This window comes from Nocardia carnea (assembly GCF_029868855.1).
GTDB classification, from domain to species: Bacteria; Actinomycetota; Actinomycetes; order Mycobacteriales; family Mycobacteriaceae; genus Nocardia; species Nocardia carnea_A.
On record NZ_JARWOV010000128.1, the window covers coordinates 1 to 47,606 of the forward strand.

At 65.1% G+C, this 47,606-nt stretch carries 41 protein-coding genes and 3 pseudogenes; 18 read left to right on the plus strand and 26 right to left on the minus strand.

What is annotated here, in order from left to right:
- Both QH195_RS12385 and QH195_RS12390 read right to left on the minus strand, forming a co-directional pair.
- Positions 1-622 (minus strand): annotated as a pseudogene (locus QH195_RS12385) (metallophosphoesterase); the annotation flags it as partial.
- Positions 623-663: 41 nt separating this feature from the next.
- On the minus strand, positions 664-1,131 hold the full coding sequence (locus QH195_RS12390) for an NUDIX domain-containing protein (RefSeq protein ID WP_280435464.1): 468 nt from the start codon (positions 1,129-1,131) through the stop codon (positions 664-666).
- Between the two features lie 305 nt (positions 1,132-1,436).
- Here QH195_RS12390 and QH195_RS12395 point away from each other — a divergent pair, with 305 nt between their 5' ends.
- Positions 1,437-1,610 (plus strand): hypothetical protein, encoded by a 174-nt coding sequence (locus tag QH195_RS12395; RefSeq protein WP_280425252.1) that lies wholly within the window; start codon positions 1,437-1,439, stop codon positions 1,608-1,610.
- A gap of 175 nt (positions 1,611-1,785) precedes the next feature.
- Here the strand turns inward: QH195_RS12395 and QH195_RS12400 are convergent, their stop codons facing one another.
- Entirely contained in the window at positions 1,786-2,199 is a 414-nt protein-coding gene (locus QH195_RS12400) for a hypothetical protein (RefSeq protein WP_280435465.1), read from the minus strand.
- A 399-nt stretch (positions 2,200-2,598) separates the two neighbouring features.
- Between QH195_RS12400 and QH195_RS12405 the strand changes: the two genes are divergently transcribed.
- The 5 genes and pseudogenes from QH195_RS12405 to QH195_RS12420 all read left to right on the plus strand — a co-directional run bounded on the left by QH195_RS12405 (position 2,599) and on the right by QH195_RS12420 (position 7,789).
- On the plus strand, positions 2,599-3,936 hold the full coding sequence (locus QH195_RS12405; RefSeq protein ID WP_280435466.1) for a hypothetical protein: 1,338 nt from the start codon (positions 2,599-2,601) through the stop codon (positions 3,934-3,936).
- 16 nt (positions 3,937-3,952) lie between these two features.
- Positions 3,953-4,558, plus strand: a complete 606-nt coding sequence (locus QH195_RS12410; protein WP_280435467.1) for a hypothetical protein — start codon at positions 3,953-3,955, stop codon at positions 4,556-4,558.
- 469 nt (positions 4,559-5,027) lie between these two features.
- Positions 5,028-5,573: pseudogene (locus QH195_RS12415) on the plus strand (SAM-dependent methyltransferase); the annotation flags it as partial.
- A 344-nt stretch (positions 5,574-5,917) separates the two neighbouring features.
- Positions 5,918-6,289 carry a Zn-ribbon domain-containing OB-fold protein gene (locus tag QH195_RS35245; RefSeq protein WP_432278491.1) on the plus strand — a complete coding sequence of 124 codons (372 nt, stop codon included), beginning with the start codon at positions 5,918-5,920 and terminating at the stop codon, positions 6,287-6,289.
- A gap of 873 nt (positions 6,290-7,162) precedes the next feature.
- A complete protein-coding gene (locus tag QH195_RS12420; RefSeq protein ID WP_280435469.1) occupies positions 7,163-7,789 on the plus strand; it encodes an antibiotic biosynthesis monooxygenase family protein in 627 nt (208 codons plus the stop codon).
- Between the two features lie 217 nt (positions 7,790-8,006).
- On the opposite strand, the gene QH195_RS12425 is transcribed toward QH195_RS12420, so the two are convergent.
- Complete coding sequence (locus tag QH195_RS12425) at positions 8,007-10,067, minus strand: NACHT domain-containing protein (protein WP_280435470.1); 2,061 nt, start codon at positions 10,065-10,067, stop codon at positions 8,007-8,009.
- Positions 10,068-10,551: 484 nt separating this feature from the next.
- Between QH195_RS12425 and QH195_RS12430 the strand changes: the two genes are divergently transcribed.
- Complete coding sequence (locus QH195_RS12430; protein ID WP_280435471.1) at positions 10,552-10,797, plus strand: SDR family oxidoreductase; 246 nt, start codon at positions 10,552-10,554, stop codon at positions 10,795-10,797.
- Between the two features lie 409 nt (positions 10,798-11,206).
- Positions 11,207-12,220 (plus strand): LLM class flavin-dependent oxidoreductase, encoded by a 1,014-nt coding sequence (locus QH195_RS12435; protein ID WP_280435472.1) that lies wholly within the window; start codon positions 11,207-11,209, stop codon positions 12,218-12,220.
- 382 nt (positions 12,221-12,602) lie between these two features.
- On the opposite strand, the gene QH195_RS12440 is transcribed toward QH195_RS12435, so the two are convergent.
- The 11 genes from QH195_RS12440 to QH195_RS12490 all read right to left on the minus strand — a co-directional run bounded on the left by QH195_RS12440 (position 12,603) and on the right by QH195_RS12490 (position 23,476).
- Positions 12,603-13,250 carry a TetR/AcrR family transcriptional regulator gene (locus QH195_RS12440; RefSeq protein WP_280425262.1) on the minus strand — a complete coding sequence of 216 codons (648 nt, stop codon included), beginning with the start codon at positions 13,248-13,250 and terminating at the stop codon, positions 12,603-12,605.
- 181 nt (positions 13,251-13,431) lie between these two features.
- Entirely contained in the window at positions 13,432-14,418 is a 987-nt protein-coding gene (locus QH195_RS12445) for an ABC transporter substrate-binding protein (RefSeq protein ID WP_280435473.1), read from the minus strand.
- A 22-nt stretch (positions 14,419-14,440) separates the two neighbouring features.
- Positions 14,441-15,229 (minus strand): ABC transporter ATP-binding protein, encoded by a 789-nt coding sequence (locus tag QH195_RS12450; RefSeq protein WP_280435474.1) that lies wholly within the window; start codon positions 15,227-15,229, stop codon positions 14,441-14,443.
- A 52-nt stretch (positions 15,230-15,281) separates the two neighbouring features.
- On the minus strand, positions 15,282-16,073 hold the full coding sequence (locus tag QH195_RS12455) for an ABC transporter permease (RefSeq protein ID WP_280435475.1): 792 nt from the start codon (positions 16,071-16,073) through the stop codon (positions 15,282-15,284).
- Positions 16,070-16,885 carry an ABC transporter permease gene (locus QH195_RS12460; protein ID WP_280435476.1) on the minus strand — a complete coding sequence of 272 codons (816 nt, stop codon included), beginning with the start codon at positions 16,883-16,885 and terminating at the stop codon, positions 16,070-16,072. The genes QH195_RS12455 and QH195_RS12460 overlap by 4 nt, the downstream gene beginning before the upstream one ends.
- A complete protein-coding gene (locus tag QH195_RS12465; RefSeq protein ID WP_280435477.1) occupies positions 16,882-17,976 on the minus strand; it encodes an FAD-dependent oxidoreductase in 1,095 nt (364 codons plus the stop codon). Before QH195_RS12465 ends, QH195_RS12460 begins: the two co-directional genes overlap by 4 nt.
- 46 nt (positions 17,977-18,022) lie before the next feature.
- Complete coding sequence (locus QH195_RS12470) at positions 18,023-18,910, minus strand: NAD(P)-dependent oxidoreductase (protein WP_280435478.1); 888 nt, start codon at positions 18,908-18,910, stop codon at positions 18,023-18,025.
- A gap of 10 nt (positions 18,911-18,920) precedes the next feature.
- On the minus strand, positions 18,921-19,955 hold the full coding sequence (locus QH195_RS12475; protein WP_280425269.1) for a D-2-hydroxyacid dehydrogenase: 1,035 nt from the start codon (positions 19,953-19,955) through the stop codon (positions 18,921-18,923).
- 55 nt (positions 19,956-20,010) lie between these two features.
- A complete protein-coding gene (locus QH195_RS12480; RefSeq protein ID WP_280425270.1) occupies positions 20,011-21,006 on the minus strand; it encodes an alpha/beta fold hydrolase in 996 nt (331 codons plus the stop codon).
- A 36-nt stretch (positions 21,007-21,042) separates the two neighbouring features.
- The gene (glnT, locus tag QH195_RS12485) at positions 21,043-22,398 is read right to left on the minus strand and encodes a type III glutamate--ammonia ligase (protein ID WP_280435479.1); all 1,356 of its coding nucleotides are present in this window, start codon (positions 22,396-22,398) and stop codon (positions 21,043-21,045) included.
- 238 nt (positions 22,399-22,636) lie between these two features.
- Positions 22,637-23,476 carry a siderophore-interacting protein gene (locus tag QH195_RS12490; RefSeq protein WP_280435480.1) on the minus strand — a complete coding sequence of 280 codons (840 nt, stop codon included), beginning with the start codon at positions 23,474-23,476 and terminating at the stop codon, positions 22,637-22,639.
- Between the two features lie 120 nt (positions 23,477-23,596).
- Here QH195_RS12490 and QH195_RS12495 point away from each other — a divergent pair, with 120 nt between their 5' ends.
- Positions 23,597-24,256 carry a TetR/AcrR family transcriptional regulator gene (locus QH195_RS12495; RefSeq protein ID WP_280435481.1) on the plus strand — a complete coding sequence of 220 codons (660 nt, stop codon included), beginning with the start codon at positions 23,597-23,599 and terminating at the stop codon, positions 24,254-24,256.
- Between the two features lie 70 nt (positions 24,257-24,326).
- Here QH195_RS12495 and QH195_RS12500 read toward each other — a convergent pair whose 3' ends face one another.
- On the minus strand, positions 24,327-25,469 hold the full coding sequence (locus QH195_RS12500) for a dihydrolipoamide acetyltransferase family protein (protein WP_280435482.1): 1,143 nt from the start codon (positions 25,467-25,469) through the stop codon (positions 24,327-24,329).
- 4 nt (positions 25,470-25,473) lie between these two features.
- Complete coding sequence (locus QH195_RS12505) at positions 25,474-27,861, minus strand: transketolase-like TK C-terminal-containing protein (protein WP_432278493.1); 2,388 nt, start codon at positions 27,859-27,861, stop codon at positions 25,474-25,476.
- Positions 27,862-28,064: 203 nt separating this feature from the next.
- Here QH195_RS12505 and QH195_RS12510 point away from each other — a divergent pair, with 203 nt between their 5' ends.
- Entirely contained in the window at positions 28,065-28,586 is a 522-nt protein-coding gene (locus tag QH195_RS12510) for an Lrp/AsnC family transcriptional regulator (RefSeq protein WP_280435484.1), read from the plus strand.
- A gap of 59 nt (positions 28,587-28,645) precedes the next feature.
- On the opposite strand, the gene QH195_RS12515 is transcribed toward QH195_RS12510, so the two are convergent.
- From QH195_RS12515 to QH195_RS12550, 8 genes are all read right to left on the minus strand, one after another.
- The gene (locus tag QH195_RS12515) at positions 28,646-30,268 is read right to left on the minus strand and encodes an AMP-binding protein (protein ID WP_280435485.1); all 1,623 of its coding nucleotides are present in this window, start codon (positions 30,266-30,268) and stop codon (positions 28,646-28,648) included.
- A gap of 89 nt (positions 30,269-30,357) precedes the next feature.
- Positions 30,358-31,464, minus strand: coding sequence for a 3,4-dihydroxy-2-butanone-4-phosphate synthase (locus tag QH195_RS12520; RefSeq protein WP_280435486.1), 1,107 nt, complete (start codon positions 31,462-31,464; stop codon positions 30,358-30,360).
- A complete protein-coding gene (locus QH195_RS12525) occupies positions 31,461-31,982 on the minus strand; it encodes a flavin reductase family protein (protein ID WP_280435487.1) in 522 nt (173 codons plus the stop codon). The genes QH195_RS12520 and QH195_RS12525 overlap by 4 nt, the downstream gene beginning before the upstream one ends.
- A gap of 78 nt (positions 31,983-32,060) precedes the next feature.
- A complete protein-coding gene (locus tag QH195_RS12530) occupies positions 32,061-32,852 on the minus strand; it encodes a creatininase family protein (protein ID WP_280435488.1) in 792 nt (263 codons plus the stop codon).
- A complete protein-coding gene (locus QH195_RS12535) occupies positions 32,845-34,755 on the minus strand; it encodes an AMP-dependent synthetase/ligase (RefSeq protein WP_280435489.1) in 1,911 nt (636 codons plus the stop codon). Before QH195_RS12535 ends, QH195_RS12530 begins: the two co-directional genes overlap by 8 nt.
- Positions 34,755-35,603, minus strand: a complete 849-nt coding sequence (locus QH195_RS12540) for an enoyl-CoA hydratase/isomerase family protein (protein WP_280435490.1) — start codon at positions 35,601-35,603, stop codon at positions 34,755-34,757. Before QH195_RS12540 ends, QH195_RS12535 begins: the two co-directional genes overlap by 1 nt.
- A gap of 6 nt (positions 35,604-35,609) precedes the next feature.
- On the minus strand, positions 35,610-36,473 hold the full coding sequence (locus QH195_RS12545) for an enoyl-CoA hydratase/isomerase family protein (RefSeq protein WP_280435491.1): 864 nt from the start codon (positions 36,471-36,473) through the stop codon (positions 35,610-35,612).
- Positions 36,470-37,660: an LLM class flavin-dependent oxidoreductase gene (locus QH195_RS12550; protein WP_280435492.1), complete on the minus strand. Its 1,191-nt coding sequence runs from the start codon at positions 37,658-37,660 to the stop codon at positions 36,470-36,472. Before QH195_RS12550 ends, QH195_RS12545 begins: the two co-directional genes overlap by 4 nt.
- 330 nt (positions 37,661-37,990) lie before the next feature.
- Here QH195_RS12550 and QH195_RS12555 point away from each other — a divergent pair, with 330 nt between their 5' ends.
- The 5 genes from QH195_RS12555 (at position 37,991) to QH195_RS12575 (ending at position 44,277) form a co-directional block, all read left to right on the plus strand.
- Positions 37,991-38,608, plus strand: a complete 618-nt coding sequence (locus tag QH195_RS12555) for a TetR/AcrR family transcriptional regulator (protein ID WP_280435493.1) — start codon at positions 37,991-37,993, stop codon at positions 38,606-38,608.
- 636 nt (positions 38,609-39,244) lie between these two features.
- Positions 39,245-40,651, plus strand: coding sequence for an MFS transporter (locus QH195_RS12560; protein ID WP_280435494.1), 1,407 nt, complete (start codon positions 39,245-39,247; stop codon positions 40,649-40,651).
- Positions 40,652-41,033: 382 nt separating this feature from the next.
- Positions 41,034-41,654, plus strand: coding sequence for a TetR/AcrR family transcriptional regulator (locus tag QH195_RS12565; protein ID WP_280435495.1), 621 nt, complete (start codon positions 41,034-41,036; stop codon positions 41,652-41,654).
- A gap of 56 nt (positions 41,655-41,710) precedes the next feature.
- Complete coding sequence (locus QH195_RS12570; protein ID WP_280435496.1) at positions 41,711-42,418, plus strand: NADPH-dependent F420 reductase; 708 nt, start codon at positions 41,711-41,713, stop codon at positions 42,416-42,418.
- 332 nt (positions 42,419-42,750) lie between these two features.
- Positions 42,751-44,277, plus strand: a complete 1,527-nt coding sequence (locus QH195_RS12575; RefSeq protein ID WP_280435497.1) for a UDP-N-acetylmuramoyl-L-alanyl-D-glutamate--2,6-diaminopimelate ligase — start codon at positions 42,751-42,753, stop codon at positions 44,275-44,277.
- 457 nt (positions 44,278-44,734) lie between these two features.
- Here QH195_RS12575 and QH195_RS12580 read toward each other — a convergent pair.
- A pseudogene (locus QH195_RS12580) lies at positions 44,735-44,905 on the minus strand (helix-turn-helix domain-containing protein); the annotation flags it as partial.
- Positions 44,906-45,420: 515 nt separating this feature from the next.
- On the opposite strand from QH195_RS12580, the gene QH195_RS12585 reads away from it, so the two are divergent.
- From QH195_RS12585 to QH195_RS12595, 3 genes are all read left to right on the plus strand, one after another.
- Positions 45,421-46,191: an SDR family NAD(P)-dependent oxidoreductase gene (locus tag QH195_RS12585; RefSeq protein WP_280435498.1), complete on the plus strand. Its 771-nt coding sequence runs from the start codon at positions 45,421-45,423 to the stop codon at positions 46,189-46,191.
- Between the two features lie 62 nt (positions 46,192-46,253).
- On the plus strand, positions 46,254-46,442 hold the full coding sequence (locus QH195_RS12590) for a hypothetical protein (protein ID WP_280435499.1): 189 nt from the start codon (positions 46,254-46,256) through the stop codon (positions 46,440-46,442).
- A gap of 312 nt (positions 46,443-46,754) precedes the next feature.
- Positions 46,755-47,606 (plus strand): LLM class F420-dependent oxidoreductase (locus QH195_RS12595; RefSeq protein WP_432278494.1); only part of this gene is annotated, 852 nt, incomplete at its 3' end.

The following is a 47,606-nucleotide window of genomic DNA, read 5'->3' on the forward strand; positions in this document are numbered from 1 at the left end:
CATGGGCCACGATATCGGGACGTAGTTCGTTCACGGCCGCAGCAACACCGAGCGACCACTTCGTCCGGTCGATCGGACCGAAATGGGTATCGGTGACGACGACGACTCGGGTGCCGTCCAGCCCCGGGCCGAGTCGCGGCAGGATGACGTCCACATGCTTTATCCGAGGAACTCGCATCGCCTCCCGATTACCCCAGACCAGGAGAGCTGCGGTGACGAAAACGACCGCTGCGGCCACCGACCGTGAGCGAACCGGGTCTTCTACGCCCACGAAGGCAAGTGCGAACCGCGCGATGGTGCCGATCACCGACCACGCGAAGAGCACCCACACGATTCCCAGGATGGAGTCGCCGATCGTACCTGCCCAGTCGAGATGGCGGCGGCCGTGGCTCAATACCAGCGTCACGGGTAGAACTACGAGAGTTGTTGCGAAGGCCGCTGTTCCCAGTACGACCACGGGTGCCGGCCACTGAGTCCCGGACATCACCAGCGTCCACCATGGGACAGCGAAGAGGACCAGCAGCACGGCGACGATCGTCGTGGTGACCGCAAGTGCCCGAAGGGGCCCTGATGAGGTACGCGAATCCGATCGGATCGCCGTATCCGGCGACGGAGTGCTCACCACCTCGATACTAATTCAGTTCTCGAGGGGCTCCGCCGAAGTCAGCGAAGTCGCTCGGCAAGCCGGGCCAGCAATGGCCGCTGGCCGGTGGTCAGCTTGTCGTGCGCGGTTGTCAGATCGAACCATTCGACCCGATCGACCTCGGGGAAAGCGCGGTACTCGCCCGACCGCGGCGGCCATTCCATCTCGAATACCCCCGGCACCACCCGTGCCGGATCGAGCTCGCCCTCGACCGCCCACACCGTGACCTGCTTCTTGCTCCGTCCGCTGCCGTACCGCACTTCACCCAACGCAATCCACTCCCCGTCGGGCACCGGCATACCCAACTCCTCGTCGAATTCGCGGGCCGCGGCGGCGCGGTCCTCTTCGGTCGCCGGCTCGTACTCACCCTTGGGGATCGACCACGCCCCCGAATCCTTACGCGCCCACAGCGGCCCGCCCATATGCCCCAGCAGCACTTGCACCTCCGGATCACGACGAAACAGCAGAACTCCAGCGCTGTACTTCATGGCGTGCAGTCTGCCCGAATGCCTCTCAGCAACCTGAACCGCCGAGAACGAGCCGAGTACGTGACACCCGGGGTGAACCGTCACGGCTACGGGACCGGCTTCGGTTTCAGACCAGCGCCGGTCCGAGTGGCGGAGTTCGAGCGTAGTACGCAGCTTCGTACTCGGACGGGCTCAGATATTCCAGCCGGAAGGCAGGCGAACCGCCGGCGCAGGTTGGCATGCAACGGCGCATCCGTCACGCCGCACGCGCAGGTAAGCGAGGGACCCTCTCGCTCACGGATGGTGCGACTGGGACAACAACGCAGATGACGGAGCAGGAAGTGGTCCCCGATGACGGGGCCTGGCAGCGCATAGCCGACAGGCTGGACGAGATCAGTGCAATCGCCGTCAGCGCGCTGGAGATCGGGAAGCCGTACAAGGACAGCTGCCCGGCGCGTCAGGACGACCGAAGGCCGCGGCGGGTGTGGCGCGATATGTGATGGCTGTCGAGGTCAGATCCCATTCGGGCGGGCCGATGGAAGTTCGCTCCAGTTCGAGGAACGCTGTCGTGCCGTCGTCGGTGGTGGCGACGTTGCCTGTGACTGATCACCGTATCCGTCAGGTGACCACGGCAGCTATGACCGAGAACGCACGTATGCGTGCGTGTGCGGAAGTTCAGGCGACGCTTTCACGTTTAGCAAGGAATTGGTCGAGCAGGTCGAACAGCACTTCGAGGATGCGGATTTCCTCTTCGGGGGTGACGTCTGTGTCAGCGTCGCACTCGGGCAGCGCGATCTGTGTGATCAAGGCCGACCACGCGAGACTGCTCCTGCGATGAAAGTGGTGGGTGAGCAGCCACTCGCGAAAGCCGTCCAGCCCTCGACCTCCAGACCGGCGGGCGGCGTAGTCGTAACCGGCCAGGAAACACGTCGCACCACGAACGGTAGTGAAACCGATGAACATGCCTGGGCGCGTCGCAAACTGCCGTAGGTACTCACGTTCGGTCGGATTGTCCGGGTACGACGGCATCCACCCCTTGCTGCGCCCCCACTCGGCAAAGTGCGCATCGAGGCCTGCTGATCTTTCCACCTCGCTACTTCACCATTTCCGCGGTGATCGTGCATAGACGCCTGAGGCAATGAACGATGAAATATCCCGGATCACCCCCGACGCGGCGATACTTGCGCCGGGCCGGGGCTTTCGGGGACCGATTCATGGCGCTGCCCCTGCTGATACCCCCCTCGACGCCTGATTCCGACGTCCAGCATCTAGAACCGGCCACCTCTTCGTTTCCGTCGCCGACCCCACGACCGCTGGCTGAACACAGGATTTCGCCGACCTTCAGGGCTCAGTCCAGGGCTATCGGGTTCCGGAATTGGCAACCGTCCCAGCCGATCTGAGCGCGGTTGTTCCAGGATTGGGTATTGACCGGCAATGTCCGGCTCTGTTTGTCTGTTTCCGGTTCGTCTCAGGGTAGGCGGGCAGGGCATGGGGGTCGAAATGTTCCTTCCGGTACTACGTTTCACGCGCGTCATGGTCGCTGTTGTGGTGATGCTGGCCGGTATTGCTGCGGTGCTGGTAGTTCCGGCGCCGTTGGCGATGTCGCAGCCTCCGCCTCCACCGCCGGCGGTGGATTGCCGGGCGTTGAGTGGGCAGATCCAGGCGCACACGAACACGATCGCCACGCACAACGCGAGTCCGCCGAACCCGCGCAATGTGCCTGCGGTGCAGGCCTACAACACCCGAGCTCAGCAGCTCAACGCCGAAAAAGACCGGTTGAACGGGCTGGCGCAGCAGTGCCGGGACCAGGGCTTCGACGTCCCGGATGTCGGTGAACAGCCCGCCCCGCGGCCGCAGAATCCCGCGCCCGCGCCACCGGCGCCCGCACCCGCGCCGCCGCCGGCCCCCGCTCCAGCTCCGTCACCGGCGCCACCGGTAGCCGCAGTCCCCGCGCCGCCGACTCCCGCGCCCGGCGGGGGCGCGCCGGGTTTGAGGGCTTCCCCGGCGGCGCCGGCCGCACCGGTGGTCGGTCAGCCGTTGCCTCTTCCGGTCCGGCCCAGCACCGTGGTGTCGAATCCGCGTATCACCCCGGGTAGTGCCTACAGTCCAGCCCCCGCGGGCTTGGGCGCTCCGGCACCGTTGCCGGGCAGTGTGGCCACCAACCCGCGATTCACTCCGGCTCCTGCGCAGCCGTTGCAGGCGCCAGGGTTGAATACCCCGGCGGGGCAGCCCGGGATGACACCGACCCAGCAGGAGTTCTACGCCACCGCCTCACCGTTGCTGGACGCGCTGAAAGCTGTCCCGTTGCCGTCGAACGCCGGTGGTGGGCAGGTGTATCGGCTGCCCGACCTCGACGGCAGCGGCCGATACAGCAACAGCGGACCGGCGCTGTATGTCGGCACGGGTAGCACCCGCGCTTTGGCCGGGCCACTGGACCCGCTCGGTCGGCCCACCGGCTCGTTCGGCTATCTCGATGCGGCCGGCGCCGCGAGCCCCAACACAGGGATCCCGACCATCAATGTCCCCGGCGCCGCCGGCGCTTACCAGCGTGGGCACCTGTGGCCCAACCGATACGGCGGGCCGGGCAACGTTTTACAGTTCCTTGCCCCGGAACTCGGTGCGACCAATGTCGGTGCGATGCGTGTCTATGAGAACCACCTGGGCCGCATAGCCACCGGTGCGGTGCCCGGGATTCCCGCCCAGAACATCTCCTACCTCAAGCTGCCGATCTACATCGACGACAAAGTAGTGCCCGACTATTACCTGCTGATCGCCTGGGGCGATGCAGGATGGAACCTGCCACCGACCTACGTGCAGAACTTTTAGACCGGGAAGGGCACCGATGACCGCGCTCGACGACCTGAGGACCCTGCTACCCCCGCCACCGGGCTACGGCCGCGACTTCGACTGGACCGGGGTCGAAGCCCGGCTCGGCGTCTCCGCACTACCGAACGACTTCAAACAACTGTTCGCCACCTACGGCGACGTGCGGTTCTGCAACGCGCTGCGGCTGTTCCGACCCAGCCGGGAAGCCTACCTCGACCTGGCCGAGGTCACCCTCGCCGCCCGTGAACCCCTGGCCAGCGACGAGTTCGGAGACTTGCCCACCACGGTCCCCGATGGGGTATCGGTCGATCCCGCCACCCTTATCCAATGGGGCGGATCATTCGGCGGCGACTACTGCCTCTGGGATGCCCACGATCCCGACCCTCAACGGTGGAGCCTGGTCTTCACCGACATCGACAAAATCACCTGGGGCTTTCACCCCGGCCCGGTCACCGGCTACCTCCTCGACTGGCTCCACGGCCGAAGCGCACCCATACCGCTGTGGCACCTCGACAACATCCTGTCCCCAGGCACAGCACCATTCTGCGAATTCAACGACCCCGACGACCCTTCCGGCGCCACCATCGCCGAACGCGTCGACGCCACGCAACAGACCTTATGACTGTCCCATCAACAGTTCGACTTGGTTGTAGTCGACGCCGATACCGAGACCGAGGGTGAGTTCGGCGTGACCAGGTCCAGGGCCTTACGGCGAAACTCTTCGGGATAACGCCTTGGCACGAACAAGTCTCCTTCGATGACTTCGTGACAAGGGTCAAGCAAACCAACTCCGGAAAACCGGGGGAACATCGAGCCCGCCGAGGAAGCGGGGATCCTCGATTCCCACACGGGTGTGTCCGGCAGCTAATTCAAGCGCTGACCAGGCAGCGCGGCTCGCCGATAACACAAACCCGACTCCACGGCGCAATAACCCGTGGCAGAAAGAGACCGGCATATAGACGTAGAATTGCCGAGGGAGTTTCTCGTCCAACCGGCGGTTTATTCGGCGGCGCGGCAAGTACTCGTACGCTCGGTTTCGGTGGGCGGCCGCCCTTGTTCCTATCTACCGATCAGTTCGGGAGGTTCGGGTCATGCGAACCGATGGAGACACCTGGGATATCGTGACCGGTGTCGGACTCACTGCGCTAGGAGTGGCGACCTTCCGAGCGCTGGAATCCGCCGCACCGAGTCCACTCATCCAGGACGCTTACGCGGAGCTGTTCGTTCGCGCCGCCGGTGAACCAAAATTCATGGACATTCTGGCGGATCCGCCAACTCTGGCCGGCGCTCCACTCGTACCCGGATTCATGGGGATACGGACCAAATTCTTCGACGAATTCTTCCTGTCGGCCGGCGCGAACGGAATCACACAGGCGGTGATACTGGCCGCCGGGTTGGACACACGGGCGTACCGGCTCGACTGGCCCCCGGGAACAATTGTCTACGAGATCGATCAACCCGATGTGCTCGAGTTCAAGAACCGGGTACTGGCCGAACACTCGGCCACACCGCGCACCGAACACCGCACAGTGGCCGTGGACCTGCGTTCGGACTGGCCGGCCGCGCTGGCAGCGGCCGGAGCGGATCCGGCCGCACCCACGGCGTGGTCGGCCGAAGGCCTGCTGCCGTACCTGCCCGAAGAACTGGAACAGCACTGGCAACGACCGCGGTACCTGTCTGCGGTACGGGACCCTCACTGACATCCATCGTGGGTGACCTGGACTCGATCCAGAACTGGGCGGCCTGCTGACCGGGGGCAGCCAGTTGCTGCCGTTCGGCTTCGAGCCGGGTACCTCTGGTCATCGCAATTCGAGCTGCGCCGAGTGGTCCCGAACCGGCTTACCGACAGAAAATAGGTATTCGCGGGGTTGTTCGGCCGACGTGGTGACGTCGTAGGTCGGTCGACGATGAACCCCGATCATGGCCGGCACGACCACACGGGGTCTCGATGAGCGAACCGAAACAGGAGACGGTAGACCGCATGAGCGGCGACAGACCGGACTGCACGGAAACTCTGCTGATTCTCCGGCGATGTCGCGGATGCGGGAAGGTATACGCACCGCCCGTCGACCGCTGTGTCTCGTGCCTGTCCCGCCGTTTCGGCGGTGTGGCGGTTTCCGGGGCAGGATCGATCGTGTGCTGGCGGGAGCTGGCCTGTCCAATTCGGGCGCAGGCCCAACCGGTGGCGCAGACCGTCGCGATCGTCGAACTCGACGAGGGACCGTGGGTATACGCGACAATCGAAGGGGATCTTCCGCCTGCCGTGTCTCATCGGCCGCGGGTACGGTTCGAGAAGCCCGCCCGCGGGGACAGGTTCCCGGTTTTCGTCGTCGGCACCGGCCGGACTCACTGACCGTGGCAGATACGACGCCGTGCACCCAACCTGCACGGCATACGACCCTATTCGTCACAGAGACTGTGGTGATCGCGGGCACCGCAACCATCGGGTGAGCGTCGCGACTGGGTGCCGCTCACTCCGATCATCGACACCGACACCGACCCGCAAGAATCGTATGTCGCCGGGCTCTGTGGGCGGTCTTTCGTCTGGGACGCCGACGGACTGAACATCTTCGCCACCGGCACGCGAGTGAAAACGCGCTGGATCAGTGGCGAGGATTCGTCGCAGATTGTGGGGCAGGTATTACAGCGCTTACCTGTCGGCGTCGGTCGAGCCGGCGGTGTCGATAATTTCCTCGATAGCAGTCGGATCGTCTGGCGAGATGGCTTGGCGGTGACCGGCGACGCTCCATCGGAACAGGAGCGGGGTCGGAGTTTCCCCAGACTCGTTCGACGACGTCTAGAACGGAACCGCACGGGACTGTGCCCGTCGCCGGCGCGGATTCTGGCCACTCCGGTCGCGAGGACGTCGGCGAATTCGGGACTTATGAGCCGCGCCGGATGAGCGGTGTCATGGACAGTGTGCGACGGCTCGTCCGGCAGCGACCGGATTTGGCAGTTGACTGAACTATATGCCACATCGTTGCAGGTCAAGCGATTTTTGACGCCTTTCCGCGCCGGGCGTGGGGAAAAGGTCGAGCGGGGTCCCTCGAGACTTTCCGTACCGGAAGCCGGTCGGCTGGAGAGGCCCTCGCACGCACTACGGGGCACTTCTGACGGGATCGATATCGGTTATTTCCGAGCTATTGCTATGGCCGTCACGCCGGAGGAGTGTGGGGGCATCGGTGGTGCCACCGGGGTGCTGCCCTGAGCACAGCGGGAGTGAATCGTGTACGCACGTTCTACGACAATTCAAGCGAAGCCCTCCGCGATAGACGCCGGGATCACGCATATGCGCGACCAGGTCATGCCGGCCCTGGAGGCCATGCCTGGCTGTATCGGGATGTCGTTGCTGGTCGACCGGGCGTCAGGTCGCTGCATCGCGACGACATCGTGGGAGTCCGAGGAGGCGATGCGCGGGAGCGCCGATCAGGTACATTCGCTCCGTGACCGCGCCGTCCGGTTGTTCGGTGCCGATTCGGCGCAGGTCGAGCAGTGGGAGATCGGGGCCATGCACCGCGACCATCGCATACGCGAGGGCGCGTGCGCCCAGATCACTTGGGCCCAGGCCGACGATCTGGGCCGGTTCGACGCAGCGGTCGAGACCTACAAGTCCATGGTGGCGTCGCAACTGGAACAGATGCCGGGATTCTGCAGCACAAGCCTGCTGATCGACCGGGCAACCGGACGCGGCGTCGCATGCGAGACGTTCGACAGCTCCGCCGCAATCGAACGCAACCGCGAACAACTCGAGATCCTGCGCCGCGAAGGCACCCGCCAAGCCGGTGTCAACGTGCTCGAAGTCGGCGATTTCGAGATCGCGCTCGCCCATCTGCGCGTCCCCGAGCTGGTCTGAGGGCAGATACGCCGCGACCAACGGCTTGTTCAGAGAATAAGGGTATCGGCCGCTTCCCGGCACCGCTCCGCGGCAGCCGTCGATCGGGCTGAGGGCTCACGGTTTCAGCACCCAACCTTCAGGCGGTGATGACAGCAGGGTCGCTGCAAGGTGCTGCGGAGTGCCGTGCGGTTCAGACCGCGCGGGTAAACAGCAGGCAGCGTGAGCCCCGAACGGATCAGTTGGACGGGCTCTCATCGGCGCTCGGGGCGGGCTGTTGGAGCCATCGCCGGTAGGTTTCGTGCCGGAATTGGTAGGCGGTGCCGTTGACTCGTAGGAGCCCGTTGCGGCGAGCCCAGTCCAGGAACACGGTCGGCCGCGCCGCGAAAATGCCGGTTCTGCGGAAGATGAGCGTCGCGGTGAAGAACCGCCCGGACGCGCGGCCGATCAAAAGCCCGAACGTGGTGGCGAAAACAACCGTGAGCACGGGCCCGGTGGCCAGGTGAGCAGCGGAGGCCGTTGGGTCGTTACTCGCCTCGGCTCTGGAAATGGCCAGTGCCATCAGCGCGCCCGCGGATGTGATTCCGGCAAGTGCTCCGACTATTGCTGCGGCGCGCAGATCGTTGCGGATCAAATGGCGTTCATCGATGGTGTGGCGTAGTTGCTCTTCGGCGTCGGCGGAGAATCCGATCACGAGCATGAACGTCAGCGCGGCGATGATCCCAACGACGAGTCCACTCGAGTGATAACTGCCGAGCAATCTGACAAGGATCCCGACGCCCGCTCCGGCCACCAGACCCAGAGCGAGGCCTTTACGCCACCTGGATCGTTTTGTCGCCTGCCATACCAGACGAGTCGCCGGCACAGTTCTCCTCGACCCGACCACCACACCGACGGCCAGGCCGAATGTCAGTCCGAATGCGGGGCTGTAGATGAGTCCGACCAAGAGTCCGAGGACGATCACGCTCAACGTCAGGTGGAGGGGGGTGGGTATGGATGTGGTGTTCCTTTCGGGCTCGTAAAGAAGCAGTGCGCTCGCAGGGCCGCCGATGAGTAAGGCCGAGAGTCCGGCCGCCATCATGATGAGGACGGCAGCCGTGACTGCGTGCCAAACGCGGCCTCGGGTGGTTCCTGCCAGTTCCCAGATCTCGTCGAGCCGGATCGCGGTGCCGTCACCTCCGGTATTGCGGCGGTGTTCGAGACAGCGGGCCAGCGTCTGCATCCACGTGTGGACGTTGTCGCTGGTGTAGGCGCGGTACCGTTTGTGCTGTTCACGGCCGATGACCGCAGCGGGGATCTGGGCGGCGAACAACAGGTCTTCGACAGCGTCCGGGGTGGCGCAGCCGGTGAGGCGCTCTGCGGTGGTGGGGTCGTGGTGCAGGGCGTTGACGGCGAGCCCGAGCATCCAGGGGGTGTGCAGCGCGGTTGCCAGCGCTGTGCCGGGTTCGGTGCTGATGCGTGTGCTGACCTCGGTCCAGGTTCCGCTGGTCGTGCCGATGGCGTCTCGGTATGCGGTGAGGTATTCACCGACGCGGTCGGGCGGCAGGGGTTGCAGGGCGACCGTCGCCGCGCCGTGCAGGCCGTTGTCAGCGCCCAACTCGCAGAGTTTCCAGAACTCGGTGGTGCGGCATACGACGACGACCGGCGCATTACGCCAGGCTGTGGTGTTGAGGTGGTCCAGCAGAGCGCGGGCCCTCGATCCTCGACTGTCGGGGGTGTCCATCTCGTCGAGGCCGTCGATCACCGGCAGGATCAACCCGTCATCGACCAGCTTGCGCGCCAGCACCGGTCGTAGCTGCGGATAGTCATAGCCCAGCCGGGTGGTCAGCCAGCCGGAGAAATCCTGCTCACCATCCCAGCCCGCGGCATTGACCCGGACAGGCACCGGCTGTTCCGCACGCTGCGCATCGGTGGCACAGTTGCGGCGCGTTTCCAGCAGGCCCAGCACCAGATGGATCGCGGCGACGGTCTTGCCGCTGCCCGGCTCGCCGAGAACGACCAGACGTGGTAGCGGCGGACCGAGCAATTCGTAGTAGGCGGCGATATCGGACACATCAGCGGACTCGATGGTCTCTCCGGACGTCGACCGCGAAACGGTGGTGAACCCGACCCGCATGAACACCCCCGGCCCTCCTCGGAGATCCTCGCGCAGCCGCCTTTCGGTGCTGCGCACTGTCGCGGCCAGCTCATCGGCCCAGCCGGCGACAGTCGCCCGATCGGTCGGCGGCCGCCACCACCGCCACAACGACATCGACGGTTTGATCAACGCGGCCCCTGCCCGCACGAGCCCAACCTCCATACCTGACACACGAAACAGACTGCCACCACCGGCATCTCGGCGCACTGTTCACCGAACTCATGGGCGCATCGTGCCGCAGTTCGTGCTCGTTGCCGACCCGTCCGGGCCGCAGGCCTTCCGTTCCCGCGCTGCGCGAGCGGCCTCGCTCGCAACGGGCGGCGGGATCGCCCTGGTCTGGGCCTACGACGCCGGAGGCTGGGAGGGATCCGACGGCGGCTCTGACGGTGGTTCGGCCGGTGGTGGAGGTGACGGCGACGGAGGTGCAGACGGCGTACCCGCAGGCTCTAGGTCCGACGGTGATTCAGAGCGCGCGGGCGGGTGTCCCCCTGGAGCCGGAGTTGCCTCCTCTTCCTCCATCTCGCCCGAATCTGGACTCGGCGCCCCGCTCGGGTCGCGCTGGCACCCCACGGCATATGGTCGGTGCCGTAGCCCCCCGGATTCGTGGAGACCGAACGGGTGGCGGAACGACTGCACGGCCCCGAAGGTGCCGGCATTCGCGCGCAGAGCCCCCTTCGGAAGGGTCGCACAGCCGGAGGAAATCGCGTCCGCGGTCGTGTATCTGGCATCGCCCGAAGCCACCTGGGCCGCCGGAGCCATTCTCGATGTGAACGGAACTTCCCATCTCCGGCTCGGACGGCTACCCCGGGGCGCACAGGGAGCGGCTTTCCCGCAGTGTGGTCGCTACGGAGCTTCGGGAAATTCCGCCGGAAGTAGTGCGAGGGGGCGGTAGCGAGCAGGATCATTCCTCGTCCGTTGTCTCAGTCGACGAAGATCTGCCCGGCAGGCCGCGTGCCGGTACCCGGCGACGGTTCCAGCGCCGGCGAGCCGAAAGGTCGGGGTCGCCGGGGAGCAGGACGGTGACTCGGACCTGGCCTCCGGCACTGGGTTGCGCGTCGGCGAGTTCTCATCCTCGGCCGCCCGAGTCGATGTCGGGTGTGGAATACCCGCATCGAACTCGCCGGCGGTGCGCCGCCGTACGACGGCCCGGCCGGTAACCCTTCGGCGACCGGTCGGCGCTGCCCGCGTACGCCCCGCCGGCGGGGCGCAGACGCATGCCTGTCCGTAGGGAGGAATAGACTCGAGGTTCTGATGGTTGACACGACAGCATTCATGGTCGTCGACGTGAGGAACCTGCGACAGTGTCCGTGCCGCTGAGCATTCTCGATCTGGTCTCCATCCCCGAAGGCTCAACGGCCCGCGACGGCATCGCTGCCTCGATGGAGGCCGCCCGGACGGCAGACCGACTCGGCTACCGGCGGCTCTGGTTCGCCGAGCATCACAACACCGCCAACCTTGCCGCCAGCGCCACAGCGCTGCTGATCTCTCGAGCCGCCTCGGTCACCGAGCGGATCCGCGTGGGATCCGGCGGTGTGATGCTCCCCAACCATGCGCCGCTCATGGTTGCCGAGCAGTACGGGACCCTCGCCAGTATCTACGGCGACCGGATCGATCTGGGCCTGGGCCGTGCCCCGGGCACGGATATGATGACCGCTCGTGCGGTGAGCCGGTCATCCAGCGAACCGCAGGCATTTGCCGAGCACATCTACGACCTGCAGGGCTGGTTCAGCACAGCCGGAACCGCCCGGAGTGCGCCTATCGTGTCGGCTGTCTCCGCAGGCACCCAGGTCCCCATCTGGGTCCTGGGTTCGACGGTCAACGGTGCCTCCATCGCCGGACAGCTCGGCTTGCCTTTCGCCCTCGCCTCGCATTTTGCGCCCGACCAGCTGGACGAGGCCGTCCGGGTCTACCGGGACACATTCACCGATTCCGCACCCACCGCGCAGATCGCCGAGCCCTACCTGATGGCGGGCATCAACGTCATGGTGGCGCCGACGGACGATGAGGCCGAGCGCGAGTTCACCACGCTCGAACAGATGTTCCTCGATATCCGCAGCGGCCGGCGCCGCAAGCTCCAACCACCCGTCGACCCCGAAGAGCTTGCTGCCCACGGCGGTCGTGATCACACGATGCTGCGTATCAAGGCAGTCGGCGCGCCGCGGACGGTCGTGCGGGAACTGGAGGAATTCGTGGAGCGCACCGGCGCCGACGAGCTCATCACCGTCACCTACGCCTACGACCCCGCAGTGCGGCAGCGGTCCCTGAAGCTTCTTGCCGGCGAGTGGTTCGAGCCGCCGACGGGTGTGCCCAGTTAGCGGGGAATCGAACGCGGACCCGAGGTGGCATCGGCGTCGCGGTAACCTCCCTGGCAGCGTCGACCACCGACCTTCTGGCGTCGGGCACACGGCCGAGCTGCGAATCGCAGACGCGGATGGTCGTATCGAGTGAGTCGCGCCGGAATACTGTAGCGATCCAGCTGTCCAGCGGAATCGCACCGGCGATCCGTCGTCGGTGACGGCCGTTGTGTGGAAAGCCTCGATCTATGGGCGCAGGGTCGTCAGAACCTGTTGTGCGGCATTTGCATGGCCGGCCGCGTCGGCAACGAGGTCCGTCCGACACGTCATCGACGCCCGGCGCAATATCGGCGACGCGGAATCTGGTCCAGATACACGAGCGAACCGACTTCCTCGAGCGCCCCTATTCAGTCCCCGTGACACAGCTGCTGAATCCGGCGATGCCGCGGCGAGCAGCCTCCTGCACACTTTTCAATGCTCCGACATCCGACATCACCGCCCGCAACGACGTTCTCGCGGCCGCATCGGCGACATCGTGCAGTTCATCCCGGCTTTTGCCCTGGGCGTGGAACCGGTATTGAGTCCCCTCGTTCAGGCTCAACGCCGTGCGCGCGAACTCCTCCGGTGACACGTCGATGAACTCGCCGGATGCCACCCCTTCTTCGATAATGCTGCAAAGTCGCGCCGACAACTCGTCATAGTCGCTTTGGAAGTCGCGGAAGACATCCGGCTGTTTCTTCGCTGCTTCTTCCAGATCGTAGAAATTCAGCGGTGCCGTGCACATCTGGATCACATCCCGATGAAGGACGATGTAGAGCCGGACCGCCGCCGGGGAATCGTGGTGCGACAACACCCGTGCCGCCTGTAGCGATGCCCGGTTCTGGTCCATGATCTCCCGCAAGATCTCGTCTTTGGACTTGAACCAGTAATACAGCGACGATTGACCCATGCCCGCCCGCGCCGCGATCGCTCCCATGCGGGTGGCCGCGAAACCTTTTGCCGCGAACAGTTCCGCGGCGGCAGTCAGAATATCGCCGCGAGGGTCGTCCACGACGATTCCACTTCGTCGCGGACGTCCCCCCTGCGATGGCACTCTGGTCATACGGCAATGGTAGATGGTTCTGCCGTGCCGGCGATCATCGATACCTCCGGATCTCATCGGATCTGATTGTGGCCCTCTATGATTCGACATACCGTCGGGGTAGCTTCTGCCGGAATGCCGAACCGACCGACTAACCGGTGGCGGCGAACAGCGCTTCGTAATCCGCCGGTTCCTCCTCGATCACACCGTATTCGACAACTGCCGCCCCGTAGTCGCGCAAGGCCTGACCGTCGTCCTCGGTGGGGAATTTGGGAAAGTTGACCTGGTCGATGATGCCGGCGTCGATGCCCATTTCCGCGACGGCTACCGCGCCGACCCGGTCGGGGTTTTCCTGCGCGAATGTGTTGACTTCGACCATCGCCGCGCGGAAAGCCTTGACGACCTCGGGGTTCGATTCCGCGAACTGCCGCGATGTCGAATAGTAACCGGCTACCTGGTCGGGAAAAGACTGAACGCCGGGGGCGATGATTTGCTTCCAGCCTTTGTTGAGTCCGGGCGTGCGATGCGGCTCCGACACCCATATCGCGTCCACGTCGCCCCGTTCGAGCGCTTCCCCCATATCCGAGAACGGGAGCTGGGTCCACCTCAAGCCCTCATGGCTCACACCCAGTTTGTCGAGGGCGCGGCGGATGTGTACCTCGCCGATATTCTGCAGCGTATTGACCGCGATGTTCTTGCCCGCGAGATCCTTCGGCTCGTCGATTCCGCTGCCGGGGAGTACGAGGACACCGTGGTCGTCTTCGTCGGGTGTGCAGCACGGCGCCCAGGCCGGCTGCACCAGCTGTAACGGCAAGCCGGAATCGATCGCCGCGAGCTGGCTCACCGTATTGGAGTAGCCGAACTGGTTTTCACCACTGAGCACGCTGGGGATCACGGCGGCACCGCCGTCGGCGAAGCTGACTTGTACGTCCAGCCCGTGTTTCTCGAAGATCCCCTCATCGATTCCGACGAACAGCGGGGCACTGAGAATCGCGGGGATTGTCCCCACGTTGACCTGGGCGAGTTCGCCCTCGGCCAACGCGGAATCGGCGCTACCGCCACCGCCGCACGCCGTCAGCACCACGGCGGCCGACGCGACGGCACCATAGCGCACGGCGCGGGAAAGTTGTTCGAACATCGTTACTCCTCATCATTTCGTGTTACGCGCTGACGAGGTTCGCGTCGTTGCGGACCATCTCGCGGATTCGGCCGAAAACGTGGGCGCGCAGGCGCGCGAATTCGGGCAGGGATTTGGTTTCGATCTGATCGCGACGATCCGGCAGGTCGATATCGACGATCTCGGCGACACAACTCGGGGAACGGGTCACGATTGCCACCCGGTGGCTCAGGTACACCGATTCGTCGACGTCGTGCGTCACGAAAAGCACCGTGGTGCCGGTTTCGTCACGCACTCGCAGCAGCAGGTCCTCGAGGTCGGCGCGGGTCTGCGCATCGACCGACGCGAAGGGCTCGTCCATGATGAGAACCGCCGGGCGATACGCGATCGCCCGCGCGATCGCGACCCGCTGCTGCATACCGCCGGACAGTTGGAACGGTTTCTTCTGCGCCGCCTCGGCGAGCCCTACTTCGTCCAGTGCCCGCGCGACTCGCTCCCGGCGGTCGGCCGTGCTGATGCCGTTCTTCATCAGCGGCAGTTCGACATTTTTCGCCACGGTGATCCACGGCAGCAACGAGCGTGCGTAATCCTGGAAGACCACCGCGAAGTCGAGCGGTGGGCCGTCGACGCGCCGGCCCTGGAATGTCACCGAACCGCTCGTCGGCCGGTCGAGACCGGCGATGCACCGCAGCAGAGTCGTTTTCCCGGCGCCGGAGGGGCCGACAATACTGAACAGTTCCCCCTTTTCCACGCTGAACGACATATCGGCTACGGCTGTGAAGCCGCCGCCCTTGACGGGGTATGTCTTTTCCAGATTCGACACGATGAGCATCGGCCGCTGCCTTTCTTGGTAAGTACAACTCGTGCGAGAAGGGAATCCGGCGTCAGTTCGTGCCGGAGCGCCGCGGGTTGCACCATCGCAACAACCGTCGTTCGGTCACGGCGTAGAGGGAGGTCAGGAGGAACCCGAGGATTCCCAGGATCAAGATTCCGGACCACATCGTCAGCAGCTGGAACGTCGCCTGTGCCTGCGTGATGACGAAACCCAGACCCTGCTGGGCGCCGACCATCTCGCTCGTCACCATGAGGATGAGGCTGAGCGGGATCGCGATCCGCACACCGACCAGCACGCGCGGCAGCACCGCCGGGAACACGATGTACAGCTGCCGGCGCAGGCCGCGGATGTGGAACGCCTGCGCCGAGGCCAGCATCGTCGGATCCAGCCGGCGTGCACCGTCGGCGGTACTGAGCAGAACCGGCCAGACACAGCCCAGTGCGATGAGAAAGATCTTCATCTCGTCGCCGACCCCGAACAGCATCATCGCGAACGGGATGAGCGCCGTACTCGGAATCGCCCGGGCGAACTCCAGCGTCGGCGAAACCATGCGTTCGACCACCGCGAGCTGGCCGATCACCAACCCCATCGCGACCCCGGTGACCACCGCTATTGCCAGCCCCGCGCCGAGCGTTGTCAGACTGGCGCGGACATTCGCGAGACCTTCCGGTGTCGTCCAGTACTCGCCCGCCTCGGCGATGATCGCCGACAGGGCGGGGAAATAGACGTTGTCGCTGTTCTCCGACAGCAGGAACCACGCCGCTGCCGCGCCGAGCGCGCCCACGATACCGAGGGCCGTGCGGCCACGTCCCGTGGACAATGCCGCTGTCACTGTCGTCATCGGATCTCCCCCGGTCCCTGCGCCGACAGCAACCGCGTCTCCACGCGGCGCATCAGCGTGTTCAGCACGATCCCGGCGAGACCGCTCAGCACGATGTAGGCGTACATGCGCGCCGGGTCGCCCGCAGACCGCGACATCGTGATCTCGTAGCCGATACCGGGCATCTGGATGATGATCTCGGCGGTGACGACGAGGATGAGGGCCGTCGAGGTGGCCAATCGGATCGCCGTCGCCAGATACGGCAGCATGCTCGGTACCTGGATCCAGCGGATCCGCTGCCACAGCGTGAGGTGGTAGGACCGGGCTGTCTCGAGGGCGACCGGATGCGCCGCCCGCACGCCGGCGATCGCCGGCACCAGCACCTGCCAGAACGCCGCGAAGACCGCGAGGAACAGCGCGCTCTCCGCTCCGGTGCCGATGGTGAGGACCACCAGCGGGATCAGCGCGACCGACGGCACCGGGCGCAAGAATTCGATCACCGGTCGCAGCAGTGCTTCGAAGGGGACGAACAGGCCGAGCACGATCCCCGCCGCGGTGCCGAGGACCACCGCGATGCTCAGGGCCGACAGCCAGGTGCCGACCGTGCTCGCCAACGCCGGCCCCAGCTCCGGGCCGGTCAGTTCCGCGGCCAGGGTGGCCGCGATCTCACTGGCGGGCGGAAAATAGTCGGCCGGCAGGATATCGGCGCGCGTCAGGATTTCCTGCAGGGCGATCAGACCGGCGATGCAGGCCGTGGTCTGTACGCGGCGGCCGAGGGCCAGAGATATGGCGGCCCGCTGCTTCGGCAGCGGGATCGCGGTGACCGCGGTCATGATTCGAACTCCAGGTAGCGGTTGATCTGGAGATTGCCCACGCCGGACCGGTATTCCTTGCGGGTCCGCTCGTAGTCGAAATGCAGCCGGGAATAGTCGACCATCTTGTTCGCGACCGGAATGCGCTGCTCCTGGAAATCCAGCAGCGCCGCGCCGACGTCATCGTGCGTGCTCAGGCATTCCGCCAGCAGCTGGCCGTCGATCAGCGCCTGATTGGCGCCCTGCGCCATCCCGGGATACATCGGATGGGCCGAATCACCGATCAGGGCGACCCGCCCGTCCACCCATCGGGTGAGATGTTGGCGGTAGTGCCCGATTTCGCGGCCGATCACGGTATCGGGTCCGCTGCTCGCAATGATGCGGGGAACGGGGGTGGCGGTCCAGGTGTCGTAGACGCCGCGGAACTCCTCGAACGCGGAGAGTCCCTGGCCGGAGCCGTACCAGTAGGCGTGGGTGGCGTCGATGGGGATCCAGCCGAAATGGCCTTCGGCGCCGAAGACGTCGGCCTGCACACCTGCCGGAACGCCGGCCTGGGCGAGTTCGAAGACGCCCCGCCACCGCACGATCCCCTCGTCGGTGAACTTCGGGGCCTCGCCCAGCATCGCGTTGCGGATCCGCGACCCGATACCGTCCGCGCCGAGCAGCAGATCGCCGGTGGCGCTGCGGCCGTCCTGGAAATGCACGGTGACGTTCCCGGCGGTCTGCGTGTACTCCACCGCGGTGGTGTTGAACTCGATCTCGTGCGGGTCGAGCGCGTCGGCGAGCATGGCGTTCAACCGCCGCCGCCGGGCCCCGGTGATCGGTGCGCCGAGGTCGGTATCCCACGGGCCGACATCGGTATCCGAGGTGAGGGTGCCGTCGCTGTCGAGGGCCCACCATCGCTGCATCGCCGCCGCGAACGACCGGAATTCGGCCCCCAGCCCGAGCCCGTCGATCACCCGGACCCCGTTGGGCCAGATGTTGAGGCCCACACCGGCGGTCCGTAGTTCCGAATCGGCCTCGAAGATCTGGACCTTCCAGCCCCGTTGTTTCAGGTGCAGCGCGGACGATAGTCCCGCGACTCCCCCGCCGCAGATCAATGCTGTTGGCACGATTTCTTCCTTCCGAATCGTTGTGCGGTCCTGGACCGCAACCGGCTCACGGGCGGTCCGGCGACATTCCGTTGAGCCGTTCGAATGCCTTGATGAGGGCGCCGTGATCCAGCCCGCCGTCTCCGGCGGACCGCAGCGCCTGCACGAGCTGGGTGATGACACCGGTGAGCGGTACCGCGAGCCCGGCCTGCTCGGCGGCGGCCAGCGCGATCTTCAGATCCTTGTGGTGCAGGTCCAGGCGGAATCCGGGCGCGAAATCGCGGGCCAGCATCTTCGGCGCCTTCACCTCGAGTACCTTGCTGGCCGCCAGCCCACCGTTGAGTACCGTGAGTGCGGCCGGCACCTCCACACCGGTGCGCCGCAGTAACGACACCGCCTCCGCCACCAGCGCGATATTGCCTGCCACGAGCATTTGGTTGGCGGCCTTCACCAGCTGGCCGGCGCCCGCCGGGCCGACATGGACGGTCGTCGCCGCCAGCGCGCCGAGTACCTCGCCGGCCCGACGCACCGCGTCCTTTTCGCCGCCCATCATCACCGCGAGGGTTCCGGCCACCGCGCCGGCTTCCCCTCCGCTGACCGGTGCGTCGACGAACGCCACGTCCTGCTCCGCCAGGCGCGCGGCGAAATCCCGGGCGGCTTCCGGAGCGATCGTGCTGCAGTCGATGACCAGCGATCCCGGCCGCAGTGTCGTGGCGACCCCGCCGGTACCGAACAACACCTCCCCGACATCGGGAGAGTCCGGAAGCACGGTGATGACGACGTCGGCCTTCTCGCCGACCTGCGCGGGGCCCGTAGCGCCGGCGGCGCCGCGCAGCTCGAGTTGCTCGATCTTGGCTCGCGAGCGGTTGAACACCACCACGTTGTGGCCGGCGTCGACGAGATGGCCCGCCATCGGTGCGCCCATCACACCGAGTCCGATGAATCCGATATTCACAGCCGTCTCCTCAGTACCCGCGCGACAGATCGACGACATTGCGGAATTCGCGGCCGTCGACGAGCCGCCGCAGGTTGTCGGCGAACAGGTCGACCTGGCGGTCGCCCAGTAGCTGGGATGCGTGCGAATCGTGCGGGAACACCTGGGCGCCCGGGGCCTTCCACAGCGGATCGTCGGCCGGTAGCGGTTCGGTGACGTGGCAGTCGATGAGCGCTCCGCTCAGCCGGCCCTGTTCCAGCGCGTCGACGAGTGCGGCGGCATCGTGGATCGCGCCGCGGGCGACATTGGCCACCCAGCCGCCGGGTTTCATCGCCGCCAGCGCCTCGGCATCGACGAGTCCCCGGGTTTCCGGGGTCAGCGGTGCGGCGATCACCAGGTAATCGGATCGGGACAGCGCCTCGTGCAGCCCACTGGTGGGGAATGTCTCGTCGAAACCCGGGACCGCGTTACCGCGACGATTGATCCCGATCGTGCGGATGCCGAGCACCTGCGCGATCGCCGCAGTTCTCGACCCGATATTGCCGGTGCCGAGCACGGTCATGGTGGAACCGTCCAGTTCACGCGCGGGAAGCTCCGTCCAGGCCCGTGCCGCCTGGTTTTCCCAACGTTCCCGCAGCATCTTCGCCTGCGCGAGGATGGCCGCGATAACGGTCTCGGCGATGGCGTTGGCGGCGACGCCGGAAGCATTCGCCAGGACGACGCCCTCGGGCATGATGCCCACGAGGTGCTCGGCGCCGGCGCTCATCGATTGCAGCAGTTTCAGGTCCGGGTTGAACAGCTGTTGCAGTCCGGGCATCTTCAAGATGCCCTGCTCGATTTCGATCTCTTTCTTGGCGCCGCTGGTCTCGACCATGATCGCGTGCGGTGGACGCTGTGGCGAAGTGCCGGCGTTCAATTCCGATACGGGGATATGTTCCAGCCACACATCCTCGGCGACTCCGGTGATCCGGCGCTTCTGCTCGGCGGTCAACCAGATTCCGTCGTCGGGATCCGCGGCGTTCTGTACCGCCTTGGGCAGCCCGGCAACTACGACATTGAGTGACACTCGTCCGTTCTCCTGATCTCGGTCTCGGATGTATTTCTCGGCAGGGCAGGTGTGGTCACGGCCTCTCCGCGAGCTCGCGCAAGCACAGATCCACCTGCCGTTGCTCCTCGGTGCGGATGCCGGGGCGGCCCGCGATATGGCCTAGAGGCGAGATCAGCTCGCGTACTTCCCCGTGGTCGATCCAGGCGGCCTCGAGGTGGTTCTCGGCGACCGTGAAGTAGGTGTCGGTCACCGAGGGCATGAGAACGGTGCGGGCGGTGATGCGGCCGAGTCGATCCCGCAGCGATCGGAAACTTCCGCCGCCGTCGGCCGCCCGCCACATCTCCAGCGCGGCCATCAGGTCGCCGGCGTGCATGACCTGGTGATCCTTGCCCCACCGTTCGAGGACATCGCCAGTGCTGAGGTAACCGAACTCGCGGTACACCTCCTGGGCGAAGAACTCCTCGCAGTAGGCCCAGCCGGCGTACACGCGGCCGAACGCGTCGAGGCGCTCCAACTCTGTCCGGCCGTCTGGCTCGTTGCCGCGGCGACCGGCTGTGAGTGTGGCGCCGACCGAATCGAGGAAGACTTCGTTGATCGGTGAACACCGCGCCGCAGAACACAGGGCGAAGACGGCGGACGTACGCTCGGGATACCTGGCCGCGAAATCCAGCGATTGGATACCCCCCAGCGACCACCCGGCGACGAGGCGCAGTTGCCGTACACCCAGCCGGCCGAGGACGTGTTCCGCCGCTCGCGCGCAATCTCCGACCCGCACTCGCGGGAACGTGGTGCTGCTCGTGGAGGGAGACGACGAGATCCCGCCACCGAAATGGTTGACGACGATCACGAAGTGCTCGGCCGGGTCCAGCGGACGCCCCGGTCCGATCCACGCCGCGTAGCCGAGATCGTCACCGGTGTAATAGGTGAACAGCAGCACGGCATTGTCGCCGGAAGGCGAGAGCGACCCGTGGGTCCGAAAACCGATCCGCGCATCGTTCAGCATCGCACCGGACAGCAATGGGAATATCGGCAGTCGAAGCGTTTTCCGCTCGCTGTATTCGGAACTCATCGTCAACACCTCATCGGGACCTCGGTACTGGACTGCTCAGAAGAACTTGAGGTACCGGTTCCGTTCCCAGTCGGTCACCGCGGTGGTGTAGGACTCCCACTCGCCACGTTTGTTGTCGATGAAGGACTGCCACAGCTTCGCCCCGCACACTTGTTTCGTGAAGGGGTCGGCTTCGAATGCGTCCACTGCCTCCTCGAGGGTTCTCGGCAGCAGTGCGAGACCACGCTTCCCGTAGCCGGCCGGGTCGACTTCGTAGAGGTTCTCGGTGTGGAAGTGCTCCAGCTCGACCTCTTCGCGCACACCTTCCAAGCCGGCCGCGAGCAGCAGCGCCGCCGCGAGGTGCGGGTTGGCCGCCGAATCCACCGCACGACATTCGACACGACCGCCACCGAGCGGGATGCGCAACATGTTCGTACGGTTGTTGTTCCCGCAACTGGCGAAGATCGGCGCCCACGTCGAGCCCGACATACTGCCTTGGCGTACCAGGCGCTTGTAGCTGTTGACGGTCGGCGCGATCACCGCGCAGATGGCGGCAGCGTGCCGGACGATGCCGGCCGCGAAGTGGTATCCGATCGCACTCAGGCCCGCACCCCGCGGGTCGTCCTCGGAGTCGAAGAGATTCAGGCCGCCGTCCAGCGCCGCGAGCGACATGTTGAAATGCGCACCCGAGCCCGTACGGTCGGCGAACGGTTTCGGCATGAACGAGACGAACGCTGCGTGCTTTCGAGCAACCTCGTTGGCCATCAACCGGAAGAACGCCACACGGTCGGCCATCGACAACCCGTCGGCGTAGGCGAAGTCGATCTCGAACTGCCCTTGGGCGTCTTCGTGATCGAAAGAGTAGACGTCCCAGCCGAGTTCGTTCATATGGTCGACGAGCTCGTGCAACCAGCCCAGATTGTCCAGCAGCGTGGGCACCGCGTAGCAGGGCTTGTCGAGGGTGTCACGTTCACTGATGCTGCTGGGGCCGGTGGGTCCGTCTGCGAGGACGAAGAATTCGGCCTCGACGCCGAGGTCGAACCGGTACCCCATCTGCTCGGCAGCCTCGATCTGCCGACCGAGGATGTTTCGCGTGGATGCCTCGAACGGCTGACCCCCGACGTAGAGATCGGACAGGAACAGGGCGACGTCCTTGCGCCATGGCAGCACGAACCCGCGATCCAGATCGGGATGCGCGGAGAGCTCCTCGTCGTTCACCTCTTGCGGCAGGCCGTCGAGCGCCGCCCCGGTGAACAACTCCGATCCCTGCGCCATCTGCACGAAGTGGTCGATCGGCACCATCTTTCCCTTGATGTTGCCGTGCAGATCCGTGTAGCCGGCGATGCTGAACCGGACCCCCTCATCCTTCAACTGCTTGGCCATGATTTCGGCCTCGGCCGCGTCGCGCACCATCGTCGACCCCTCATCCCTAGTTTCGATTAACTATCGAAACCGTAGAAAGGCGATATTTCCCGAGCACTGCGGTCGAGTTAAAAGGGGATTTCCCAGGATGGCTTTCGAGCGCCGGTCAGTGAGGGACGGTAGCGCTCCCGGCCGAGCGAACATCGGCAGACGGCGAACTACCTCCACTCGCCGAGGGGGTTTGCGCAGCAGCCGCCATTGAGCCCGGCGGCCTGATCCAGCACACGGCCTAGCGTGCTTTCCAGTAGGTTCCGGCCTGTATCGCCTTGCGGGGAACGCCCGCTGCGTGCAGATCTGCGCACAGCGCTTTCGCGAAGGACCGTTCGCCGGCGATGCCGACCTTGTCGGGGATCATCGACGTGGCCTTGTCCAGAACCGCAGCCCGAACCGCCTGGGCGGCCCGAGCGTTGCCTTCGAGGCGTGGCAGCCGGATGACGGTGACGTGCGGTCCGATGGCAGCATCTTCCCCGCCGAAGCTCGCACCTTCGATGTAGACGGTCGTCGGGACAGTTTCCGGGGTAGCCTCGGCGACGGCAAGCGCGGCCGGCGCGCCGGCTTCGTCTGCGACCAGGAGCTGCCACCGGATATCGCGTGAGACATAGTACTTCCGGCCCTCGTCGATGACCCTGACCGATGTACCGAGTGCTGCCTCCCGCGTCCAGTGCGAGAGGGGCGAGTCGCCGTGTAGTACGACATCGAAGTCCATCTCCAGTAGATCGGGCCGGAACGCACGCACCGTCAGTCTCCGGCGAAGTGGACGGGACAGAGCGGCGACGAAGGCATACTGCGCGGCACCGGTCCATGGATCCGCAATAGCGGGCACCACCCATCGCCTGGCTTGCTCGTCCGGCCAAGGGATGAACACGGAGCATCGATGGTCGCCGCCCCGATAGGAGAAGTCGAGCAGTTCGAACCCGCCCAGCGTGATGCGCACCGTGTTGGGCGAGATATAGGTGCGGCGCATGAGTACCAGATCGAAGCAACGCCGACCGGGCTCGAAGCTCGTGGTGCCGCCGGAGCGGAAAACCCCGAGCGGTGCGCCGACACCGCGGAATCGGTCGAGAAACATGGTGAACAGCCTTCCGTCGAAACGCGTATAGCCAGGCGAGGCCAACTTGATCAGGGCACCCTAACTTACCAGATGGCCTAGGGTGGTGCCGAGGCCGAAGATCTGACCCGAGGAGGACCCGTGCCGGCGCGAAAGCACAGTCGGAACGACGTTATCCGTGCCGCCCTCGGACTACTCGACGACGAGGGCCTCGACGCTGTGTCCGTGCGCGAGGTCGCTCGACGGATGGGCGTCAATGTGAACACGGTGTCGTTCCAGGTCGGGACCAAGGCTCGCTTGCTCGGGCTGATGTCGGATGCGGTGCTCGCGGAGCTCTCGCTGGAGAATCTCCCCGAGGACGGCATCGAACGGGCGAAGGAGGTGTTGGCTCGCTACCGCAGGGTGTTGCTGGCCCACCGCGACGGAGCCCGGCTCACCGCGGGCAACGCGCCCCTGGAGAAGCACACCATGATGCTCGCCGAGACTCTCGTCGCTGCCCTCACGGAGGCCGGGATTCCGGACGGCGAGAGCATCAAGACCATGTGGGCGATGTTCTACTTCATGCTGGGCCTCACCCAGGAACAGCAGGCGGTGGGAAGCGGCGCCGTCGACATCGAACGAGGATTGTCCTCCGGTGATTACCCTACGCTGCAGCGTCTGGGGCGAGACGTCGTCGACCTCGACTTCGACGAGCGCTTCGAGTTCGGTATCGACGTACTGACGACGCCACTTCTCGCCCGGACCCGCCACGCCCCGGTCGCCGCCGGGAACGGATCTCCCGACGGTGGTCGGGTCTCTTGAACGCCGACAGCCGCCGCTCGGTCGGCCGCGCGACCGGCGGCCGTGCCGTGCCGGCCGCTCACGCCGACCATCATGCGCCGGACCAACATCGACCATCGGACCCCGCACCACGCGGATCCTCGAGTCGCGTCCGGACCGACACCAGGTAGCGGGCCGCATCGGCACCGTCGATGATGCGGTGGTCATAGGACAGGGCCAGGTATGCCATCGAGCGGACCCGGATGAGCAGGTTGCCGTCGGTGTCGCGCTCGGGTACCAGGCGTTCGACGATCGAGCCCACACCCAGAATTGCCGACTGGGGCTGGTTGAGGATCGGAGTGTCGAAAAGCGCTCCGCGACTACCGGTATTGGTGATGGTGAAGGTTCCGCCGGTCAGCGCGTCCGGGGTGATGGTGCCGGTTCGTACCGCATCGGCCGACTGGGAGATCGCTGCCGTGAGACCGGCGAGGGTGAGTCGGTGGGCATCGCGAACCACGGGAACCATCAATCCTTTCGGGCTGTCGACGGCGATGCCGAGGTGTACGGAGTCGTGATACGTGACCGTGGTGCACTCGGCGTCCAGTGCGGAATTGATGACCGGATGTTCTGCCAGGGCCTGTACCGCAGCCATCGTGACGAATGGCAGGAACGTCAGCTTGTGCCCTGTTCCGGCGTAGAACTCGTCCTTGGTCTGTGCGCGCAGGGCCGCTACCTCGGTCAGGTCGGCCTCGATCACCGTGGTCAACTGGGCCGAGGTGTGCAGTGATGCCAGCATGCGCGCGGCGATGGTGCGGCGGACCCGAGACAGCTTCTCCGTGCGAGTCCGCGTGGGCGCGCCCGCAACCGCCGTCCCGGCCGGGGCGAGCGGCAGCTCGTGTGTGGCCCCGGGCGGCTCCGGATCGCGGGGGGATGCGAGCTCGACGTCGTCCGGTATTTGCACGGTGGTGCCGGGTGCGGAAGAGGAAATACTCTTCGGGTGAGCCGGTGCTGTTTCGGTGAGCGTCGCGATGGTGTCGCCGACGGCGACGGTGGAGTCTTCGTCGTACAGGATCTTGCTCAGAATCCCGGTCGCGGGAGATACGATTTCGGTGTCGACTTTGTCGGTGGCGACTTCGAGGAGTGGTTCGTTCTCGTCAACGTGATCGCCGACGTTCTTGAGCCAGCGAGTGATAGTCGCCTCGGTAACCGCCTCGCCGAGTGCCGGCAGCACAACGGTATGCGCGGTGGATGACATCGACTCAGGCCTGTTCTGTGAGATCGAGTGCGGCGCGGACGATACTGTCGGTGTCTATGCCGTGGTAGCGATAGACGTCCTCGAGCGAACCGGCCTGGCCGAACCGGCTGACGCCGAGTGCTGCCGCGGCCACGTTGTTGATGCCCGCGAGGAAGGCCAAGGTGTGGGGATGTCCGTCGAGCACGGTGACCATGGGGGCAGCGCGGTCCGCGGGGAAGAGCTGTTCGAGGATCCATGACGACGCCTCGGTGAGGCCGCGGCGGGCCCGCAGCGCCTCGAACAGCAGGCCCGGACTGGTAACACAGATGACGTCCGCCGCGATGTTCTGTTTCGCCAATCGGTCGGCAGTCTGGAGCGTCTCGGTGATGACTGCCCCCATACCCACCAGTGTGACGTCGGGTCGATGATGCGCCCGGCGAAGCATATATCCACCAGCAATGACCTGTCTGCGCCGCCGTTCCCGGGCGGCGGGGTCGTCGGGAACCGCGGCCAGGGTCTGATCGACGGGTCGCGTGGACAGCCGGAGGTAGGATGAGGTTCCGTCCGAACGCCCCAGTCGCGCGATGCACGAGAGCAGTGACCACTCGACGTCTATGACGAACGCGGGTTCGTAACTGATACAGCCGGGCTGCTCCAGTCCGATCGACGGTGTCTTGATGGATTGGTGTGCACCCCCTTCCGCAGCCAGCGAGACGCCGGACGGTGTACCGACCAGGATGGACTGACCACCGGCATAGATGCCGTAGGACCAGGGTTCGAGTGCGCGTTCGACGAAGGGGTCGTAGACGACGCCGATGGGGAACAGTGGTTGGCCCCATCTGCTCCAGGTCGCGCCGAGTTCACCTATCAAACCCACCAGATTGGTCTCCGCTATCCCGAGTTCCATGTGCTGACCGGAGGGTTTCTCTCGCCAGTGCATGATGGTCTCGGGGTCGTCGTCGAACCAGTTGCGTCGCTCGTTCGGCGACCACACACCGACCTTGTTGAGCCATCCGGCCAGATTGGTGGTGGAGCTTACGTCGGGACTGACCGTGACTACCCGTTTGGCGGCGTCGGGAGCTTGGCGGCTGAGGTCGAGGAGCACGCGACCGAGCGCGGCCTGGGTGGTGGCGGTGCCTGATGGGGTGCGACCGGTGTCCACCGGAACGTCGGGCGGAAGGCAGGGTTGCACAGGAGGGCGGCGTAGCCTGCGCGCTGTGGCGGCACAGAGCTGTCCGGCGTGACCGGCGGGATCGAAGGCCACCCACGGTTGCGCGGGATCGATTCCGTGATCTGCGGCCACCTGCTGGTACTGCTCGACGGTCAACAGGCTCGAGTGATTTTGCGGGTGCCCTTGGGTTGGTAGCCCTCGGCCCTTGATGGTGTACGCGAGGATGACGGTGGGCCGGGTGTCATCGATTCGCGCATAAGCCGCACGCAGGGCGTCGAGGTCATGCCCACCCAGATTTCGGACGGCTCGGAGCAGGGTGTCATCGTCGAGATCCGCGATGAGCGCCGCGATGCCGTCCGAGTCCGTTGCCTCGCCGGGCAACCGGGAACGCAGTTCATCGGCCGCACAGCGAAGCAGTCGCTGATACTCGGGATTCGGCATCGTCAGAATCCGGGCGCGCAGCGCGTCACCGCCGGGCCGCTCGAAGAGCTGTTCCAGCAGTGCCCCGAACTTGACGGTGATCACCTGCCAGCCTGCCGCGGCAAACATCGCCTCGAGCCGGCCTGCCGCGATATTGGGCACTACCCGGTCGAGAGACTGTCGATTGAGGTCGACTATCCAGACTATCTCGCCGAGATCGGACACCGACGAATCGAGGATGGCTTCCCAGACCGCGCCCTCGTCGAGTTCCGCGTCACCTACCAGCGAGTATTGCCGGCCCTTTCCCGCAGGCCCGACCTGTCCATCCACATACCTTCGTGCGATGGCACCCCAGATCGGCGCGGTGGCGCCGATGCCGACCGAGCCGGTGGAGTAATCGACAGGGTCGGGATCCTTCGCCCGGCTGGGGTAGGACTGCAGCCCACCGAATTCGCGCAATGTCGTCAGGTACTGCGGGTCGAGCTCGCCGAGCAGGTAATTGATCGCGTGCAACACCGGTGAGGCGTGTGGTTTGACCGACACCCGGTCATCGGCGGTGAGTTGCTCGAACCACAAGGACGTCATGATCGACACCATCGACGCACAGGAGGCCTGATGCCCGCCGACTTTCAAGCCAGTCGTGTTGGGTCGGATTCGGTTGGCGTGGTGGATGATCGAGGTCGAGAGCCACAGCACTCGGTCCTCGATCTCGCGGAGCGTGTCGCCACGGGCATCAAACGATGGCGAGTCGGAAATTCGGGTGGGTGCTGAGCCAGTCGTCAAGGTTGCTGCGTCCTTACGTGTGTGAGTTGTTTCCGGCATCAGTTGTCACAGCGAGTTCAGGTGCGTGCTCCTCGCTGCGGCAACGCTGATGCCACACGGGCAGGGGTGATGGCCCGTAGTTCAGCGGTGGTCCGAGGCACGGACCGAATGAGCTCAAATGGGGTGCATAACTCACTCATAGTCGACCACTGGACGGCATTAATGGCAACATATCCTCATAGAATTGAGCATTATGCTCATTTATGGTCGATAACAGTGACTCGGAGGTAAGCATTGTGAGCACGACACCCCCGGTGGATGAGCTCGACGCCCGGATCTTGGAAGTACTCGCCGACGACCCCCGTTCCACGGTGGTGGCGATCGCGGAGAGGACTCGGCTCTCGCGCAACACCGTGCAGGCACGGCTCAACAAGTTCGAGAGATCCGGTGTCCTACGCTCATTCGAGCACCGCATCGAACCGGCTGCCTTGGGTTATCCCTTGACCGCCTTCATCTTCGCGACGGTCACCCAACGCGAATTGGCGGCAATAGCAGAGGCTCTCACGGAGGTCCCTGAGGTGGTCGAGGTCCACGGACTCGCCGGAGTCACCGACCTGCTCATCCATGTCGTCGCGCGCGAAGCCGACGACCTCTACCGCGTCGCCGGCCGCATCCTCGCCATCCACGGAGTGGAAAAGACGACAACCGCGCTGGTCATGCGACAACTCGTCGACTACCGCCTCACCGGCCTTCTCCAGCAGCGAGCAGCGGCCGACCCTCGGTGAAGCGAACGGGTACGCGCCCGCCGCCCTCATTCACGGCGGGCGCATACACCGCAAACGTCTCACCCGCTGATTTGTACTGCCCGACCCTTCCACTCCGCGTCACGCAGTTCGGCCTTCCGGATTTTGCCCGTCGAGGTCTTGGGGAGGTCGACGACGAACTCGACGGCCCCCGGCGCCTTGTAGTGCGCGATACGCGATTTGACGTACGCGATGAGCTCGGATTCCTCGATGCGGGCGCCGGGTACGGGTACCACGAACGCTTTGGGCCTTTCGCCCCATTTCTCGTCCGGCGTGCTCACGACAGCGGCTTCGCGAACCGCCTCGTGCGCGAGGAGGGCGTGTTCGACCTCGATGGTCGAGATGTTCTCACCGCCGGAGATCACTACGTCTTTCGCGCGATCGAGCAGTTGTACATATCCGTCGGGGTGCATCACTCCCAGGTCGCCCGAGTGGAACCATCCACCGGCGGTAGCCCTCCGGGTACTGTCCTCGTCCTTGTAGTACCCCTTCATCACCCCGTTACCGCGCATGACGATCTCCCCCATTTCCGTGCCGTCCGCGGCGACATCGACCAACTGACCGGTGGGCGTGAGCTCCTCGCGGACGACCCGCACACGGTCACCGGTGAGAAGCCCGACTCCCTGACGCGCCATGAGCTGCGCTTGGTGCTCATCATCGAGCTGGCCCCACTCGGGCTGTGGCTCGCAAACAGCGTAGGGGCCGTAGGTCTCGGTGAGTCCGTACACATGGACGACCGAGGCGCCCATCGCGCGCATCGCGGCGATGATGGTAGGGCTCGGTGGTGCGCCACCATTGGAGATGGTGAGCGGAGCCGTGAGCGCGTGGGCCTCGGGAGCGTGCGCGAGCATGGTCAAGACCGTGGGCGCTCCGTTGAGGTGCGAGATCTGATGTTCGTCGATGGCCGACCACATCGTGTCGGCGCGTACCGTCCGAAGACAGATGTGGGTCCCCATCGCGGCGGTGACCGCCCAGGTGGTGCACCAACCGTTGCAATGGAACATCGGTAGTGTCCACAGGTACTTCGTCGACCGGGAGAAGCCGGAGTGATGGACGCCGCCGAGAGCGGTGAGGTAGGCGCCGCGATGAGAGTACATGACCCCCTTGGGGCGTCCGGTGGTCCCGGAGGTGTAATTGATGGCGATGGTCCGGGTCTCGTCGTCGACCTCCCACCGATGGTCGGGGCCGCCGCCACGCGTGAGAAAGTCGGCGTAGCCTACCGTGTCCATCGGCACCGGAGGTTCCGCGTCGGCGCTCGGCAGTTCGATCCATTCGCCGACGCCGGCGAAATCCCGGCCCGCGTGGCGTAAACGGTGAAGGAGCTCCCCCTCACCGAACAGGAGACGCGACCCCGAGTGCCGGCAGATGTAGCCTACCTCGGCGGGTGACAGTCGAGTGTTGATCGGCACGAGCACTCCCCGTGCCAGGGGAACCGCGTAGTGCGCTATCAGCATCTCCGCAGAGTTGGTCGCGAGGTAGGCGACGCGCTCGCCGTCGCCGATTCCGGACGCGGAGAGGGCTTTGGCCAGCTGTTGCACCTCCGCAGCGAACTCGCGGTAAGTCCAGCGGCGGTCACCATCGATGATCGCGATCTTCTCGGGCATGACTTCACCGGCCCGCTCGAGAAACCGGATCGGTGTCAGCGGCACGTCAAGACCTGTCATGTGAGTACTCCTCCTGTTTGCGACGACGTGAACGAAACCAGGTACTACAAGGGGATTTCGGACCGAACAGCGCGAAGCCCGCGAGCGGGTCACGACGAGGCAGCGAGCCGGTGCGTGGTTCCGTCGAACGCCGATGCCACGTTCACCAGATGCGTCGACCCCGTGTCCGTGCCGTCCGGCCACCCCACGACATGAACGTCGGTGAGATCCAGCTGTCTCAGCACTGCGGTGACGGCCCCACGCGCCAGCTCATGATCCTTCACGGCGTACGTGTGGTGGCAGTCTGTGTCGGTCCGGAGGTAGATGAGCGTCCCGCCGTGCGTCGCGACGCGAATCCGATATCGGTCCAAGAGTTCTCGCCATTCACTCCGACCCGACAGCGGGTCGTCGTGTCGGCATTCGGCGACCACATAGACGGTTGCCGTCGAACGCGGCAGCCCCGATGCTCCGATCAGGACCGTGTGCAGTGCGCCGGTCACGCCGTCCTCGAAATCCACGACTCGGGCCGGCTTACCGGCGATCGAGGCTGCACGTTCGGCCACCGCCCGCACCCGCCCAGCGTGTCCGTAACCGTGATGGACACGGTGCTGGAGTACATCGTCGACGCGCAGTACCGGCAACCGGTGCCTGCGAGCAAAAGTGCGCAGAGCCGCGCCCTGGAGTAATCGCCCATCACTTCCGAGCACCGTCGCCATCAGTGCTACCGCAGCAACTCCGGAGATCTCACAGAGGTCGACAGCCGCTTCCGAATTGATGCGTTGCGCGAGTACCCCGCGCTCGGAAGCCCTGATCGGCAGCACATGCCCGGGGCGGCACAGGTCGACGGGCCGGGTCATCGAATGAGCCAGTACGCGAGCGGTACGGGCACGATCGACGGCGCTGATGCCGGTACCGATACCGGTCGCGGCGTCTACGCCGACCCCGTAGACCGGCGTGTGGGCATCGCGCAGGCCGGGACGCACCATGGGCGGCAAGTCGAGTTCGTCGGCCCGGCTCGAACGCATCGCAGCGCACAGGAATCCTGAGGTGTACCGGATGGCCCAAGCAGTCCACCGCGCCTCCGCCAGACCGCCGGCAATCACCACGTCGGCACGTTCCCCGTCAGCACTACCTTCGACGATCAGCACGGGCCGGCCCAGCGCCAGGTCATGGGTGGCCGCCTCGACCGCACGGATCGCGATGGGATCGCCGTTCATCGCTCGTCGATGCCTACGAGAGCGCGGTATCGGCTGTCGTGGAAGATGAGAGGCTCGGCAGCCTCATCTATCGCGCTGCGGTCGACCTGCAACAGGACCACCTCATGATCGCCGGCGGGGATGGAGCTCGAGATGCGGCAGTCGAGCCACGCCGCGGCATCGGCCAGGAACACAGCGCCGGTGTCACCGGCGAACCAGGACAGGCCTGCGAAGCGATCGACGTTCTTGGCCGCGAGTTGCCGAGAGGCAGCCTCGTGCATGGAGGCCAGCACCGAGACACCCAGATGGCCGCCCTTCGTCAGTTCTGGCCACGTCGTGGAGCTCAGTTGCACACAGATCGATACCAGCGCGGGTTCCATCGACACAGGAGTGAACGAGGTGGCCACAATGCCGGCCGGTCGGCCTTCGCGCAGTGCGCACACAGCGGCGACGCCGGTCGGATAGCGGCCGTACAGCCGGCGCAATCGGGCGTTGTCCAGTACCTGGTCCCCGGACTTCACCGGGCAGAAATCATCCATGCCACACCAAACCTTCTGTATCGAGATCAGACGAAGCTGTGGGAGCAACGCCGGAGAGTTTTCGCCGACGGAGTCGTTTCAGGCTCCTCGGCTGCGCGCGTACTCGATGATCAGCGAGGTGACCGCCTCGAGACACGCGTGTCCGATGTCCACGGAGGCGCCCGCGGGGTCGCCGAGGATACCGTTCGAGGAAACCGAGTCGATGCCTTCGCCGAAGGCTCGCTGTAGCAACTCGTGGTCGACGATGCCGGTGTATCCGCGCGCGAACTGTTCTGTTCGCACCCGCTCCGGATGGACGGCGAGCATCACCGATGTCTCGGCGATATCCGCGTGACCGCCTACCTGCGAGCCCAGGTGTGCGATGTCCTCGGCGCAGTCGCGCCATAACTCGAGGATTGCGTCGCTGTCGGTGAACACGATGACCGACAGCGGTGCCAACTGCTGTGCCAGCCGCGCCTCGAACTCGCGCATGACGGGATAGTTTCCGATGTGACCGGAGAACAGTACGACTCGTTCGAATCCATATCTCGCGAGGTGTGAACCGTAATCGACGCACAGCGCCTCGAGGGTGGACGCCCGCAGCGACAGTGTGCCGGGGAAATTCAGATGATGCGGCGAATACCCGACCCGTATGGTCGGGAGTACGAGCGCGTTTCCCAAGCCCCGGGCGATCCGCACAGCGAGTTCGTCGGCGTGGTCGGCGTCCATCGACAGCGGCAGGTGCCGGCCGTGCTGTTCGATCGCGGCCAGCGGCAGAATGGCGGTACGGAATCCCCCGGCTATCGCGCTGCCGATCTCGGTGCTCGTCATGTTCTCGATGCCTACCTCGCCGACACTGCCGAGCCCGGGCGCGGCGGGTACGTCACGCACGATCGGGCCTGATGAATCGGGCGTGCCGCGCGATCTCATCGTGTTCGCCGGCGTCGTACATCTCATCGATCAGGTCGGTGAAGGAGGCGAGGACATTGGCGCGACGAATGGTCGCCTTGAGTGTCAGCTCCCCTGCCTCGGCCGACAAGGCCCGGGGAAGAACCCGAAAGTCCTTCAACTGAAGCGGGCGTGCAAGCTCGGCGTTGACCTCGTCGATCCACCGGCGCAGCGATTCCTCGCGTTCATCGGCGTCCATCTTCTGTGCGTGGACACTGATAGCCAACAACGCCGTCAGGTATTTTCGCCCCTCGCCCACGACAAGGGCCTCGTCGATCAAGGGACTGGTCTTGAGCCGCAGTTCGATGGGCTGCGGACTCACCGACTTGCCGCCGCTGGTCTTGAGGACATCCTTGAGGCGGCCGATGATCCTGACCTCACCGTCGGCCGCCATGTCGACCAGGTCCCCGGTGCGGTACCAATCCTCGTGTACGGCTTCCGATGTCGCGTCGCCGTCGTTCCAGTAGCCGGTGAACAGGCACGGGGCACGGAGCTGTAGCTCACCGTCGGGCGAAACCCGGGCGGCCCACCGTGGGTCGGGGAGACTCTTGCCGATCGTTCCCGGGGCCGGAAAGGACCGATCCCATTGGGCGAGAACGGCACCGCAGGTCTCGGTCGTGCCGTAGAGTTCCCGCAGGTCGAGTCCCCACATATGCCACAATGCCGCCACATCAGGCGTCATGCTTCCCGACGCGGTCCAGCTCACCGTGATCCTGTCCATTCCCACTCGCGCACGTAAGGGCAGGAACACCGACTTCGTACAGAGGCGGTAGAGCACATCGAGGTACGTGGGCAGCTGCCGCCCTTGCCACCTCAGGGCACTGACCTGCCTGGCTACCTTCATGGCAATCGAGTACTCGACGCCGAAGATGCGCCCCGACCGGGAAACGGCCCGCAACATCTCGCCGGCGAGTTTCTCGTGCATGCGCGGCGGCCACACCACCACTGTCGGGCGCACTCCGACCAGTGCTTCGCCGCGCTGCTCCATGGTGCAATAGGTCACGACGAGTCTGGTCATGATCGGCGCGAACACTCCCAGGAGAGCGGGAGCGACATGTGACAGCCCCAGGAAGCCGACCATATCGTGCCGGGTGCGACCGATTTCGGGGTAGGTCATCGCGACTCCCATCACCGAGTACTGGAGAGTGCGGTGTGTGTGCACAACGCCCTTCGGCGTGCCGGTCGAGCCGGAGGTCGAGAACAGCGCGGCCGGTTGATCGATGTCACCGGCGTCGAGGAGACCGGTGAACAGGGTCGGCTCCGCCGCGGCTCTGGTACTCCCGAGCGAGAGCAGCGATCGCCAATCCGTGACGGCCGGCTCATCCGACATGTCGGTCGAACAGGCATCGAATCCGATGCATACCCGCAGATGCGGCAGCCTCGGCGCCACGGCGGCAACCTTGGCGAGATCGGAACCACTCTCCGCAAAGATCGCTGACGCTTCGCTACTTCCGAGCACCTGCTCCAGTTCATGCGGTGAGCTCGTCGGGTAGACCCCCATGAGCACACCGTTCACGCTCAGAATCGCCAGCGCGGCCATGACCCACTCCTGGCGGGTGGAGGACATGATGGCGACCCGGTCTCCTGGTTCGATCCCGAGATCGTGCAGGCCGAGAGCGGCGTGCTGCACCGCTTCGAAGTACTGACCCCAGCTCGTCGGCTGCGGTGCACCGGCTGTCCAGGTCGAGAAGGCGACGGTATCCGGCTCGTACACTGCGCGGTCGCGCAGCATTTGCGCAAAGGTACGGTCGACGGCCTGAAAATCGGACACGGTGGCCAGTGCGGGCACACCGCCGGGTGTCTGCCCGTCCGCCGGGTCCGGTGGCGTGGGGAGGTGTGATGCCATCAACTTGATTCCTTGGCACGCTGTTCGGGGTTCTGATGTCGGATTCGCTGTGTCGCATCGGTGGCCCCGCGGTTGCGGTCGGCGTTCCAGCCGTCACGTAGGGCGCGAGAATGCGGGTCGTCGAAATAGGCGGCGGCCGCGGCCAGGGTACGTCGCAGTGAGATCTCGTCCTGATCGTCGTTCGGGCTGTTCACGCTGGACTTGAGGGCGCCGTACAGGACCGGCGCTTTGGTGGACGCTTCGTACGCCGCGGCCACCGCCGTCTCGACGAGCCGGGTGGGTTCGACCACAGTGTCGACGAGGCCGATCGCCTCGGCGCGGCGCGCATCGAACAAATCACCGGTCAGCAGCATTGTACGGGTCGCGCGTGTTCCCAGCACTCCGACCGCGCGTCGAATTCCTTTGTCCGCCGGCAGGAGACCGTGATTGATCTCGGGGAATCCGAAACGAGCGTGGTCGACGGCCAAGACCTGGTCGGCGAAGAGGGCTATCTCCATGCCCCCGCCTACGCAGTGACCGTTGACGGCCGCCACCACGGGGCGCGGATATCTGTCCATAGCGACGAGTAATGCGTGGAAATCTCGCATCCGGCCGTCGATCTCGTGCGATGCTGTGCCTTCGAGTTCTTTGATGTCACCGCCTGCGGTGAAGAACCTCCCGCCATGACCGGTGAGGACCACAGCCGGCGCATCGGACGATTCGGCGAGTTCCGCGAACAGGCGGGAGAGCTGATTGATCAGTGTGCGGTTCAATGCGTTCGCGGGTGGGCGGTTCAGAGTGACCACCAGGACCCCGGATCGCTCCTCGGCCGTGAACGTACTGGGACAGGCTGCGTCATTCACTGTCACGATGGCTCACCCGGCTGCTTGTCGGCCCGCCGACGACGAAACCGAGCTTCCTTCGCCGTGCGCAGAAGGAAACCGAGCCTCGCGCCTTTCACGGAAGGCCTGCCGCGCCTCGAGATAGTCCGCACCGGCGAAGCCGAGCGTCTCCAGCGCCGCGGAGAGTTCCTGCTGTGGGAGTGCGTTGGTGAGCCACCCGGTGTTCAACGATCGTTTGGTCCAGCGAATGGCTTGCTGGGACCCCAGTGCCAGGTCGTCGGCGATCGCCAGTGCGCGATCGAGGACAGCGTGCTGTGGTTCGGACAGGCTGACCAAGCCGATACGCTCTGCCTCTGCGCCGTTCATTCGTGCTGAAGTCAATTGGTAGTACTTGGCTTTGGCCATCCCCACCAAAAGCGGCCAGATCAACGAGGAGTGGTCGCCGGCCACCACCCCGACGCGAGTGTGACCATCCAGCAACACGGCGTCCTCTGCCACGACGCTGATATCGGCCAGCAGCGCCATCGACAGCCCCCATCCCACCGCCGGTCCGTTGACGGCCGAGATGAGCGGCTTGTCCATGTTCAGAAGATTGGACAGGCGTCGCCGTTCGGTCTCCATGAGCGCGATCGCCTCGTCGAGGGTCGGGTCCGGTTGCGCGACATCCATCCCCGTACAGAACGCACGCCCGGCACCGGTGACGACCGCGACCCGAGTCTCTCGGTCACGATCGATATCGATCCAGATATCGGACATGAATTCGAACATCGGCATCGTCAACGAGTTCAGGCGATCCGGACGGTTCAAGGTGATCAGGAGCACACCGTTCGGCTTGCGTTCAATCTGGATCTCTTCGGGATAGCGACTGAAGACGTCGCCTGCGGCCGGTGCGGTCATCGGGATTCTCCTACTTTGATGCTGCCGTCGGTATGCGAATTCGCGTTCCCGAATGCCTCGACCTCGGCATAATGTGCGGGCCGTGCGTTGCGGATATCGTCCAGGATCGCTTCGGGGGTGCGAACCACGGTGCGCGGATTCTTGAACTTGGGGATGACGTACTTGCCGAAGAGTTCGATCGACTTCATCAATTCACTGTGGGGTAGTCCGTCGATGCGCATGACGAGGGCGTCAGCACCCAGATCGGCGTACCGCTGTACCTGGGCGACGCAGTCGTCCGGGTCACCCACGATGAAACCAGCGGAGTCCTGCAGCATATAGCGCTCGTCACCGAAGTCGACGTGCTTCACCGCACCCATGTACTGGTAGTCGGCGGACAGCTTGGACAGACGTTCATAGGCGTCTGTCGACAACGCGACCGTTTCGGTCAATTGCCGTGCCCACCGGACGGCCTCATCGCGTGTCTCGGCACAGTGCATACCGCCGGCCACCGCGACGAGCTTCTGAGCCTGTAACGGATATGTGTGCGTCGCGCCCACCAGGGCCTCGTCGTAGATACGCAACATGTTCTCGATGAAATCGAAGCCGAGGTAGAAACCGCCGACAATGGCTCCGACACCGAGTTCGGCCGCAGTACGCACCGACTCCGGACTGCCGGTCGCCATATGAATCGGCGGATACGGGGCTTGTATCCCTTTGGGCACAAGACTGCGCGGTGGGATCTTGTAATGCTCTCCGACATAGGAGAACACATCATTGTGCAGCGCGCGGCGGATCACCTCCAGCCCCTCGATCTGCTGCGCCTTGTTCTCGGCCGGCGACACTTCGAACGCGCGTAGCGCGAGTGTCGTGTTACCTCTACCGACACCGAGCTCCACTCGGCCGTTGGACAGAATATCTTCGGTTGCCAGCCGTTCGGCCACGCGAAGAGCATGGTTGATCCGCGTCGGCAACAGAGTGACGAGGTGGATAAACCGAATACGACTCGTCAGCGCCATCAAATAGGGATAGATGACTTCCGGCGCCGAAGTCGTCGCCGTGCCGATCGCCACGTGCTGCTCCGACGTACCGAATGCGTCGAAACCGACTTCCTCCGCCAAAAGCACCTCCTCGACTAGTTCCCGGTAGCGGTGCTCGTAGGTGTGACCCGGAGCCGTCTCGCCTTCGCTCATGAAGATGAACCGCATCATCACATCCTTCCCTCGACGTTAGTAGCGATTAACCTACGGCCACCATGCGGTGATGTCAACAACACAGCAGTGTCAGTGCAATCAAAACCTTTGAATCGGAAATACTCCGCAGCTCAGCAGCTATATTTGATGTCTGCATCGACAGGACTCACGCCTCCTCGCCCCGGGAGGGCAGCCCACGCAGCACGCCAAAGGCGTTAATTACAATTAACCTAATGCTGCTCGCATCCCTCGGCACGAGCGAACGGTCGGCAACGTCGAAGCCAGGCATACGTTCGAGCGGCCCACGGCGGGACTCAGATCGACTCTCGGCTACCGTGGTGTGCCATGATGTCCGACAAGGCAGCCCCGAAGGCCGTCGTGGCCGATCCGCCACGACGTGAGCAACTCCTGGGGGTTGCGGCCGAGTTGTTCCTGCACAATGGGTACGACTCGGTCACGGTGGAGATGATCTGCGCCAAGGCCGGAATCTCGGGCCCTGCGCTCTATCGCCATTTCCAGGGCAAACAAGCGCTGCTCATCGCAGTCGTGGAAAGAGGCCTGCGGTCACTGCACGAGTTCGCCCGGGCAACGGTGGAGTCCGAGCTCGACCCCGCGACCGCGCTGGAAATCATGGTCGATTTTCACATCAGGTCGGTGATGAACGCGCCGCCGACCCCGTTGATCTTCCTCAAGAACGAACACGCCTTTCCCGAATCGGATCGTCGCCGGGTGCGGCGTGAAATGAACCTGTATGCGGAGGAGTGGATTTCGACGGTCATCCCACTTCGGCCGGACCTGTCCGAGCCGGAGGTACGCCTACTCACCCACTCGGTGTTTTCGATGCTGAACGCCATTGCCACTCTGAACAAGGGACTCGATCACGACTCGATCATCGCAACGATGTCACATGCGGCGATCCAGGCGTTGACCGCCATACCACACCCTGACAACAAGGCCCCCTGACCGTACGACTTGCGGCCGACACCACCGGCCGCCGGTATCGCCGGCGTGGGCAATCACAGCCAGCTCGATGTTAACAATCAGTAACACACCTGGAGCTGCCGTACGTCGACGACTGAACGCAGAACAGCCACGGAAGCGCCCATAAGGGGCTGCCGAAGTGGACAAATGGTCTCTTGCCAAGAAGCCGATCACCTTACCAATCCGGTGTTGACAGGATCACACTTCGGCCGTACGTTAATCGCTACTCACATCAAGTTGGCGTCGTCGGCCCGCGCCACCTGGGAACAACGACTCCGCGACCGTTATCGGTATTTGCGCTGACAGCCGCAAATACCGATCACGCTCCCCTTACGGAGGAAGCGAAGTTCGCCCACGCACTTGTGAGCACACCGGCACGCCGAGGCCGGCGGAGAGTATGAGAATCCTGCGTTCGCGAAACCACCCAGAGGAGAAAGTACGAGGGCTCAGGAACTATCGCCCTCGCAAGGCCGGCCCGAAACCTGAATCAGAAACCTATCGCTCCCCCGCTCTCGAGTCCGAGCACCGGTTGCCGCGATCCGGAGCAGTGATCCCGAAACCTATCCAGGAAGGGTTACTACCCGCCTTTCCTGTATTTCGGCCTGGAGGAAAGTTGTTATGGCTATATCGATCTCCCCAACGCAGCGTACACATGCCGGAGCGATACTGGCGGCCTCGATCGGTTCGGTCGCGGCCTTCAAAGGCCTGGAGTCCATGACTCCGCCCGCCCTGCCGATGCTACAAGAAGAGTTCGGCGCCTCGCGTGCGAGTATCTCCTGGGTTCTGACGGGAATTCTGCTGACAGGGCCGATCGTCACGCCGATCGTCGCCCGGCTCGGTGAGGTGTGGGACAAACGCAGGACCCTCCTGGGAGTGTTACTCATCGTCGCCCTGGGAACTCTGACCTCAGCGCTGTCGGTATCGATGCCTGTGCTCATCGCCGGCCAACTCTTGCAAGGCTTCGGGCTGAGCACGGTCCCACTCGCGATCGGGATCATCCGTGAATCGCAGAGCGCCGGTCGAACGAAGTCCGCGAACGGGCTGATGGTAGGTGCCATCTTCGGCAGTACGGCTCTTGCCATGCTGACCGCCGGACCCATCGCGGACCATCTCTCGTATAGATGGCTGTTCTGGGGCCCGTTGATCGTCGTCGCCGGAGTGATCATCACCGTGTGGGCCGTCGTGCCCCCGTCCCCGCAGACTCCGAAACAGAGAGTTCGGGTCGACATGGTCGGCGGCGCACTCCTGGGTTCGAGTCTGGCGCTCGTACTGTTGGCGCTGACCTACGCTCCGGGCTGGGGATGGCTGACGCCTCCCTTCCTACTGCTGCTGGGCAGTGGCCTGCTGACGCTAGGACTCTTCGTATACGCCGAGCTCTCCGTCACCGAACCGCTCATCGACCTGCGATTGATGAAGAACTACACCGTGATCACCGCCGCAGGGCTCATGTTCGTAGCCGGCTTCTGCATCAACGTGGTACTGGTGGTCGTGCCGATGCAGGTACAACAACCCGCCGCAACGGGGTACGGACTCGGTGCAACCGCGACGACCACCAGCGTGATCCTGGTGTCTGCCACGCTGATCGGACTCAGCGCACCACTGGCGTCGTGGTTGGACACGAACATCGGCCCGCGCTTTGCCTCGGCCATCGGGCCGCTCTCGGTGATCGGCTCAGTCTTCTTCATGGTCACCGCGGGAAGCCGGGGAAGCGCACTGATGATAGTGGCAGCGATCCTGTTGTGCGCATTCGGATTCAGCATGGCGATGACCCAGTCGATGAACCTGGTCGTGAGCGGGGTCCCGCCTGAGCGAGTGGCCGCGTTCAACGGTCTCAACTATGCCATCCAAGCGGTCGCCGGTACATTGGGCGCGCAGATCGCCGGCAGCATACTGTCCACCGACTCAGCCGATGCGGCGGACTCACCATCGTGGACTGCCTTCTGTGTGGTCTGGGGAATATGTGGACTCTTGGCCGGCGCCGCCGTACTGCTCGCCTTGACCAACCGGGCCGGCCGGATCCGATGACACACAATGACGCCGCAGCAGTTCGACCTCGCTCACTCAACGATCAGCACCGGAGTCATGATCGACGGCTTCACGCTCTCGGGATCGACCCCGAGGCACGCCAAGCGCCGGGCAGGTTGCCGTACCCGTTGCCCAGATGCATGCCGATGATCATCTGTCTGTCGATCATGTCCTCTTTCCGTGCGGGGGCAGGCGGCGAAGGAGTGACGCACGCCGGCGGCCGGTGAGGCCGGCACGGTCTTCCCTCTCGGGTGAATGGCTTGCTGGTTCGGGGTGGCGCCGAGGAGTGCTAATCCCCATCAGGACGTAAGAGGAGCTAGTCTCCTCTTATATCGAAAGTCTACGGAGGCACTCTCCGTTTAGTCAATGTGAGGTGACCGCCATGCCTGAGAGCGCGACGAGCGGGGCTCGTGCCCCGCGGGCTGATGCCCGACGCAACCGAGATCACATCCTCGCTGTCGCCGAGCGGTATTTCTCCGATCACGGCGTCAACGGGTCGCTCGACGCGATCGCGAAACAGGCCGGCGTCGGCGCGGGGACCTTGTACCGGCACTTCCCGAACCGGGAAGCGCTGCTCGCCGCGTTACTCGCCGCGCGCGACGAGGCGCTCGTGTCCCGGCGCGATGAACTCCGTACCCGGTCGGCCGACGCCGCCGACGCACTCGAGGGCTGGCTCGACGCGCTCACCGAGTGGGCCGGCGCATTCGACGGGCTGCCGGAGCCGCTCCGCGCGGCGACGACGAGCGCTTCTCCGCTGGCCGTGACATGCCAGGGATTCATTACGACCACCGAGGAGTTCCTGCACGCCGCCCAGCGCGAAGGGAGTGCGCGCAGCGGGATCCGGGCCCGGGATCTCTTCCTGGCCGCTCTGGCCACGAGCTGGGCACGGAGTGCGGCCATGGCCGACGACGCGTCTGCCGCAGCCCTGGCCGCTCTCCTCAGAAGCGGGTGGGAGTCGACCACATCCACGACCCGCCCAACGGGCATCACCGACGACAGGTAGCCGAGAAGTCACGCTTGGTGCGGACGTGAACACTCATCAACAGCAAGGAGAGCAACATGAAGCGGATTGGAATTATCGGGAGCGGATCGATCGGGACGGCAGTCGCTCGGCTGGCCGTCGCCGCCGACTACGACGTCCTCATCGCGAACTCGCGGGGACCGGAGTCGCTCACGGACTTGATCGACGAGCTCGGCCCCCGCGCCCGGGCCGGCGAGGTCCGCGCGGCAGCGGAGTTCGGTGGCATCCCGGTTCTGGCCGTGCCGCTGGCCGCGTACCCGAACCTGCCCATCGACGCCTTCGCCGGGAAAACGGTCCTTTCCACCGGGAACTACTATCCTCATCGCGATGGCCGCATCGAGCGGCTGGACTCCCAGGACAGCACGACGGCCGAGTACGAGCAGTCGCTTCTCCCGGGCACGGTGATCGTCAAGGCGTTCAACAACATCCTTTTCCACCACATCCCGAACCTGGCACACTCCTCCCCTCGTACCGCGCTGCCGATCGCCGGGGACGACAGCGAGGCGAAGGCGCGGGTCTCCACGATCGTGAACACGCTCGGTTTCGACACCGTCGACGCCGGAACGCTCGCCGAATCCTGGAGGTTCGAACCGGAGTCCGGTGCGTACACCCCGATCTACGCCGCCGACAAGGACAAGTTCGCTGCGGACTACCTCGCCGACCCCGGAGCCCCCGTTCCGGCCGGCCACCTGCGAGAGCTACTTGCCGCCTCGCATCGTCCCGACGTCGCGGCGCGACAGTTCTGACGGCGACGCTCCAGCGCGATCTGCGTAATGCAGGATGGCGTAGGCGATACCCGAAGCCTCGTCACTGTGCGGCGGCAGGGTCGAGTTGGCCGGTAACGAGGGCCGCAGTGCGGCGATTCGAGTCAGCGCCCGCCCATCGGCCCCGCAGACGGGCAAGCCGGCAGCGACCCGCTACCCGTCGACCTGAATCGCTCCTGAACGGCGCGGCCCCCGCAGTCCGATCGGTCTGGGTCCAGGATCGGTGAACCGCACCGGATCGGCTACGACATCGTGGCGGCCGCGGACGGCACCGTTTCACAAGTTGCGAGTTCGGAGGTGGTTCACTATCCGCCATGACTTCGCCGCCTTGGAGTGTCGATGATCCGCGACCGCCGAAAACGCGGGGACTGAGCGATCTGGCCGCGCACTTGGGCGTGCCCTGGTCCTCAACCGATCCCGTCGGGGAAACTTCGATTACGGGGATCAGTCAAGATTCGAGAACGGTCGGCCCCGGGGAGGTGTACGCGGCGCTACCCGGCTCCAACCATCACGGCGCCGTCTTCGCCCTCGAAGCGGCCGCTCGCGGCGCGGTCGCCGCGATCAGCGACCGGCTCTGCGCCGCGCTACCGACCTTCGTGGTCGACGATCCTCGCCGCGTGCTGGGTCCGCTCGCCTCGTGGATCTACGGCCATCCCTCCCACGACCTCGACGTGTTCGGTGTGACCGGAACCAACGGCAAGACCAGCACGGCCTACCTGCTCAGCGCGGGCCTGCGCGGAGCAGGAATCGAAACCGGCCTGATCAGCGGCGTCACCGTCCACGGGCCCTCGGGCGCACACCCAGCCGCACGGACAACCCCCGAGGCCTGCGAACTGCAACGAACGCTGGCGGATTTCCACGCGACTGGCGCTTCCGCTGTCGCGCTGGAAGTGTCGAGCCACGCTCTCGTATTACACCGGACCGACGGGACCCGCTTCCGCGTAGGCGTTTTCACCAATCTGGGCCCCGACCACCTGGACTTCCACGACGATCTCGAAGGTTACTACTCGGCGAAAGCGAAACTGTTCTCACCCGAGCGATGTGAGTACGCCGTCATCGGCGTCGATGACGACTACGGTCGACGACTCGCCGCAGAAGTCGACATCCCCCACTGCACCTTCTCCACACAGTCCACGGCGGCCGACTTCTACGCCGACCACATCGAGGCCGACGAGCACGGCACAGCGTTTGTTGTGCACGGCGCTGACCACAGTGCCGCGGTCCGGCTCGATCTGCTGGGCCGCCATCAAGTCGACAACACCCTCGGTGCGATCGCCGCTCTCTCAGCGGCAGGAATCGATCTCGATGCGGCGATCGCGGGCATGGAAAGCCTGGAGTGCGTTCCGGGCCGGATGCAGCGGATCGATGCCGGGCAACCGTTTCTGGCGTTCGTCGACTACATGCACAACATCTCAGGCCAGCAACGACTATTCCCCTACCTGCGGTCCCTGACCAACGGCAAGATCATCGTCGTCATCGGAGCCACCGGCGAACGTGATCCGGGCAAACGCCGCCCCCTCGGCTGGACAGCAGCAACATTCGCCGACACCGTCGTCATCACCGACGAAAGCCCCTTCTCCGACGACCCGGCGCGACTCCGAGACGACGTCGCCGCCGGCGCATACGCCGCCGACCACGCCGAAGTCGTACTCGAACCCACCCGCGCCGACGCAATCGCCATGGCCGTCGCCCTTGCGCAACCCGGTGACGTCCTCGTTGTCGCCGGTCGGGGACACGACCCGGTGCAAACATACGGCGCCACGACACTCGCCTTCGACGATCGAACAGAACTCCGACACGCACTGAACCGCGCGACAGCAGACGCCCCACCCCACCGATGACTGTCCCCCTGCGAATGAATCCGCAACCGCCGCCGGCGACCCCCTCCCGGCGACCGAAAGCCACCCCTCGCCCGGCGATACCGATCGACAGGGCTCGCCGTCGATCTGCAACCGCAAACCCTCGCGCCGATCAGGTCCAACGGCGATATCACACCGAATTGAATCCATCACCATGCAGAACAACTGCTGCTATTCGCCGACCTCACCCCCGAGCCGTTCGAGCTGCAGAGTATCCAAGCACAACCGCACCGTGTCCGCACCACCTCCACGGGAAAGTCGGCGGGCGCCGTTCGAGCTCGAAGGTCCCGAGGAGGCTGTCGGTGGTCTTGTCGGCGATGACGAAATGGCCGGGAGCGGTTGTCGCATCGACGGGGCCGCCGATCGCGTCGAGGCGCTGCTCGGCGTCTTCCTGCAGCCGCGGACCTGCAGCGATGCTGAAGTCCACCGATCGGTGACGTCATAGGACACCGATGGATCCAAGTGCGGTGCGGAGCTCTTTTCGCGAGGTGATGGCGAGCTTGGTGAACACCTTGCGCAGGTGCCATTCGACCGTACGTGCGCTGATGAACAGTTCGGCTCCGATGGCGGAGTTCGTCAGCCCGTCACCGGCGAGTCTGGCGATCTGGGACCCGCATGGGTGACGTCCGGACGCCCACCCAGGAAGCGGAATACCGGGGCTCGTGCACCCGGCCCCCTTTCCCCGGGATCGGCGCGAACCGGCGTGACCTGCGAACCGCCACGGGCGCCCGGGTCGGAACATAGGCACCGGCGCTTCCTTCTTCGGCTGCGGGATCAGCACACCTGTTGCCACCGCCCCGACCGCGACGAGGGCGGCCACCATGCGTAGTCCGGATTCCACCCCTGCCTCGGCAGCCTGAACGCCCGGCATCGCATCACCCATACAGGGCCGGGCAGGGAGATAGGTGGTGACCGACACCTGTCTCACCGAGCGGGAGGTTCCGCCGATGGCATCCGGATCACGAACCCGCACCGTGCCGGCCGCTTCCAGCGCATAACCCTGCCCAGAAATCCAACCAATCACTTGCTTGGTTCACCGGCCTGAGCTACGAATTGAGCCGAGGACACCACCCACCGGCAAGAACCACCCATCACCCGAAACACACCGCAACAGTGGAGGAACCCATGGACGATTTCGGTCATCGATCCGGAGCCGCCCTGGTCCTGGGCGCGAGCGGCGGGCTGGGACGAGCGACGGCCCGGATGCTCATCGAACGCGGAAGCAACACCGCGCTGACCTACTTCCGATCGAAGCAAGCGGTCGGCGAACTCCTCGCCACCGCACACACCCACGACCGCACCGCGAATGCCTGGCAGCTCGACCTCTCCGATGCCGACCGGACAGCCGAGGTCGTGGCAGAAGCGGCGGCCGAATTCGGCGGCATCCACACCCTCGTCTACGCCGCAGGCCCCCACGTGCCGATGCTGCACCTCAGCAGAGTCCCACCCGCCGAATTCCAGCGTCAGCTGGCCGGCGACGTCGCGGGATTCTTCAACGCCACCCACGCCGCCCTACCCCACCTACGAACGAGTAAAGGCAGCATCGTCGCCATCACCAGCGCGGGAACCTCCCGGTTCCCCGTCCGCGACGCAATGTCGATCGGACCCAAAGCAGCCGTCGAAGCACTCATCCGGGCAATCGCGGCCGAAGAAGGAAAATACGGAGTACGCGCCAACAGCGTCGGCCCCGGAATGACCACCGACGGCATGGCACACAGACTCATCGGCTCCGGCGAACTCGACGAACACGCACTCGCGGTGGCCCGAACCAACATTCCCCTCCGAACCTTCGGAAACGCCGAAGACATCGCCGAAGCCGTGTGCTTCCTCGCCTCCGACCGAGCCGACTTCATCAGCGGGCAGAAACTCGACGTCGACGGCGGATACAGCGTGTGAGTTACCCTCTCCCCCTTGGTATTCCACACCGACCCACGACCAGGCAGATACATCGACCAGTGGTGAGAGGGTTTCGCTTCCAGGGCCAGTGCCACGCGTGTCCTTACCACACCGGCGACAAGAAGGGCGGCATCGTCGCGGCCGCGGACGGCGCGCTGATCGCACCCCGCCGGCAAACCTCGATGGCGCCGTGGCACCTGATCCGCACCGCGGGCGCGGATCGGGTACACGCGGGTCTGCGCGACCACTGAACCAGCCGCGACGCTGCCGGTATCTCTGCGGGCTCGCAGCGTGTCCGGAGCACCGCCGGAAAGGGCACCGAAGATAGGTGGAGCATTGTCCGGACACGCAGGACAAACGCCGCCCTGTAGCGCACGGTCCGAACCGTTACTGACCACACCACGAGCCGAGAGAGCAGGCCGGTCCCGGAGTTGGACGAGCATCACCAGGAATATGTCGGGGGGCTTCCGGATCGGGACACTCCACGTCGCTGTTGACCTGGAGCGCTCTCCAGGTCGTAGCGTGTAATCGACCCGACCACCCACGATCACAAGGGGATCACATTGGAGCTCGGCTTTCACGTACCGATTTTCGAGATCGACGGCGGGACCGCCGCCATCGCCGGGGAGTTGGCGCGCGTGGGCGCGGCCGCGGAGCAGGTAGGCGCAAGCTGGCTGTCGTTCATGGACCACTTCTTTCAGATCGAGCCCACCGGCCTGCCCGCGGAAGCGAACATGCTGGAGGGCTACACCAGTCTGGGATTCATGGCCGCGCACACCTCCACGATCGAACTCGGCCTGCTGGTGACCGGCGTGACCTACCGGCATCCCGGACTGCTCGCCAAGATCGTCACCACGCTCGACGTGCTCTCCGGTGGCCGCGCTGCGCTCGGGATCGGCGCCGCCTGGTTCGAACGTGAACATCACGGTCTCGGCGTGCCGTACCCGTCGACCGGCGAACGGTTCGATCGGCTGGAAGAGACGCTGCGGATCTGCGCGCAGATGTGGGACCCGGACAACAACGGGCCGTTCGAGGGCAAGTACTACCAGCTGGCCGAGACCCTGTGCGCGCCGCAGCCGCTGCACCGGCCGAAGGTGCTCATCGGCGGCGGCGGTGAGAAGCGGACGCTGCGGCTGGTGGCCCGCTACGGCGACGCCTGCAATCTGTTCGCGTCCAGCACGGAGGAGGTGGCGCACAAACTCGATGTGCTGCGCCGCCACTGCGACGAGGTCGGCACCGATTACGAGCGGATCCGCAAAACCGTGCTGGCGGGCAGTCCGGACCCGGCCGCGCTCGACGATTTCGTCCGGCAGATGGCCGGTTACGCCGACCTCGGGGTGCACACCGCGATCGTGATGCCGCCCGGTGGCTCGCCGGCGGCGTGGATCGACAGCGTGGGGTCGGTCGTACCGCAG

What these genes read in the sequence shown, in the direction of transcription:
- QH195_RS12390 (WP_280435464.1), bottom strand. Translation starts at nt 1,131, where the DNA reads ATGAAGTACAGCGCTGGAGTTCTGCTGTTTCGTCGTGATCCGGAGGTG.
- QH195_RS12395 (WP_280425252.1), top strand. Translation starts at nt 1,437, where the DNA reads ATGACGGAGCAGGAAGTGGTCCCCGATGACGGGGCCTGGCAGCGCATA.
- QH195_RS12405 (WP_280435466.1), top strand. Translation starts at nt 2,599, where the DNA reads ATGGGGGTCGAAATGTTCCTTCCGGTACTACGTTTCACGCGCGTCATG.
- QH195_RS12410 (WP_280435467.1), top strand. Translation starts at nt 3,953, where the DNA reads ATGACCGCGCTCGACGACCTGAGGACCCTGCTACCCCCGCCACCGGGC.
- QH195_RS35245 (WP_432278491.1), top strand. Translation starts at nt 5,918, where the DNA reads ATGAGCGGCGACAGACCGGACTGCACGGAAACTCTGCTGATTCTCCGG.
- QH195_RS12425 (WP_280435470.1), bottom strand. Translation starts at nt 10,067, where the DNA reads ATGGAGGTTGGGCTCGTGCGGGCAGGGGCCGCGTTGATCAAACCGTCG.
- QH195_RS12445 (WP_280435473.1), bottom strand. Translation starts at nt 14,418, where the DNA reads ATGTTCGAACAACTTTCCCGCGCCGTGCGCTATGGTGCCGTCGCGTCG.
- QH195_RS12450 (WP_280435474.1), bottom strand. Translation starts at nt 15,229, where the DNA reads ATGCTCATCGTGTCGAATCTGGAAAAGACATACCCCGTCAAGGGCGGC.
- QH195_RS12455 (WP_280435475.1), bottom strand. Translation starts at nt 16,073, where the DNA reads ATGACGACAGTGACAGCGGCATTGTCCACGGGACGTGGCCGCACGGCC.
- QH195_RS12460 (WP_280435476.1), bottom strand. Translation starts at nt 16,885, where the DNA reads ATGACCGCGGTCACCGCGATCCCGCTGCCGAAGCAGCGGGCCGCCATA.
- QH195_RS12480 (WP_280425270.1), bottom strand. Translation starts at nt 21,006, where the DNA reads ATGAGTTCCGAATACAGCGAGCGGAAAACGCTTCGACTGCCGATATTC.
- glnT (WP_280435479.1), bottom strand. Translation starts at nt 22,398, where the DNA reads ATGGTGCGCGACGCGGCCGAGGCCGAAATCATGGCCAAGCAGTTGAAG.
- QH195_RS12490 (WP_280435480.1), bottom strand. Translation starts at nt 23,476, where the DNA reads ATGTTTCTCGACCGATTCCGCGGTGTCGGCGCACCGCTCGGGGTTTTC.
- QH195_RS12500 (WP_280435482.1), bottom strand. Translation starts at nt 25,469, where the DNA reads ATGTCATCCACCGCGCATACCGTTGTGCTGCCGGCACTCGGCGAGGCG.
- QH195_RS12505 (WP_432278493.1), bottom strand. Translation starts at nt 27,861, where the DNA reads ATGCCGGAAACAACTCACACACGTAAGGACGCAGCAACCTTGACGACT.
- QH195_RS12510 (WP_280435484.1), top strand. Translation starts at nt 28,065, where the DNA reads ATGGTCGATAACAGTGACTCGGAGGTAAGCATTGTGAGCACGACACCC.
- QH195_RS12515 (WP_280435485.1), bottom strand. Translation starts at nt 30,268, where the DNA reads ATGACAGGTCTTGACGTGCCGCTGACACCGATCCGGTTTCTCGAGCGG.
- QH195_RS12520 (WP_280435486.1), bottom strand. Translation starts at nt 31,464, where the DNA reads ATGAACGGCGATCCCATCGCGATCCGTGCGGTCGAGGCGGCCACCCAT.
- QH195_RS12525 (WP_280435487.1), bottom strand. Translation starts at nt 31,982, where the DNA reads ATGGATGATTTCTGCCCGGTGAAGTCCGGGGACCAGGTACTGGACAAC.
- QH195_RS12535 (WP_280435489.1), bottom strand. Translation starts at nt 34,755, where the DNA reads ATGGCATCACACCTCCCCACGCCACCGGACCCGGCGGACGGGCAGACA.
- QH195_RS12545 (WP_280435491.1), bottom strand. Translation starts at nt 36,473, where the DNA reads ATGACCGCACCGGCCGCAGGCGACGTCTTCAGTCGCTATCCCGAAGAG.
- QH195_RS12550 (WP_280435492.1), bottom strand. Translation starts at nt 37,660, where the DNA reads ATGCGGTTCATCTTCATGAGCGAAGGCGAGACGGCTCCGGGTCACACC.
- QH195_RS12555 (WP_280435493.1), top strand. Translation starts at nt 37,991, where the DNA reads ATGATGTCCGACAAGGCAGCCCCGAAGGCCGTCGTGGCCGATCCGCCA.
- QH195_RS12560 (WP_280435494.1), top strand. Translation starts at nt 39,245, where the DNA reads ATGGCTATATCGATCTCCCCAACGCAGCGTACACATGCCGGAGCGATA.
- QH195_RS12565 (WP_280435495.1), top strand. Translation starts at nt 41,034, where the DNA reads ATGCCTGAGAGCGCGACGAGCGGGGCTCGTGCCCCGCGGGCTGATGCC.
- QH195_RS12570 (WP_280435496.1), top strand. Translation starts at nt 41,711, where the DNA reads ATGAAGCGGATTGGAATTATCGGGAGCGGATCGATCGGGACGGCAGTC.
- QH195_RS12575 (WP_280435497.1), top strand. Translation starts at nt 42,751, where the DNA reads ATGACTTCGCCGCCTTGGAGTGTCGATGATCCGCGACCGCCGAAAACG.
- QH195_RS12585 (WP_280435498.1), top strand. Translation starts at nt 45,421, where the DNA reads ATGGACGATTTCGGTCATCGATCCGGAGCCGCCCTGGTCCTGGGCGCG.